The sequence below is a fragment of the Arthrobacter sp. SlRoot2-15 genome (assembly GCF_059739345.1).
In genome coordinates, this window is record NZ_AP046058.1 from 2827536 (window position 1) to 2883289 (window position 55754).

The 55754-nt window shown below is 69.9% G+C and carries 57 protein-coding genes and 1 riboswitch (2 of these 58 cut by a window edge); of the genes, 33 read left to right on the forward strand and 24 right to left on the reverse strand.

Going from position 1 to position 55754, the window contains the following annotated elements; genetic code table 11:
• Together AC6I9V_RS13070 and dapD are read right to left on the reverse strand one after the other, a co-directional pair.
• Positions 1-521, reverse strand: the 5' portion of a protein-coding gene (locus tag AC6I9V_RS13070; protein ID WP_497899735.1) for a hypothetical protein. It extends 331 nt beyond the left edge of the window; the window shows 521 of its 852 coding nt (coding positions 1-521); its start codon is at positions 519-521; its stop codon lies off the left edge, out of view.
• Between the two features lie 65 nt (positions 522-586).
• Positions 587-1597, reverse strand: coding sequence for a 2,3,4,5-tetrahydropyridine-2,6-dicarboxylate N-succinyltransferase (gene dapD / locus AC6I9V_RS13075; protein ID WP_497899736.1), 1011 nt, complete (start codon positions 1595-1597; stop codon positions 587-589).
• A gap of 85 nt (positions 1598-1682) precedes the next feature.
• Here dapD and dapE point away from each other — a divergent pair, with 85 nt between their 5' ends.
• Positions 1683-2807, forward strand: coding sequence for a succinyl-diaminopimelate desuccinylase (gene dapE, locus AC6I9V_RS13080; protein ID WP_497899737.1), 1125 nt, complete (start codon positions 1683-1685; stop codon positions 2805-2807).
• Positions 2808-2910: 103 nt separating this feature from the next.
• Here the strand turns inward: dapE and AC6I9V_RS13085 are convergent, their stop codons facing one another.
• From AC6I9V_RS13085 to AC6I9V_RS13100, 4 genes are all read right to left on the reverse strand, one after another.
• Positions 2911-3747, reverse strand: a complete 837-nt coding sequence (locus tag AC6I9V_RS13085) for an amino acid ABC transporter permease (RefSeq protein WP_349411940.1) — start codon at positions 3745-3747, stop codon at positions 2911-2913.
• Entirely contained in the window at positions 3744-4394 is a 651-nt protein-coding gene (locus AC6I9V_RS13090; RefSeq protein ID WP_349411942.1) for an amino acid ABC transporter permease, read from the reverse strand. Before AC6I9V_RS13090 ends, AC6I9V_RS13085 begins: the two co-directional genes overlap by 4 nt.
• A gap of 100 nt (positions 4395-4494) precedes the next feature.
• Complete coding sequence (locus AC6I9V_RS13095; protein ID WP_497899738.1) at positions 4495-5376, reverse strand: glutamate ABC transporter substrate-binding protein; 882 nt, start codon at positions 5374-5376, stop codon at positions 4495-4497.
• Positions 5377-5463: 87 nt separating this feature from the next.
• On the reverse strand, positions 5464-6219 hold the full coding sequence (locus AC6I9V_RS13100; RefSeq protein WP_146337010.1) for an amino acid ABC transporter ATP-binding protein: 756 nt from the start codon (positions 6217-6219) through the stop codon (positions 5464-5466).
• Positions 6220-6374: 155 nt separating this feature from the next.
• On the opposite strand from AC6I9V_RS13100, the gene AC6I9V_RS13105 reads away from it, so the two are divergent.
• From AC6I9V_RS13105 to AC6I9V_RS13120, 4 genes are all read left to right on the forward strand, one after another.
• Positions 6375-7268: an LOG family protein gene (locus tag AC6I9V_RS13105; protein ID WP_497899739.1), complete on the forward strand. Its 894-nt coding sequence runs from the start codon at positions 6375-6377 to the stop codon at positions 7266-7268.
• 35 nt (positions 7269-7303) lie between these two features.
• Positions 7304-7702: a DivIVA domain-containing protein gene (locus AC6I9V_RS13110; protein WP_497899740.1), complete on the forward strand. Its 399-nt coding sequence runs from the start codon at positions 7304-7306 to the stop codon at positions 7700-7702.
• Positions 7703-7722: 20 nt separating this feature from the next.
• Positions 7723-9003, forward strand: coding sequence for a putative hexosyltransferase (locus AC6I9V_RS13115; protein ID WP_497900313.1), 1281 nt, complete (start codon positions 7723-7725; stop codon positions 9001-9003).
• Positions 9004-9226: 223 nt separating this feature from the next.
• Entirely contained in the window at positions 9227-9394 is a 168-nt protein-coding gene (locus AC6I9V_RS13120) for a DUF3117 domain-containing protein (RefSeq protein ID WP_079550332.1), read from the forward strand.
• Positions 9395-9473: 79 nt separating this feature from the next.
• Here the strand turns inward: AC6I9V_RS13120 and AC6I9V_RS13125 are convergent, their stop codons facing one another.
• Positions 9474-10106 (reverse strand): O-methyltransferase, encoded by a 633-nt coding sequence (locus AC6I9V_RS13125; RefSeq protein ID WP_138768734.1) that lies wholly within the window; start codon positions 10104-10106, stop codon positions 9474-9476.
• A 241-nt stretch (positions 10107-10347) separates the two neighbouring features.
• Here AC6I9V_RS13125 and sigE point away from each other — a divergent pair, with 241 nt between their 5' ends.
• The 3 genes from sigE (at position 10348) to AC6I9V_RS13140 (ending at position 12610) form a co-directional block, all read left to right on the forward strand.
• Positions 10348-10983, forward strand: a complete 636-nt coding sequence (gene sigE, locus AC6I9V_RS13130) for an RNA polymerase sigma factor SigE (protein WP_349411951.1) — start codon at positions 10348-10350, stop codon at positions 10981-10983.
• Between the two features lie 8 nt (positions 10984-10991).
• The gene (locus AC6I9V_RS13135) at positions 10992-12155 is read left to right on the forward strand and encodes a hypothetical protein (protein WP_497899741.1); all 1164 of its coding nucleotides are present in this window, start codon (positions 10992-10994) and stop codon (positions 12153-12155) included.
• A gap of 77 nt (positions 12156-12232) precedes the next feature.
• On the forward strand, positions 12233-12610 hold the full coding sequence (locus AC6I9V_RS13140; protein ID WP_497899742.1) for a twin-arginine translocase TatA/TatE family subunit: 378 nt from the start codon (positions 12233-12235) through the stop codon (positions 12608-12610).
• A 48-nt stretch (positions 12611-12658) separates the two neighbouring features.
• Here AC6I9V_RS13140 and AC6I9V_RS13145 read toward each other — a convergent pair whose 3' ends face one another.
• The 3 genes from AC6I9V_RS13145 to AC6I9V_RS13155 are packed head-to-tail and all read right to left on the reverse strand — an operon-like array spanning position 12659 to position 15811.
• A complete protein-coding gene (locus tag AC6I9V_RS13145) occupies positions 12659-13810 on the reverse strand; it encodes an Mrp/NBP35 family ATP-binding protein (protein ID WP_497899743.1) in 1152 nt (383 codons plus the stop codon).
• Between the two features lie 11 nt (positions 13811-13821).
• Positions 13822-14547, reverse strand: coding sequence for a DUF1003 domain-containing protein (locus tag AC6I9V_RS13150; RefSeq protein ID WP_349411958.1), 726 nt, complete (start codon positions 14545-14547; stop codon positions 13822-13824).
• The gene (locus tag AC6I9V_RS13155) at positions 14528-15811 is read right to left on the reverse strand and encodes a magnesium transporter MgtE N-terminal domain-containing protein (protein ID WP_497899744.1); all 1284 of its coding nucleotides are present in this window, start codon (positions 15809-15811) and stop codon (positions 14528-14530) included. The genes AC6I9V_RS13150 and AC6I9V_RS13155 overlap by 20 nt, the downstream gene beginning before the upstream one ends.
• 77 nt (positions 15812-15888) lie before the next feature.
• On the opposite strand from AC6I9V_RS13155, the gene AC6I9V_RS13160 reads away from it, so the two are divergent.
• Entirely contained in the window at positions 15889-16755 is an 867-nt protein-coding gene (locus AC6I9V_RS13160) for a YflT domain-containing protein (protein WP_497899745.1), read from the forward strand.
• An 80-nt stretch (positions 16756-16835) separates the two neighbouring features.
• Here AC6I9V_RS13160 and AC6I9V_RS13165 read toward each other — a convergent pair whose 3' ends face one another.
• Positions 16836-18419, reverse strand: coding sequence for an aminopeptidase P family protein (locus tag AC6I9V_RS13165; protein ID WP_497899746.1), 1584 nt, complete (start codon positions 18417-18419; stop codon positions 16836-16838).
• Between the two features lie 71 nt (positions 18420-18490).
• Here AC6I9V_RS13165 and AC6I9V_RS13170 point away from each other — a divergent pair, with 71 nt between their 5' ends.
• Both AC6I9V_RS13170 and AC6I9V_RS13175 read left to right on the forward strand, forming a co-directional pair.
• Positions 18491-19336 (forward strand): PHP domain-containing protein, encoded by an 846-nt coding sequence (locus AC6I9V_RS13170; RefSeq protein ID WP_497899747.1) that lies wholly within the window; start codon positions 18491-18493, stop codon positions 19334-19336.
• An 8-nt stretch (positions 19337-19344) separates the two neighbouring features.
• The gene (locus tag AC6I9V_RS13175; RefSeq protein WP_349412200.1) at positions 19345-19953 is read left to right on the forward strand and encodes a MarC family protein; all 609 of its coding nucleotides are present in this window, start codon (positions 19345-19347) and stop codon (positions 19951-19953) included.
• 22 nt (positions 19954-19975) lie between these two features.
• On the opposite strand, the gene AC6I9V_RS13180 is transcribed toward AC6I9V_RS13175, so the two are convergent.
• From AC6I9V_RS13180 to AC6I9V_RS13190, 3 genes are all read right to left on the reverse strand, one after another.
• Positions 19976-20845: a DNA-methyltransferase gene (locus AC6I9V_RS13180; protein WP_349411966.1), complete on the reverse strand. Its 870-nt coding sequence runs from the start codon at positions 20843-20845 to the stop codon at positions 19976-19978.
• Positions 20846-20853: 8 nt separating this feature from the next.
• Positions 20854-22587 (reverse strand): DEAD/DEAH box helicase, encoded by a 1734-nt coding sequence (locus AC6I9V_RS13185; RefSeq protein WP_497899748.1) that lies wholly within the window; start codon positions 22585-22587, stop codon positions 20854-20856.
• Positions 22588-22906: 319 nt separating this feature from the next.
• Complete coding sequence (locus tag AC6I9V_RS13190; protein WP_497899749.1) at positions 22907-24421, reverse strand: RNB domain-containing ribonuclease; 1515 nt, start codon at positions 24419-24421, stop codon at positions 22907-22909.
• 41 nt (positions 24422-24462) lie between these two features.
• On the opposite strand from AC6I9V_RS13190, the gene AC6I9V_RS13195 reads away from it, so the two are divergent.
• Positions 24463-25134 (forward strand): ferritin-like fold-containing protein, encoded by a 672-nt coding sequence (locus AC6I9V_RS13195; protein WP_497899750.1) that lies wholly within the window; start codon positions 24463-24465, stop codon positions 25132-25134.
• Here the strand turns inward: AC6I9V_RS13195 and thiE are convergent.
• Complete coding sequence (gene thiE, locus AC6I9V_RS13200; RefSeq protein WP_497899751.1) at positions 25131-25841, reverse strand: thiamine phosphate synthase; 711 nt, start codon at positions 25839-25841, stop codon at positions 25131-25133. The genes AC6I9V_RS13195 and thiE overlap by 4 nt on opposite strands.
• A gap of 26 nt (positions 25842-25867) precedes the next feature.
• Positions 25868-25988, forward strand: a riboswitch (TPP riboswitch).
• On the opposite strand from thiE, the gene thiO reads away from it, so the two are divergent.
• From thiO to AC6I9V_RS13230, 6 genes are all read left to right on the forward strand, one after another.
• The gene (gene thiO / locus AC6I9V_RS13205; protein ID WP_497899752.1) at positions 25980-27263 is read left to right on the forward strand and encodes a glycine oxidase ThiO; all 1284 of its coding nucleotides are present in this window, start codon (positions 25980-25982) and stop codon (positions 27261-27263) included. Its footprint overlaps the riboswitch before it by 9 nt.
• Positions 27260-27496 carry a sulfur carrier protein ThiS gene (gene thiS / locus AC6I9V_RS13210; protein WP_349411977.1) on the forward strand — a complete coding sequence of 79 codons (237 nt, stop codon included), beginning with the start codon at positions 27260-27262 and terminating at the stop codon, positions 27494-27496. Before thiO ends, thiS begins: the two co-directional genes overlap by 4 nt.
• Positions 27497-27501: 5 nt before the next feature.
• Positions 27502-28311 carry a thiazole synthase gene (locus tag AC6I9V_RS13215; RefSeq protein ID WP_349411979.1) on the forward strand — a complete coding sequence of 270 codons (810 nt, stop codon included), beginning with the start codon at positions 27502-27504 and terminating at the stop codon, positions 28309-28311.
• 130 nt (positions 28312-28441) lie between these two features.
• Positions 28442-28768, forward strand: coding sequence for a YciI family protein (locus tag AC6I9V_RS13220; RefSeq protein WP_349412201.1), 327 nt, complete (start codon positions 28442-28444; stop codon positions 28766-28768).
• 52 nt (positions 28769-28820) lie between these two features.
• Positions 28821-30104 carry an RNA polymerase sigma factor gene (locus tag AC6I9V_RS13225; protein WP_497899753.1) on the forward strand — a complete coding sequence of 428 codons (1284 nt, stop codon included), beginning with the start codon at positions 28821-28823 and terminating at the stop codon, positions 30102-30104.
• Positions 30105-30109: 5 nt separating this feature from the next.
• Complete coding sequence (locus AC6I9V_RS13230; RefSeq protein ID WP_497899754.1) at positions 30110-30502, forward strand: VOC family protein; 393 nt, start codon at positions 30110-30112, stop codon at positions 30500-30502.
• Positions 30503-30520: 18 nt separating this feature from the next.
• Here AC6I9V_RS13230 and AC6I9V_RS13235 read toward each other — a convergent pair whose 3' ends face one another.
• The 4 genes from AC6I9V_RS13235 to AC6I9V_RS13250 form a co-directional block, all read right to left on the reverse strand.
• The gene (locus AC6I9V_RS13235; protein WP_349411984.1) at positions 30521-30910 is read right to left on the reverse strand and encodes a VOC family protein; all 390 of its coding nucleotides are present in this window, start codon (positions 30908-30910) and stop codon (positions 30521-30523) included.
• Between the two features lie 166 nt (positions 30911-31076).
• Positions 31077-31379 (reverse strand): hypothetical protein, encoded by a 303-nt coding sequence (locus AC6I9V_RS13240; protein ID WP_497899755.1) that lies wholly within the window; start codon positions 31377-31379, stop codon positions 31077-31079.
• 64 nt (positions 31380-31443) lie between these two features.
• A complete protein-coding gene (locus AC6I9V_RS13245; protein ID WP_349411987.1) occupies positions 31444-31668 on the reverse strand; it encodes a DUF3107 domain-containing protein in 225 nt (74 codons plus the stop codon).
• A gap of 78 nt (positions 31669-31746) precedes the next feature.
• Positions 31747-32415 carry a TetR/AcrR family transcriptional regulator gene (locus AC6I9V_RS13250; RefSeq protein WP_497899756.1) on the reverse strand — a complete coding sequence of 223 codons (669 nt, stop codon included), beginning with the start codon at positions 32413-32415 and terminating at the stop codon, positions 31747-31749.
• An 84-nt stretch (positions 32416-32499) separates the two neighbouring features.
• Here AC6I9V_RS13250 and moeB point away from each other — a divergent pair, with 84 nt between their 5' ends.
• Both moeB and AC6I9V_RS13260 read left to right on the forward strand, forming a co-directional pair.
• Positions 32500-33711: a molybdopterin-synthase adenylyltransferase MoeB gene (gene moeB, locus AC6I9V_RS13255; RefSeq protein WP_497899757.1), complete on the forward strand. Its 1212-nt coding sequence runs from the start codon at positions 32500-32502 to the stop codon at positions 33709-33711.
• An 11-nt stretch (positions 33712-33722) separates the two neighbouring features.
• The gene (locus tag AC6I9V_RS13260; protein WP_497899758.1) at positions 33723-34730 is read left to right on the forward strand and encodes an SDR family NAD(P)-dependent oxidoreductase; all 1008 of its coding nucleotides are present in this window, start codon (positions 33723-33725) and stop codon (positions 34728-34730) included.
• Positions 34731-34769: 39 nt separating this feature from the next.
• On the opposite strand, the gene AC6I9V_RS13265 is transcribed toward AC6I9V_RS13260, so the two are convergent.
• Complete coding sequence (locus AC6I9V_RS13265) at positions 34770-36116, reverse strand: glutamyl-tRNA reductase (RefSeq protein WP_349411992.1); 1347 nt, start codon at positions 36114-36116, stop codon at positions 34770-34772.
• A 158-nt stretch (positions 36117-36274) separates the two neighbouring features.
• On the opposite strand from AC6I9V_RS13265, the gene hemE reads away from it, so the two are divergent.
• From hemE to hemL, 10 genes are all read left to right on the forward strand, one after another.
• The gene (hemE, locus tag AC6I9V_RS13270) at positions 36275-37408 is read left to right on the forward strand and encodes a uroporphyrinogen decarboxylase (protein WP_497899759.1); all 1134 of its coding nucleotides are present in this window, start codon (positions 36275-36277) and stop codon (positions 37406-37408) included.
• A gap of 5 nt (positions 37409-37413) precedes the next feature.
• Positions 37414-38919: a protoporphyrinogen oxidase gene (gene hemG, locus AC6I9V_RS13275; protein WP_497899760.1), complete on the forward strand. Its 1506-nt coding sequence runs from the start codon at positions 37414-37416 to the stop codon at positions 38917-38919.
• 181 nt (positions 38920-39100) lie between these two features.
• Positions 39101-39727, forward strand: coding sequence for a hypothetical protein (locus AC6I9V_RS13280; protein ID WP_497899761.1), 627 nt, complete (start codon positions 39101-39103; stop codon positions 39725-39727).
• A gap of 133 nt (positions 39728-39860) precedes the next feature.
• A complete protein-coding gene (hemQ, locus tag AC6I9V_RS13285) occupies positions 39861-40574 on the forward strand; it encodes a hydrogen peroxide-dependent heme synthase (protein WP_349411997.1) in 714 nt (237 codons plus the stop codon).
• Positions 40571-41836 (forward strand): ferrochelatase, encoded by a 1266-nt coding sequence (locus AC6I9V_RS13290; protein ID WP_497899762.1) that lies wholly within the window; start codon positions 40571-40573, stop codon positions 41834-41836. Before hemQ ends, AC6I9V_RS13290 begins: the two co-directional genes overlap by 4 nt.
• Positions 41833-42831 (forward strand): hydroxymethylbilane synthase, encoded by a 999-nt coding sequence (gene hemC, locus AC6I9V_RS13295; protein ID WP_497899763.1) that lies wholly within the window; start codon positions 41833-41835, stop codon positions 42829-42831. The genes AC6I9V_RS13290 and hemC overlap by 4 nt, the downstream gene beginning before the upstream one ends.
• A 20-nt stretch (positions 42832-42851) precedes the next feature.
• Positions 42852-43793, forward strand: a complete 942-nt coding sequence (locus AC6I9V_RS13300) for a uroporphyrinogen-III synthase (protein ID WP_349412002.1) — start codon at positions 42852-42854, stop codon at positions 43791-43793.
• Positions 43790-44773 carry a porphobilinogen synthase gene (hemB, locus tag AC6I9V_RS13305; RefSeq protein ID WP_497899764.1) on the forward strand — a complete coding sequence of 328 codons (984 nt, stop codon included), beginning with the start codon at positions 43790-43792 and terminating at the stop codon, positions 44771-44773. Before AC6I9V_RS13300 ends, hemB begins: the two co-directional genes overlap by 4 nt.
• Positions 44770-45888, forward strand: a complete 1119-nt coding sequence (locus tag AC6I9V_RS13310; RefSeq protein WP_497899765.1) for an LLM class flavin-dependent oxidoreductase — start codon at positions 44770-44772, stop codon at positions 45886-45888. The genes hemB and AC6I9V_RS13310 overlap by 4 nt, the downstream gene beginning before the upstream one ends.
• Before the next feature lie 13 nt (positions 45889-45901).
• Positions 45902-47233, forward strand: coding sequence for a glutamate-1-semialdehyde 2,1-aminomutase (gene hemL, locus AC6I9V_RS13315; RefSeq protein ID WP_497899766.1), 1332 nt, complete (start codon positions 45902-45904; stop codon positions 47231-47233).
• Positions 47234-47347: 114 nt separating this feature from the next.
• Here hemL and AC6I9V_RS13320 read toward each other — a convergent pair whose 3' ends face one another.
• The 4 genes from AC6I9V_RS13320 to AC6I9V_RS13335 all read right to left on the reverse strand — a co-directional run bounded on the left by AC6I9V_RS13320 (position 47348) and on the right by AC6I9V_RS13335 (position 50978).
• Positions 47348-48190 carry a MetQ/NlpA family ABC transporter substrate-binding protein gene (locus AC6I9V_RS13320; protein ID WP_349412008.1) on the reverse strand — a complete coding sequence of 281 codons (843 nt, stop codon included), beginning with the start codon at positions 48188-48190 and terminating at the stop codon, positions 47348-47350.
• Positions 48191-48297: 107 nt separating this feature from the next.
• A complete protein-coding gene (locus AC6I9V_RS13325) occupies positions 48298-48969 on the reverse strand; it encodes a methionine ABC transporter permease (RefSeq protein WP_349412010.1) in 672 nt (223 codons plus the stop codon).
• Positions 48969-49994, reverse strand: a complete 1026-nt coding sequence (locus AC6I9V_RS13330) for a methionine ABC transporter ATP-binding protein (RefSeq protein ID WP_497899767.1) — start codon at positions 49992-49994, stop codon at positions 48969-48971. The genes AC6I9V_RS13325 and AC6I9V_RS13330 overlap by 1 nt, the downstream gene beginning before the upstream one ends.
• 273 nt (positions 49995-50267) lie before the next feature.
• On the reverse strand, positions 50268-50978 hold the full coding sequence (locus tag AC6I9V_RS13335) for a 3'-5' exonuclease (RefSeq protein WP_497899768.1): 711 nt from the start codon (positions 50976-50978) through the stop codon (positions 50268-50270).
• A gap of 142 nt (positions 50979-51120) precedes the next feature.
• Here AC6I9V_RS13335 and AC6I9V_RS13340 point away from each other — a divergent pair, with 142 nt between their 5' ends.
• From AC6I9V_RS13340 to AC6I9V_RS13350, 3 genes are all read left to right on the forward strand, one after another.
• Positions 51121-51537: an MGMT family protein gene (locus AC6I9V_RS13340; RefSeq protein WP_497899769.1), complete on the forward strand. Its 417-nt coding sequence runs from the start codon at positions 51121-51123 to the stop codon at positions 51535-51537.
• A 65-nt stretch (positions 51538-51602) separates the two neighbouring features.
• Complete coding sequence (locus AC6I9V_RS13345; protein ID WP_497900314.1) at positions 51603-54839, forward strand: ATP-dependent helicase; 3237 nt, start codon at positions 51603-51605, stop codon at positions 54837-54839.
• Positions 54836-55754, forward strand: the beginning of a protein-coding gene (locus AC6I9V_RS13350; protein ID WP_497899770.1) for an ATP-dependent helicase. Its footprint extends 2621 nt past the window's final position; the window shows 919 of its 3540 coding nt (coding positions 1-919); the start codon lies at positions 54836-54838; its stop codon lies beyond the right edge, outside the window. The genes AC6I9V_RS13345 and AC6I9V_RS13350 overlap by 4 nt, the downstream gene beginning before the upstream one ends.

Below are 55754 nucleotides of genomic sequence, written 5' to 3' on the forward strand. Positions count from 1 at the left end.
GAGGCGAACGCCCGGGCCATTCCCTCGTGCTGGGCGTAAGCGCCCGGGTACGCCGAGCGCTGGACTTTCTGGGCCGCGTCGGTGATGGGGATGACCTCGTACCCCGGGACCTTCACCAGCGCATCGTAGAAGGCGTTCGTGGCGTGGTTTGGATCCATCACCTCCTCCTCGGTGCCCCAGCCCTGGGAGGGGCGCTGCTGGAACAGCCCCCGCGAGTCAGGGCCCGCCTGGTCGCCATGGCCGATGTTGCGCAGCTTCGACTCCTGCATGGCCGTTGCCAGGGCGATGCTGGCGGCGCGGGCGGGCAGCCCGCGCCGGACCGCGATGGCACTGATGAGGGCGGCGTTGGCGGCCTGGTCGGTGGCGAGATCGTCGCCGCCGGAGCCCGCGGCGGTGCAGCGCTCGGTGATCAGGGTCTCGGAGCGCTGCAGGAATTCCACTGCCGTATAGACGGCGCCAGCCACCATGGCCAGGGCCAGCAACAGCACGATCCGACGGCGCCAGCCACCTCTGCGTGCCACGTAACAACTCCCTCGGGCCCTTCCGGGCCGGTCCAGTCTTCAGCCGGTCTCTGCCCGGCCGGTGCCTAGTTGGCGTGCAGAGCCTCGTTGAGCTCGACAGTCTGCCCCTTGCGGGCCAGGACCTCCACCTCGCCGCTGGAGGAGTTGCGGCGGAAGAGCAGGTTCGGGACACCGGAGAGCTCCACGGCCTTGACGATCCGGCTGGTGTCCTCGCCGTCGGCGTCCTTCTGACCCACCACACGCACCCGGGTGCCGGCCGTGACGTACAGCCCGGCCTCAACGACGCAGTCGTCGCCGATGCTGATGCCCACCCCGGAGTTGGCGCCGAGCAGCACACGTTCGCCCAGGGAGATCTTTTCCTTGCCGCCGCCGGAGAGGGTCCCCATGATGGAGGCGCCGCCGCCGACGTCGGAGCCGTCACCGGCCACCACGCCGGCGGAGATCCGGCCCTCGACCATGGAGGTGCCCAGGGTGCCGGCATTGAAGTTCACAAAGCCCTCGTGCATGACGGTGGTGCCTTCGGCGAGGTGTGCGCCGAGGCGGACCCGGTCGGCGTCGGCGATCCGGACGCCGGAGGGGATGACGTAGTCGACCATCCGCGGGAACTTGTCCACGCCGTAGACGGTCACGGCGCCGCGCCGGCGCAGCCGTGCGCGGGTCAGTTCGAAGTCCTCGACGGCGGCCGGGCCGAAGTTGGTCCACACGACGTTGGGCAGCTTGCCGAAGATGCCGTCCAGGTTGATGCTGTTGGGGCGCACGAGGCGGTGCGAGAGCAGGTGCAGGCGCAGGTAGGCGTCCGCGGTGTCGGCCGGGGCCTCGTCGAGGTGGGCCTGGACAAACACGACCTTCTGCTCGGTGCCGCGGTCCGCGTCGTCGCCGGCCGCGGCGATCTCGAGCAGAGACTCGTCTGCGTTCGCCACATCGCGCAGGCTCTCCGCCGCGGTCCCGAGCGCCGGCGCCGGGAACCAGACGTCCAGCACGGTGGCCTCACCGTTGCGGGTGGCGATGGTCGCGACGCCGTAGCCGTAGGCGGAGCGGGAGTCGTCGGGCACGGCAGCAGAAACGGTTTCAGTCATGACCCCAAGTCTATAGACGGCCCCCGCGCTCCCCGAAACCGGTGACGGCCCCGGGCGGGGGCAGGAGGGCATATACAGTGGAACGGTGACTGAGCATACTGCCCCGGCCCGCCTGGACCTGCACCAGGACGTTGCCCTGCTGACCGCGGACATCATCGACATCTTCAGTGTCTCCGGGGCGGAGGGCAGGCTCGCCGACGCCGTCGAGCACGCCCTCCGCGCCATCCCGCAGCTGGAGCTGGTCCGCGACGGCGACGCGATGATCGCGCGCACCAGCCTGGGCCGCGCCGAGCGGGTCATCCTCGCCGGGCACCTGGACACCGTCCCGCTGCCGACCACCGAAGGCGCGCTGGGCACCGTCCCGTCCTACTGGCCCTCCGGGGCTCCGGGCGAGGGCATCCTGTACGGGCGCGGGGCCACCGACATGAAGAGCGGCGTCGCGGTGCAGCTCGCCCTCGCTGCCGGCCTGTTCGACGGCGGCGCGGAGCCGGACAAGGACGTCACGTTCGTCTTCTACGACCACGAGGAAGTCGAGGGCGTCAAGAGCGGCCTTGGCCGGCTGGTCCGCAACCACGGGGCCCTGCTGGAGGGCGACTTCGCGATCCTGCTCGAACCCACGGACGGCACCGTGGAGGGCGGCTGCAACGGCACCATCCGGTTCGAGGCGACCACCCTCGGCGAGGCCGCCCACTCGGCGCGGGCCTGGATGGGCAGCAACGCCATCCACGCCGCGGCCCCGATCCTGGACCGGCTGGCCGCCTACGAGCCGCGGACCGTCAACGTCGACGGCCTCGACTACCGCGAGAGCCTCAACGCCGTAAAGATCCACGGCGGCACGGCCGGGAACGTCATCCCGGACCGCTGCGTGGTGGAGATCAACTACCGCTTCGCCCCGGACAAGTCCATGGCGCAGGCGGAGGAACACGTCCGTGAACTGCTGGCCGGCTTCGACCTGGTCCGCACCGACGGCGCCGCGGGAGCCCGGCCGGGCCTGAACCACCCCGCCGCCGCGTCCTTCGTGGCCGCCGTCGGGGCCGAGCCGAAGCCCAAGTACGGCTGGACCGACGTCGCCCGCTTCAGCGAACTCGGCGTCCCCGCCGTGAACTTCGGCCCGGGCGATGCGCTGCTGGCCCACAAGGACGATGAACACGTCGACGCCGAGGCGATCCGCGTGTGCCTGCGGGCCCTGCGGAGCTGGCTGGGCGTGTAGCCCGGTCCCGGGCCGCCCGGGGGACGCATTAAAAAAACAGTGAAGGTCCGGAACCCGACGGGGTTCCGGACCTTCCTCCGTTGGGGCGTTTTGCCCGTGCGGCCTACTTGGCCGGGGCGGTGCCCGCGACCGGGGCGTGCGCCATGCCGCCGGCGGCCTTCTTGGAGCCGCGCTTCTCGATCCAGATCGCGAGGCGTGAGACCGCGAGGTTGATCGCGATGTAGATGGCCGCGGCCACGAAGAACACCGGGAAGAGGAACTGCGGACCCAGGAAGTCGGCCATCACCTGGACGGCCCGGAGCAGCTCGCCGTAGGCCACGATGTACCCGAGCGAGGTGTCCTTGAGGAGCACCACGAGCTGCGCCACGAGCGAGGGCAGCATCCGGCGGATGGCCTGCGGCAGCTCGATGGTCAGCCGCGACTGGAAGCTCGTCAGGCCGATCGCAAGGCCGGCCTCACGCTGTCCCTTGGGCAGCGACTGGATGCCGGCGCGGATGATCTCGGCGAAGATGGCCGAGTTGTACAGGACCAGGCCTGCCACCACGGCGATGAAGGAGCTGGTGGCGAAGACGAGCAGCACGAACAGCATCATCAAAACCACCGGCATGCCGCGCAGGAACTCCAGCACAATCCGGGTGGGAATGCGGATCCACGCGAGGTCGGAGATCCGCATCAGGCACAGCAGCAGGCCCAGCGGGAAGGCGATGACGGCGGAGACGGCGGCGGCGCTGAGGGTGGCCCCGATGCCGTCGGCGATCAGCTTCCAGACATCCGCCTGGCTAAAAATGGCCCACCGCCGGCCCTCGAAGATTCCCTGCTGGGCGAGAGTCATCACGGCCAGCGCCACGAGGGCGCCGATTGCGATCACGCCGATGACGGAACCGATCAGGGAAATGCGACGGGCCTTGGGTCCCGGGACGTCGTAGAGAACGGAGCTCATCGTGCGATCGCCACCTTTCGTTCAACCACGTTGGCGAGGTAGCCAAGCGGGACGGTAATCAGCAGGTAGAAGAAGGCGACGCCGACCAGGACCCACATGACGGCGTCGCCGTGGGAGTTGGCCAGCTGCTTGCCGTAGCCGAAGAGCTCCAGGACGTAGAACGCGCCGGCGACGGAGGAGTTCTTCACCAGGGCGATCAGGATGTTGATCAACGGCGGGATCACCGTGCGCAGGGCCTGCGGCAGGATGATCAGGGAGAGCACCTGGCTGAACTTCATGCCGATGCTCCGGGCGGCCTCGGCCTGGCCGACCGGGACGCTGTTGACGCCGGAGCGCACGGCCTCGGCGATGAAAGCCGAGGTGTAGGCGCTCAGGGCGATGATGGCGGCGACTTCGAACTGCTGGAACGTAACGCCCAGGCGGGGCAGCACCACGGCGGCGAAGAAGAACGCGATGGTCAACGGGGTGTTCCGGACCACCTCCACGTAGGCCATGCTGAAGCCGCGCAGCGCTGCGATGGGGGAGACCCGGGCTGCCGCGAGCAGGGTGCCGAAAATGAGGGCGAAGATTCCCGAGACCACTGCCAGGAAGAGGGTTCTGAGAAAGCCGTCCCAGTACTGGGGCAGGCTTTCAATGATGACGTCCATAAGTTCCTTCAGCTGCGTTGAGGGGATTCAAGCGTTAGCAGGGGTGTGGCGGCCGCCGGAGCGCGCAAGGCGCCTCGCTCCGGCGACCGCCACGGCCTGCTTAGTAGCGGTTGATGGCGGGGAGCTTCGGGGCCGTCTTGATGACGGCGCCGGCGGTTGCTTCCCAGGCCTTCTTGTACGAGCCGTCCTTGTCGAAGGCTTCGAGCTGATCGTTGATCCAGCCGCGGAAGGCCTTGTCGTCCTTCTTCAGGCCGATGCCGTAAGGCTCCTTGGTGAAGGTCTCGTCGGAGGCGAGCTTGAAGGCTTCCGGCTCCTTGTTGACGAACCCGGCGAGGATGACGTTGTCGGTGGTGATCGCTTCGACCTGCTTGTTGCGCAGCGGCTCAAGGCAGGCGGAGTAGGTCGCGGCCGGGACCAGGACTGCTCCGTACTTCTCCACGATGGTGGAGGCGGGGGTGGAACCGGTCACGGAGCAGACGTTCTTGCCCTTGACGTCTTCGGGCTTCTTGATGGAGTTGTTGTCCTTGTTCACCATCAGGGCCTGGCCTGCCTCGTAGTACGGGCCGGCGAAGTCGACTTCGGTCTTGCGCTTGTCGTTGATCGTGTAGGTGGCGACGATGATGTCAACCTTGCCCTGCTTGATGAACTGCTCGCGGTTGGCGGAAACCGTCTCGACCCACTCGATCTTGTCGGCGGAGATGCCGAGCTTGGCGGCGATCAGCTTGCCGATCTCGACGTCGAAGCCGACCGGCTTTCCGTCCAGGCCCTTCTGGCCGAACAGCGGCTGGTCGAACTTGGTGCCGATGGTGATCTTGCCTGCGGACGAAAGCTTTGCCATGGTGCTGTCGGCGGCGAAGCTCGGCTTCTCGGCTACGGGCGGATTGGTAGTGGAGGAGCTGCCGCCGCAGGCGCTCAGGCTCAGGGCCAGAGCTGCGGATGCGGCAACCAGAAGGGATTTCCTTCGGGTCAAAAATGCCATCATGACATTCCTTTCATTGGACGGCCGCCTCACGGCGGCCCGGGTGCGAACTCTGCGGATGTTCGGTGGTGGTCTGGCGAAGCGGAAGGGTCAGTGCGTCAGCAGCTTGGACAGGAAGTCCTTGGCGCGGCTGCTCTTCGGGTTGGTGAAGAACTCTTCGGGCGTCGCGTCCTCGACGATCTGGCCGTCGGCCATAAAGACCACGCGGTCCGCGGCCTTGCGGGCGAAGCCCATCTCGTGGGTCACCACGATCATGGTCATGCCCTCCTTGGCCAGCTGGATCATGACGTCGAGGACCTCATTGATCATTTCCGGGTCCAGCGCGGAGGTGGGCTCGTCGAAGAGCATCACCTTCGGCTTCATGGCCAGGGCGCGGGCGATCGCCACGCGCTGCTGCTGGCCGCCGGAGAGCTGGGCCGGCAGCTTCGGCGCCTGGTGCCCGACGCCGACGCGCTCCAGCAGGGCCATGGCGTCCTTGTCAGCCTCGGCCTTGGGCACACCCTTGACCTTGATCGGTCCAAGGGTGACGTTTTCCAGGATCGTCTTGTGCGCGAACAGGTTGAAGGACTGGAAGACCATCCCGACGTCGGCGCGCAGCTTGGCCAGTTCCTTGCCCTCGGCGGGCAGTTCGTTGCCGTCGATGGTGATGACGCCGTCGTCGATGGTTTCCAGACGGTTGATGGCGCGGCAGAGCGTTGACTTGCCGGAGCCCGAGGGCCCGATGACAACAACAACCTCGCCCTTGCGGACGTTCAGGTTGATGTCCTTGAGGACGTGCAACTGGCCGTAATGCTTGTTGACGGCATTCAGGGAGACGAGGGCATCGCCGGGCACTTGAGTAGTCATAAGAAGAATCTAGCGAACATTAGCCGGATATGACGGCAATCACTCCCAGTTGGTCCACATCGTGACCCAAGAGATACCCGCAGGTCAGGGTCATACCATACGCTCCGCCGGGCACGACGCGCCGGACCGCCAGGCCCGGCGATCCGCGCTAGCCTATGGGCATGAGTACCGAGCCGCAGCCCACCCCAGACCAGACCGCAGGGAACGCAGGCTCCGGCCGCCGCGAGGTCCCGCCGGCCAACGGCATCCGGCATAAGGGGCCCCTGGAGCTGCGCCGCAAGGCGGCGAAGGTCACAATGTCGGACCAGACGCTGCTGGACACCAAGGGACCCGGCCAGTTCGTCCACACCGACCCGTGGCGGGTGCTGAGGATCCAGAGCGAATTCGTGGAAGGCTTCGGCGCCCTCGCCGACCTGGGACCGGCGGTCAGCGTGTTCGGTTCCGCGCGGACCGTGCCGGGCAGCCTCAACTACGAACTGGCCGTCGACGTCGGCCGGAAGCTGGCCGACGCCGGGCTGGCCGTCATCACCGGCGGCGGTCCCGGGTCCATGGAAGCGGCCAACAAGGGCGCCGTCCAGGGCAACGGGGTCTCCGTGGGGCTCGGGATCGAACTGCCGTTCGAGCAGGGCATGAACCAGTGGGTGGATCTGGGCATCAACTTCCGCTACTTCTTCGCCCGCAAGACCATGTTCGTGAAGTACGCCCAGGGATTCATCGTGCTGCCCGGCGGCCTTGGCACCCTGGACGAGCTCTTCGAAGCCATGGTCCTGGTGCAGACCCGGAAGGTGACGTCCTTCCCGATCGTGCTGATCGGCACCGCGTTCTGGAGCCCGATGCTGGAGTGGTTGCAGACCACCCTGGTGGCCGAGGGCATGATGGCGGAGGAGGACCTCGACCTCGTGCAGGTGGTCGATGACCCCGCGCTCGCGGTCGAACTCATCGTCGAGGGCGCCGCCAGGCACCGCAACCCCACCGGCAACAACCCCGGCACGGGGAGCAACGGAACGGGGAACGGCGGCGCGGTGAACGGCAACGGCCCGCGGGCCTGAACAGTCCGCCCGGCCGCGTCTGGCACGATGGAGCTGTGAGTTTCTTCCTGGTCTTCGTGGCGATCGTGCTGGCCGCCGTCGCCATCCTCGTCGGCACCGACCTGGCGCCGCGGGTCTTCCGGCGCCGAACCGGCGAGCAGCCCTTCGATGACGGCTTCGACGAGCCCGTGGCCTCACTGCCGGCCGTGCTGCTGCCCGCCGACGCGGAACCCGCCGACGTCGACCGGATCCGCTTCGCCGTCGGCGTGCGCGGCTACCGGATGGACCAGGTGGATCAGGTCCTCGACGAGCTGCGGGACCAGATTGCCCGGAAGGACCGCGAAATCGCCGGCCTCCGCAGGGAGCTGGAACGCAGGGAGCTGGAACGCGGGGAACCGGAACGCGCCGGGCATGAACGGCGGCCGGACCGTCCCCGGCCGGATCAGGCCCCGTGAACGAAACCGCACCGGCCGGGCTGAACGCCGCCGTGTGGAGCCGGATCGCGGCCGCCGGCGCGCGCACCGCCGGCTGGCCCTGGTGGCTGCAGACCGGCGCTATCTACCTCGCCGCCCGCCTGGTCAGCGCCTGCATCTTTATGGCGGCCGCCCTTCAGCAGGGCGTGAACCCGTGGTTTCCGCCGAAGCCGGACTACTGGAACTTCATCAACATCTGGGACGCGCGCTGGTACGGGGAAGCGCTGCGCAACGGCTATCCGGCCGTGCTGCCCACCGACGCGGCCGGCAATGTGCAGGAGAACGCCTGGGCGTTCTACCCGCTGTTCCCGCTGCTGGGCAGGACGCTCGCCGGGCTGACCGGGATGGCCCCGGCGGCCGCGCTGGGCCTGATTGCCATGCTCTGCGGGCTGGCGGCGGCCCTGGTCATCTACCGGCTGTTCCGGCTCAGGGCCACCCACCGCACGGCGCTGTGGGGCTCGGTGTTCGTGGACACCTTCCCCGTGGCGCCGGTTCTGCAGGTGCCGTACGCCGAGTCGCTGAACCTCCTGCTGCTGGCCGCGGCGCTGCTGCTGGTGGTGCGCCGGCGCTACCTGTGGGCCATGCCGGTGGCGCTGCTGATGTGCCTCTCGCGTCCCACGGGTGTGCCCTTCGCCGCCATGGCCGGCCTGCTGTTCCTGTACCGGGTGTACCCGCACCTTGAGGCACGCTTGCCCCGCCTGCCGCGGACCGCCGGGGAAGACGGCAGCGGCCTTGGCGCCGGAGCGGTCGCCGGCACCCGCGGACACAGCGCCGGCGAGCTGTGGTCGCTGGCCGGGCTCACCGCGGTGAGCGGCCTGGGCGCGCTGCTGTGGCCCGCCATCGCCTGGGCTGTCACCGGGGACCTGCAGGCCTACACCAAAACCGAGACCGTATGGCGGGGGCACGACCTGGTGCCGTTCAAGCCCTGGTTCGACACCGGCGTCCAGCTCTTCGGCCCCGCCTTGGGGCTGCTGGCACCCTTCGTTTTTGTGGCCGCCTTCGCGCTGCTGATGATGTCCCGTCCCGTGGCGGCGCTGGGAGCGGAGCTGCGGCTGTGGTGCGTTTGTTATATGGGTTATCTGCTGGTCTTCCTGCACCCGCAGACCAGCACCTTCCGGATGCTGCTCCCGCTGTTCCCCCTGGCGCTGGCCGCGGCCCTGGTGTCCCGCTCCCGCGCCTACCGCGGGACTGTGGTCATCATGTTCCTGCTGCTGCAAATGGTGTGGATCGTATGGCTGTGGGCGTGGGCCCAGCTGCCGGGCGGCGGCGACTATCCGCCGTGACGCCGGACACCTTTACGGGCCGGAGCGGCGGCTTTGCCCGGCGGCCCGGAATGTCCATCGATTAGCTACAAGCGCGTAATTACGGGATAATGGCCCTAAGCAAGGAAAACTGAGTGTTGAGCTACGGCGGCTGCCACCACGGCCGCCAGGCGGCTTGTTTGACCAAGCGGACGCAGCCCGGCCGGGCTGGCAAGTCACGGGACTACTAAGGGGGATATTCCTCATGGCGGCTATGAAACCACGCACCGGCGACGGCCCTATGGAAGTGACCAAAGAGGGCCGCAGCCTGATCATGCGTGTTCCGCTCGAAGGCGGGGGGCGGCTTGTGGTCGAACTCAACGCTGCCGAAGCGACCAACCTCAAGGAATGCCTGGTCGGCGTTACCGAATAACTTCGACGTCGCAGGACGAAGGGGCCCGCTGCCTGTTGGCAGCGGGCCCTTACTGCTTTTGCACCACAGGGGTGGAGGGCTATTTCTTGACCGCGACCAGCAGGCCGTCGCCGGTGGGCAGCATCGCGGAGGCGAGCCGGTCGTCGTCGCGGATGGACTTGCCAATCTGGCGCAGCACCACCGTGGTCGCCTCCCGGGCGGCGGGGTTGGAGACCCGGTCCTTGTCGAGGGCGTCGTTGACAATCAGCAGGCCGCCGGACTTGAGCAGCCGGATGGCCTGTTCCACATAGCCGGGGTAGTTGGGTTTGTCCGCGTCAATGAACACCAGGTCGTAGGCCCCGTCGGTCAGGCGCGGCAGCACGTCCCCGGCCCGGCCGGAGATGGTGCGGGTCCGGTTCGCCGGACTGCCGGCCTCCTGGAAGGACTCGCGCGCGGCACGAAGGTGTTCGACGTCGACGTCGATGGTGGTCAGGACGGCCTGCGGGCCAAGCCCCCGCAGGATGCACACGCCGGAAACACCCGCGCCTGTGCCGATCTCCACCGCGGTCTGCGCCTTGGAAGCGGCCGCGAGCACGGTCAGGACGGCTCCGACGCCGGGACCGATCGGCGTGACGCCGAGTTCGAAAGACCGTTCGCGCGCGTGCAACAAAACCTCATCCTCGGCAGGCAGATCTTCTGCGTAGGACCAGCTCGTGGACTTATCGGCGCTCATGGGTATCGCTTTCCGGGCAGGAGGGGAGTGTTTTATACAGCGTACTGTGTCCGTCCCTGCGTCCTCGTCACGGCGTTCCGCCGTCGGCGGAAGAAGCCTGCGGGTCAGGAAATTCCCAGCTTATTTTGAAATGATGGGTATCCGCTCATCCGCGTGGTGACCGGCGCCGAATCAACGATGTAGGACCTTGCAACCGCAAGTACCATCGAGGCGTAAGCACCATCCGCGAGGGGAGTGGACAATGTCGGTTCTGGCAGGTGTCCCTGTAACTGAGGAGTCCCAGCCCACGGCCGAGGCCGAATGGGTCAGGCCGACGTGGGAAGAGGTGGTGACCAACCACTCCGCAAAGGTCTACCGGCTGGCATACCGGCTCACCGGCAACAAGTACGACGCCGAGGACCTCACCCAGGAGGTGTTCGTCCGCGTCTTCCGATCGCTGGAGAACTTCAAGCCGGGCACCCTCGACGGCTGGCTGCACCGGATCACCACCAACCTCTTCCTGGACCAGGCGCGCCGCAAGAGCCGGATCCGGTTCGACGCCTTGGCCGAGGACGCCGAGTCGCGCATCCCCGGCCGCGAGCCCGGCCCGGAACAGAGCTTTGAGTTCAACAACCTCGACCTGGACGTGCAGGCCGCGCTCGAGGAACTGCCGCCGGACTTCCGCGCCGCCGTGGTGCTCTGCGACCTCGAAGGTCTCTCCTATGACGAGGTCGCAGTGGCGCTGGACGTCAAACTCGGCACCGTCCGGTCCCGGATCCACCGCGGACGCACCATGCTCCGCGAGAAGCTGGCCCACCGCGACCCGAGGCCGAAGCCGGCCGCCAAGCAGGCCCTGAAGCCGCGGCTCAAGATGCCGCGCATCGCCGGCCTCCTCTGAACCGGGCAATGGGTCAGCTGAAACATTTCCTCAGTGGCCTTGCGTGCAGATACTTTGGCCGCACGCCCCGACGTCCCCGCCTCGGCGCGACGCCGCTCACCGGCGCCGCCCAGGAGCGGCGCCAGCGGCACCTTGCGCGCTGCGCCATGTGCCGGGTCCGGCAGCAACGCGAACGCCAGTACCTCGAACGGCTGCGCGGTGCCGCCGTGCCCGCCGCCAGTGAGGACCTCACCGCCAGGCTGCTCGCACGCACCGGGGAGCTTGCCGCCGGCCACCCGGACCATGGGCCCGCCGCATCAGTGCCTGCGGAATCCGCACCCGGGGACCCCGCCCCGGCGGCCGGGCCAGGGGTGACCCCGCAGGGACGGAGGGCTCCGCAGGCGCCGCCCTGGCGGCTCGCGGTGCAGATCGCCGGCGGAGTGGCTGCCACCACGGCCCTGATGGGCGGGGCCGCCTACGTCATGGGCAGCGACACCCCGCCCGCCCCTGAGGGCGCCTTCGCCGCGGAGCTCCCCGCCCGGCTGAACGGCCAGGCCCTGTCCTCCGAGACCGTCTCCGGCGCCGCCTGGAAGCTCAGCGGGGGCCCCGACGTCGCGCCGGCCGGTTCGCTGAGCTCCGAACAGCTTTCCGCGCTGCGCGCCCGCGGCTGGGCCTGCCCCGAGCTGCGGGAGCTGGGGTACCACCTGCTCTGGGCCCGCGGCGGCGTCGCCGCCGGCTCGGAGGTGCTGGAACTGCGCCTCACCGACGGCCGGCACTTCGCCACCGTCCTGGAACAACACAGCAGCCAGCCGGGCACAAAGCAGCCGGCCGCAGAGGAGCCGGGCAAAGAGCCGCCGCCCACTGCGGTGCCGGTCAACGTGCTCACCGGCCATCCGGCAACCGAGGACGGTTTCGTGCCGGCCGGGACGGACGGGGCGGTCGCTCCCCAAAGCCCCGCAGCGGCCTCCGGCACGCTGTGGGTCAACCGCCAGGCACCGTTCCGGGCCATCTACCGGGCGCCAGCGGCGACCTTCACCTACATCTCCGAACTGCCCGAGGAACAGGCCAACGACGGCGTGGGCGCCCTCGTGCAGTCCCGCCCGGGCCATGCCGAGCCGGCGCACGGCGGCGACGGGATCGCGGCCCGGCTGCAGCGGGGCCTGGAACGGATTGTGGAGCTGCTCGCGCGCTGAGTTCCCGCTGCCCGCCCGGGTGCAGCGCGGACCTGCGGAATCGTCGAGCGCACGGGTGAGAGGGTAATCTTCCTAGAGTGTTTGGAATCAACGGACCGGAATTCATAATTCTGCTGATCGTGGGCCTTTTGGTGATCGGTCCCAGCAGGTTGCCCGAATACACCCAGAAGCTCGCCAACATCGTCAAGGAAGTCCGCCGGATGGCCTCCGGTGCCCGCGAGCAGATCAAGGAAGAAGTCGGCATCGACATCGACGATGTGGACTGGAAGAAGTACGATCCCCGGCAGTATGACCCGCGGCGGATCATCAAGGAAGCCCTCCTCGAGGACGACACCAAGCCGGTCAGCGCCGGCGCGCCGGCCGCCGTCGCCACCGCCGAGGAGCGGCCCCCGGCCCGCGTCATCGAGCGGCTGCCCGAGGGCGAAGCCGCTCCGTACGACTCCGAGGCCACCTAGGCGGACGCCCTGGACGGGCCGGCTTAGCGGACGCCCGGCGGGTGTTTCTCAGCGGGGCTGCAGGCCCAGGGACAGGCCGTTCAGGCCGCGCGGGCTGGACGCCAGCCGTCCGGCGATGCCCGTCAAAGCCGCCGCCGCCGGAGTCTCCGGCCGGCCCAGCACCATTGGGACGCCGGAGTCCCCGCCCTCGCGCAACAGGATGTCGAGCGGGATCTGGCCCAGCAGCGGCACTTCGGTTCCCACCGTGGCGGAGAGCCGCTCGGCGAGCACGGCGCCGCCGCCGCTGCCGAAGAGTTCCATCCGGGCGCCGTCGGGCATTTCCAGGTAGGACATGTTCTCCACCACGCCGGCCACGGACTGGCCGGTCTGCACCGCGATCGCCCCGGCCCGCTCGGCGACGTCGGCGGCCGCGGCCTGCGGGGTGGTGACCACCAGGATCTGGGCCCCCGGCAGCAGCTGGGCCACCGAAATGGCGATGTCCCCGGTGCCCGGCGGCAGGTCCAGGAACAGCGCATCGAGGTCGCCGAAGTAGACGTCCGTGAGGAACTGCTCGAGCGCACGGTGCAGCATCGGCCCGCGCCACGCCACAGGCTGGTTGCCCGTGACAAACATGCCGATCGAGATGACTTTAACCCCGTAGGCCACCGGTGGCAGGATCATGTCGTCCACCCGGGTGGGTGCCTGGCTGATGCCCATCAGCGCGGGGACGGAGAAGCCGTAGACGTCCGCGTCGATGATGCCCACCCGCAGCCCCTGCGCGGCCAACGCGCAGGCCAGGTTCACGGTGACGGAGGATTTACCCACGCCGCCCTTGCCGCTCGCGACGGCGTACACCTTGGTCAGCGAGCCCGGAGCGTTGAACGGGATGCCGCGCTTGCCGCCCGGGCCGCGCAGCTGCTCCTTGAGGGCATCGCGCTGGTCCTGGTTCATGACCTTTAGTTCGACCTCGACGGCGCTAACCCCCGGCACGGCGGAGAGCGCCGCTTCGCAGTCGGCGGTAATGGTGCCGCGCAGCGGGCAACCGGCGATGGTCAGCAGCACGGTGATCCGCACCCGTCCGGCGTCGGACACCTGCACCGAATCCACCATGCCAAGCTCGGTGATGGGCCGGCGCAATTCGGGGTCGATCACGGTGGCCAGCGCTGTGTGCACGGCCTGCTCCAGGACGGAGGTGCCGGCGGGTCCCTGCGGGGTGGTCATGCGGGCGTGGCTCAGCTTTCGGGGGAGGTGCGGGGGGCGGAGGAGTGCGGGCTGTCCGGCTTGCCCTCGCTCCGGACGCGCGGGATCTGCTGGGTGCGCGGGCTCCGCTGCTTGTCCCGGCGTTCCTTGAGCTTTTCCTTGACCTTGTCGCGCGGGGTTTCATGCGCGCCGGCGGAGGGGTCGTGGGTCCGCAGTTCCTCCTGCGCTTCGAGCATGTCCTCCAGCAGACTGCGCAGCTCGGCCCGGACATAGTCGCGGGTGGCGACCTCGCGCAGGGCGATGCGCAGGGAGGCGAGTTCCCGGGTCAGGTACTCGGTGTCCGAGAGGTTCCGCTCGGCCCGCTGGCGGTCCTGTTCCAGCGAGACCCGGTCCCGGTCGTCCTGGCGGTTCTGGGCCAGCAGCAGCAGCGGTGCGGCGTAGGAGGCCTGCAGGGAGAGCATCAGGGTCAGCAGCGTGTAGCCGAGCGCCTGGGAGTCGAACTGCCACTGTTCCGGCGCGAAGGTGTTCCAGACAATCCAGAAGACGCAGAACACCGTCATGTAGACGAGGAACGTCGGGGTGCCCATGAACCGGGCGAAGCCCTCCGTGGCGTGGCCGAAGGCGTCCGGGTTGGGGGAGAACTTGGGCAGGATCCGCGCCCGGCCGCTCAGGGGCGTGTCGAGGCTGCCGGTGGTCCTGGCTCCCGGGCGGACAGTGGAGTTCCGTGGTGTGCTGCTATCAGCCAATGCGGCCTCCAAGCTTCCTTATCGGGGCGTCGTCCTCGTGGGCGCGCCAGTCATCGGGCAACAGATGATCAAGCACGTCATCAACAGTCACCGCCCCGACGAGCCGGCCGTCTTCGTTGACCACGGGGAGCGAATTGAGGTTGTAGGTGGCCAGGGTGCGGGCCACCTCGCTGATGTGGGCCTGGTCCGAGACCGGTTCGAGGTTCTTGTCCACCAGGTTGCCCAGCGGTTCCGGCGGCGGGTAGCGCAGCAGCTGCTGGATGTGCACGACGCCGAGGAACCGCCCGGTGGGCGTCTCCAGCGGCGGGCGCGCGATGAAGATCGAGGAGGCCAATGCGGGGGAGAGTTCCTCGCGGCGGACGTGGGCGAGGGCCTCGGCGACGGTCGCTTCCGGGGGCAGGATGACCGGAACGGGGGTCATCAGGCCGCCGGCGGTGTCCTCGTCGTATTCGAGCAGGCGGCGCACGTCCTCGGCGCCTTCGGGTTCCATCAGCTGCAGCAGTTCCTCAGCCTGGGCGCTGGGGAGCTCGGCGAGGAGGTCGGCGGCGTCGTCGGGGTCCATTTCCTCCAGCACGTCGGCCGCGCGCTCGACGTCGAGGGCGGAGAGGATTTCCACCTGGTCGCCCTCGGGCATTTCCTGGAGCACGTCGGCGAGGCGTTCGTCCTGGAGTTCGCTGGCGACCTCGAAGCGGCGCTTGTCGCTCATCTCCTGCAGGGCCTCGGCGAAGTCGGCGGGCTTGAGGTCCTCGTGCGTGGCGACGAACTGGGTGGCGGCCTGCGGCTCGGTGCGGGCACCCTGCTGGGCATCGGCCCAGTCGATGATCATGGTTTCGTTCCGGCGCAGCCGGCTCAGCGGAGAGAGGGAGTGGCCGCGGCGGACGAAGAGTTTGCTGACGAACCAGTCGCCGGAGCGGTGCCGGTCCATCGCGATGTCCTCGATGGTGGCGTCCCCGCTGCCGTCCGCCAGGGTCACCCGGCGGTCGAACATTTCGGCGACCACCAGGGTTTCCGCGCCGCGCTGTTCGAAGCGGCGCAGGTTCACGAGCCCGGTGCAGATGATCTGGGTCTGGTCGATCGAGGTGATGCGGGTCATCGGCACGAAGACGCGCTTCTTGCCGGGCACCTCGACGACGATGCCCACCACGTGGGGGGCGCCCCGGTTGCCGCGGGCGAGCACCACGACGTCGCGCAAGCGGCCCAGACGGTCGCCCAGGGGGTCGAAGACGTCCAGTCCGAGGAGGCGCGCGACAAATACGCGCGAAAGAGTTGTGCTCACACCTACAGGCTACCGAGTCCGCTCTCTTTTAGCTGAATTTGCAGGCGCCGCCCAGCCGGATGGGTGAGAATGGGCGTATGTCAAACATTTTTGGTGGTCCAAAGGCCGGCGCTCCCGGCGGGGCGGACGAGTCACGCGCGGTTCCCAAGGGAGACACCGTCGGTTCCTACAACTCCTACCTGGACGCCCAGAAGGCGGTGGACTACCTCGCGGACCAGCAGTTTCCGGTGCAGCTCGTCTCGATCGTCGGCAACGACCTGAAGATGGTGGAGCGCGTCACCGGCCGGCTCACCTACCCCCGCGTGGCGCTTTCCGGTGCGCTGAGCGGCATGTGGTTCGGCCTCTTCGTCGGGGTCATGCTGTCCTTTTTCTCGGAGACCGGCGGGTACTTCTCGATCGTCACCTCGGTGCTGATGGGTGCGGCGTTCTTTATGCTCTTCGGCATCGTCACGTACGCCATGCAGCGCGGGAAGCGTGACTTCACGTCCACCAGCCAGGTGGTGGCGACCAACTACGACGTCGTGGTGGCCTTCGAGGCCGCCCATGAGGCCCGCCGGCTGCTGCACCAGCTGCCGATGACCCAGCACGACGCCGCCGCGCCCGGCTACCAGCAGTTCGACCACCAGCACCAGCCCTACCAGCAGGGCCCGCAGCAGCCCGGTACCCAGCAGCCCGGCCAGCCGGGGCAGGGTCCGGCGCCGCAGCGGCCGGCGGGCTGGAGCGACCCCTACGGCCAGCGGGCATCCGACGCCGCCCCGCAGCAGAGGGCCGCCGGTGAGCCGGCGGCGCAGGAGCCGGAACCGGCCCGCCCCTCCGGAGTCACCTACCCGGACCTGCCGGACGGCCGGCCGCAGTACGGGGTCCGTGTGACGGACCAACCCCGCCAGGGAGAGCACACCCCCGACGAACCCCGCAGGGAGGGCGAGCAGCCCCCGGAGCGCTAGAACAACAAGGGCGCTAGAACAACAGACAGGGTGGCCGCCGGATCACCGGTGGCCTCCCTTTTGCGTTCCCGCCCTGGCTGCTACGGCTGCTGGGCGTCGATTTCCTGGTAGATCCCGGCCATCCAGGACTCGACGTCGTCGGCCTTGCGCGGCAGCGCGGCGCTGAGGTTGACCGGGCCGTCGGTCGTCATCAGGATGTCGTCCTCGATCCGGACGCCGATGCCCCGGTATTCCGCCGGAATGCCAAGGTCCTCCTCCTTGAAGTAGAGGCCGGGTTCGATCGTGAAGACCATGCCCGGGGTCAGGACGCCGTCCAGGTACAGCTCGCGCTTGGCCTGGGCGCAGTCGTGCACGTCCAGGCCCAGGTGGTGGCTGGTGCCGTGCGGCATCCAACGGCGGTGCTGCTGGCCTTCGGGGCTGATGGCTTCCTCCACGGACACCGGCAGCAGCCCCCAGTCGGCGAGGCGCTCGGCCAGCACGGTAGTGGCGGCGGTGTGGATGTCGCGGAACTTGGTCCCGGGCTGCGCGGCGGCAAAGCCGGCATCGGCGGCGTCGAGCACTGCCTCGTAGACCTTGCGCTGGATCTCGGAGAAGGTGCCGTTGGCCGGGAGCGTGCGGGTGATGTCCGCGGTGTAGAGGGAGTCCGCCTCGACGCCGGCGTCCAGCAGCAGCAGCTCGCCGGCGTTGACCTTGCCGGTGTTCCGGGTCCAGTGCAGCACGGTGGCGTTGTTGCCGGCGGCGGCAATGGTGTCGTAGCCGAGCTCGTTGCCTTCTTCCCGGGCCCGGGCGAAGAACGCGCCTTCGACCACACGTTCGCCGCGGCGGTGGGTGAGGGCCCGCGGCAGCGCCTTGACCACCTCGGTAAAGCCCTGGACCGTGGCGGCCACGGCGATCTTCATCTGCTCGACTTCCCAGTCGTCCTTGATCAGGCGCAGCTCGGAGAGCGCCTCGCTGAGCTTCTCGTCGAGCGCGTCCAGGACGCCCAGGTCCAGGTTTTCCGGGTCCTTGGCGGTGTTGTAGCGCGCGGTGTCCACGAGCGCGTCGATGTTCTCGTCCACCTTGCGCACCAGCCGGATGGAGATGCCGCCGATTTCCGGGGCGCCGACGTTCTTGGTGATGGCGAGTTCGAGTTCGGCCAGGTCGGCGGTTTCCAGGCCCAGCCGGGCCTTGAACTCGGCGAGGGTGGGCCGGGCGCCGATCCAGAACTCGCCCGAGCGGGAGTCGGCGTAGAACTGCTCGGTGTCGCGGCCGGCCAGCGGGCGGAAGTACAGCGTCGCGCGGTGGTGGCCGCCGTCGTCGCCCGTGCCTTCGTCCACGGGCTCCAGGACGAGCACGGCGTCGGGCTCGTGGTCCAGGCCCAGGCCGGTCAGGTGCGCGAAGCCCGAGTGCGGGCGGAAGCGGTAGTCGCAGTCGTTGGAGCGGACCTTCAGCGGGCCGGCGGGAATGACCAGGCGTTCACCTTTGAACAGCTCGGAAATGGCCCGGCGGCGGGCGGCGGCGTGGCCCGCGACGGCGTCCAGTTCGGGCAGATCCGCCCGGGACGGGGCCCAGTTGCTGGCCATAAACGCCTTGAAAGCGTCGGAGCTGGGCCGCTGCGAGCGGTTGTTGACGCGCTCGTCGAGGGGCTGGGAAACGGAGACTTGGGTGTTATCGGCATCGTTCACCGTCCCATAGTCTCACCAGCGGCGCGGCTTAGGCCAACAAGCCGCCCCGGTGAATCTACTAGGCTGGGGAGGTGAGGATTGACCTGCATGCCCACTCGAATGTTTCCGACGGCACCCAAGCACCCGCGGAGGTGATCGCGTCGGCTGCGGCGGCCGGTCTCGACGTTGTCGCCCTGACCGACCACGACTCCACCGACGGCTGGGCCGAGGCCTCCGCAGCCGCCCGGGAGCTCGCCGTGGCGCTGGTTCCCGGCATGGAGATCTCCTGCCGGACCCGCGAAGGCATCAGCGTCCACCTGCTCAGCTACCTGCACGACCCCACGCACCCCGGCCTGGTCGAGGAAATCACCAAATCCAAGGACGCCCGCTTCACCCGGGCCGAACGGATGGTCAGCCTGCTCGCCGAGGACTACCCGCTGAGCTGGGACGACGTCATCCACCACGTCGCCCCCGGCGCCACCTTGGGCCGGCCGCACATCGCCGACGCCCTGGTGGCCGCGGGCGTGGTCGAGGACCGCAGCGAAGCCTTCGAATCGATCCTGACCTCGCACTCCCGCTACTGGGTGCAGCACTACGCGCCGGACCCGGCCTACGCCGTCGAACTGGTCCGGGACGCCGGCGGCGTGCCGGTCTTCGCGCACCCCGTTGCGTCCTCCCGCGGACGGATCGTGGGGGACCGCACCTACCGGGAAATGATCGACGCCGGCCTGGCCGGGCTGGAGGTCGACCACCGGGACAACCCGGAGGAGGGCCGGGTCTTCCTGCGCCGCCTCGCCGAACGGCACGGGCTGCTGGTGACCGGGTCCTCCGACTACCACGGGACCGGGAAGCCGAACCTGCTGGGCGAGAACCTGACCGCGCCGGAGGTGTTGGCCCGGATCGAGGAGCTGGGCACCGGAACGTCCGTGGTGCGTTGATGGAGTGGATTGACCTTCAGCTCCTGGCCTCCGTGATCGTCACGCTGTTCGTGATCATGGACCCGCCCGGAACGGTGCCGATCTTTATGTCCCTGACGGCGCAGATGGACGCCCGCGACCGGAACATGTCGGCGCTGCAGGCGCTGCTTGTGGCCACCGGCGTGATCGTGACCTTCGCGATTTTCGGGCAATCCATCCTGAACTACATGCACATTTCGCTCGCCGCGCTCCAGGGTGCCGGCGGCCTGCTCCTGGTGCTGATCGCGCTGCAGTTGCTGACCGGCTCCACCGGCGGCGAGGAGAACGCGGCGAAGTACAAGAACGTGGCGTTTGTGCCGCTGGGGACGCCGCTGATGGCCGGTCCCGGCGCGATCGTGGCGGTGATGGTCTTCGTCCAGCGCTCCAACAGCATGGCGCAGTACCTTGCCGTCGGGCTCGGGATCGCCGTGACGCTCGCGTCGCTCTACCTGGCGATGCGCTTCGCCGGCGTCGTGCAGCGCGCCTTGGGGGAGAACGGCGTCGAACTGGTCACCCGGATCGCCGGCCTGCTGCTCTCCGCGATCGCGGTGCAGATGATCGCCGACGCCGTGCACGCCTTCGTCAAAAGCTGGACCTAAGCGCGCCGCCTGCTGACCCGGACTAGTCGGGCAGGGCAGTGAACGTGGCGTGCGGGCCGAGCCTGGTCGCCATCACGTCGACGGCGGCCTGGTTCTGGTCCACGCACACAAACTTCCGCTCAAGCTTCGCCGCGACGGCGCCGAGCGTGCCGGAACCGGCGAAGAAGTCCAGGCACCAGTCCCCGGGCCGGCTGGACGCGGCGACCACCCGCCGGATCAGGCCCTCGGGCTTCTGCGTCGGATAGCCGGTCTTCTCCTTGCCCGTGGGCGAGACGATGGTGTGCCACCAGACGTCGGTGGGCAGTTTGCCGAGCTCGCGCTTGGCGGGGGTGACCAGCCCGGGCGCCATGTAGGGCTCGCGGTCCACCTCGGCGCTGTCGAAGTGGTACTTCGACGGGTTCTTCACATACACGAGGATGTTGTCGTGTTTGGTGGGCCAGCGGAACTTGGCGCGGGCGCCGTAGTCGTAGGCCCAGATGATTTCGTTGAGGAAACACTCGCGGCCGAAGATCGCATCCAGCATGACCTTGGCGTAGTGCACCTCGCGGTAGTCCAGGTGCAGGTACAGGGTGCCGTCGTCCGCGAGCAGCCGCCAGGCCTCCACGAGCCGGGGCTCCAAAAAGGACCAGTAGTCGCTGAACGCGTCGTCGTACTTGTGCAGCGCTCCCTTGATCGTGTCGTAGGAGCGGCCCTTGAAACCGACGCGGTCGCCCTCGCCCCCGGCGTTGAGCACCATTTTCGTTTCCTGGCGCTTCTGGACCCGGCCGGTGTTGAAGGGCGGATCCACGTAAATGAGTGTGAAGGCGCCGTCCGGCAGCGTCGGGAGGTATTCCGCGTTGTCCGCGTGTACCACCAGGTTGCTGCCGTCCGGCGCCCAGACGGTATCAGCCATAAAGGGGATTAGGCCTCGGCGCTGCGTGCCGGGGCGCCGCCCTGGGCCTCGCCGCTGACCACTTCACCGTTGCGGCGGCGGGTGCGGGTCCGCCGGCGCGCCCGGGTGGCCCGGTCGACCTCGGTCGGGGCGCTGGCCGTTGCGGCCGGAGCCGATGCCTCGGCGGGGCCGGTGGAGGTTTCTGCCTCGGGGGAACGACGACGGCGTCCGCCGTCGCGTCCGCCCTCGCGGGAGCCGGAGCGTCCGCCGTCGCGTCCGCCCTCGCGGGAGCCGGAGCGTCCGCCGTCGCGCCCGCCTTCGCGGGAGCCGGAGCGTCCGCCGTCGCGCCCGCTGTTTGACGCGCTGCCGCGCGAGTTTTTCTTGCCGGTCTCGCCGAGGTCCTCGAGGACTTCGGCGTCGACGCCGGCGAGCACCCGCTTGTCGCGGGGGAGACGGCCCTTGGTGCCCTCGGGGATATCCAGTTCCTCGTACAGGTGCGGCGAGGAGGAATAGGTTTCCACCGGTTCGGGCACGCTCAGGCCGAGGGCCTTGTTGATCAGGCCCCAGCGGGGCATGTCGTCCCAGTCGACGAAGGTCACGGCGGTGCCCTTGTTGCCGGCGCGGCCGGTGCGGCCCACGCGGTGCAGGTAGATCTTCTCGTCTTCGACGCACTGGTAGTTGATCACGTGCGTGACGTCGTCGACGTCGATGCCGCGGGCGGCGACGTCGGTGGCGACGAGGACATCGACCTTGTTGTTGCGGAAGGCGCGCAGCGCCTGCTCGCGGGCACCCTGGCCGAGGTCGCCGTGGATGGCGGCGGCGGCGAAGCCGCGGTCCACCAGTTCCTCGGCGACCTTGGCAGCGGTGCGCTTGGTCTTGGTGAAGATGATGGTGCGGCCGCGGCCGCGGGCCTGCAGGATGCGCGAGACGACCTCGATCTTGTCCATGCTGTGGGCACGGTAGATGAGCTGGCGGATGTCGCGCTTGGTCAGGCCCTCGTCGTCGGGGTCAGCGGCCCGGATGTGGGTGGGCTGGCTCATGTAGCGGCGCGCCATCGCGATGACCGGGCCGGGCATGGTCGCGGAGAACAGCAGCGTCTGCCGGACCGCGGGGGTGCCGGCGATCAGGGTCTCGACGTCGGGCAGGAAGCCGAGGTCCAGCATCTCGTCGGCCTCGTCCAGGATGACCATCTTGACGTTCTTCAGCACCAGGTGCTTCTGCTTGTACAGGTCGATCAGGCGCCCGGGGGTGCCGACGACGACCTCGACGCCCTGCTGCAGCGCCTCGACCTGCGGTTCGTAGGCGCGGCCGCCGTAGATGGTGGTGATCCGGGCGTTGCGCTTGCGGGCTGCCGTCTGCAAGTCGCTTGCGACCTGCACGGCCAGCTCGCGGGTCGGCACAATGACGAGGGCCTGCGGCGCGCCGGGGGCGGGCAGCAAGGCGTAGCCGGCGTCGTCGCGGCCGATGACCCGCTGCAGGGCCGGGATGCCGAAGCCAAGAGTCTTGCCGGTGCCGGTCTTGGCCTGGCCGATGATGTCATGGCCGGACAGCGCGACGGGCAGGGTCATGGCCTGGATCGGGAACGGGTGGGTGATGCCGGCGTCGGCGAGGGATTCCACGATGTCGGCGCGGACGTTGTAGTCGGCGAACGACTTTTCCGCGATTTCGTGCGGTTTTTCGTCCGAGATGATGGTCTCTTCCGGCTCGATCGATTCCGTGCCGGATTCGTCGGTCAGAAGCTGGTGCGTGTGCAATTCACTCACAGGGGAGTTTCCTTATTCATTTGGGCTGCGCTGCTTGCTCAACGGGGCCGGCGCGGGGCCGTTCCGGAGCACGCTCAGACGCGCAAGCAAGTCCAGTGGAAGCCGATCGCGGGCTATCTGATGCTGGCACTGGGACCAGCGGGTGTGTCTCAAGATCGCGTAGGGGCGGGCTTGTTGAATTCGAAAAACTTGGAAATCAACGACCGGGCATCCATTACTACCTTTCCAGTCTAGCCGTTCGCCGTTGCGAACCTCGACCGGGGGCCGCGGTGCGGCGCGCCCATGTGCCCCGCAACGGCGCGGAGCCGGGACCGGCGAATCAGCCGACGAGCTCGAGCCGGACTTCCCGGGTGGCGATGTCCGAGGACACCACGCGCACCCGGACCTGGGTGCCGGACTCGAGGTCGCCGGGGCACCGGGCGGTCACCGCGGGCTCGGCGATCTGCACGATCCCGGACGGGCCGTTCCCGTTTCCGTTTCCCTTGCCGGTGCCGGTGCCGGTCCCGTTTCCGTTGCCGCCGGGCCCGCCGGCGCCGTTCTTGGCCGGTTTCGAGCCGGAGATGACGACGGCGTCGAACTCCTGCCCGATGTGGTTGATCAGCAGGGCGGCCTCCACGGTGTCCAGCGAGAGCCGCTCCAGCTTGGCGGCCAGCTGGTCCGAGGCCGCCATGATGGCCGGCAGCGAGGGGAGCGCCGCGCGGGCCCAGCCGGGGACCTCGGCGCCGTTGGACAGGGCCTCGCAGATGACCAGGACGAAGCGGTCGATCAAGCGGCGCAGCGGGGCGGTGGAGTGGGCGTACGCCGCGCCGATGGCGGACTGGATCGCGTCCCCGGGGACTTCGCCGTCGAACGGGGTGTAGCCGGCGCCGCGGAAAAGCATGCCGGCCGAGTGGACGATCGCCAGCTGCCGGGGGTCCGTGGGGTCCAGGGTGCGCAGGTATTCCCCGTAGCTGATCTCCCCGTCCCACGGCTTGCCGAGCGCGCCGGTCTGGCGCCGGAAATGCCGCAGCGAACGCTCGTCCGGCGCGGGCATGGTGCGCAGGATGCCGACCTTGCCCCGGAGCATCAGCTCGGCCGCGGCCATGCCGGTCATCAGCGAGATCTGGGCGTTCCAGTCCTCCACCGGCAGCGGCGGGGCCGCGACAATCCGGTAGCCGCCGTCGGGCAGCTGCTCGATTTCCTGCTCCGGCATGTTCAGGCTGGCGCCGCCGCGCAAACGTTCCAGTTCCACCCGCTTGCTGCCGACTTCCTTCAGCAGCTGCAAGAGGGGGTCGGCGGTGCCGCCGTCGAGCTCGGCCTGCACCCCGTGGTAGCTGAGCTTGGCCCGGCTGCGGACCTGCGCCCGGCGCACCAGGACGGAGGACACCTCGGCGGCGGCATCGAGCTCGAACTCCCAGACGAAGGCCGCGCAGAGCTGGCCGGCCAGCAGGCTGCCGGCCGCCTCGCTGATGACTTCCGGATGCAGCGGGATCCGGCCCTCCGGCGTGTAGAACGTCTGGCCGCGGCGGCGGGTTTCGGCGTCGAGCGCGCTGCCTGGGGCGACGAAGGAGGGGACGTCCGCGATCGCGTAGAAGACTTTGTACCCGTCGCCGGCGCGGTCAATGAAGAGCGCCTGGTCCAGGTCCGTTGAGGAGGCCGGATCAATGGTCACAAACTCCACGTGGGTCAGGTCCAGGGCCGGCAGCTCGTGGCCTGCCACCGCTGCCTCGGCCTCGCGGAGCACCTCGTCCGGGAACGGGCCCGGCAGCTCCAGCGTGGTGCGCAGTGCGTTGAGCGACTGGGCCAGTTGGTTCTGCTGCTGGCGCACGCTTGGGGTCAGGCGATGATGAGACACGAAAATCAGGTTAGCCCGATTTTCGCCATTAGTCTTGGAGCATGAGCACTTCCCCGGCCAGCCCCGTCCGCGACCAGCATTTTCTCCGGGAGCTGCTGGGTGTGATGGCCTACGGGGAGCTCTCGGCCTTCGAACGGCTGTCTTCCGACGCCCGGTATTCGCCCACGCTGCATGACCGCGCCGTGCTGGGGAGCCTTGCCGTCACCGAGTTCCAGCACTACGAACTGGTCTGCGCGAAACTGGCGGAGCTCGGCGTCGACGCGGAGGAGGCCATGCTGCCGTTCCAGCCGTCCGTGGACCACTTCCATGAGCGCACCCGCCCCTCCGACTGGTACGAGTCGCTGATGAAGGCCTACGTGATCGACACGGTGTCCGCGGACTTCTACCGCCTGATTTCCGGCTACGTCGACGCCGGCACGGCCGCCCTGATCGAGCAGGTCCAGTCAGCCGAGGGCGCGACGGCAGTGCTGGGCGAACGGCTCAAGGCGGCGCTCGCGGATGATCCCCGGCTGGCTTCCCGGCTGGCCCTGTGGGCGCGGCGCCTGCTGGGCGAGGCGCTCACCCAGGCCCAGCGCGTCAGTGTGGACCGCGCCCTCCTGGGCGGTCTGGCCGGCGTGGACGAGGCCGGGGCAGGGGAACTGGTCCGCTCCCTGACTGCCGAGCTCGCCGCCGCCCACTCCCGCCGGATGTCCCAGCTGGGGCTCGCGGGTTAGCTGGACGCGGCGTCGGCATCCGCCCCCGCGTCGAGCGAGGCAAGCAGCGCGCGTGCCGCCCCGGCGGGATCGTCGGCCTCGGTGATCGCCCGGACCACCACGACCCGGCGGGCGCCCGCCTCCACCACCTGCTCCACGTTGCCCAGATCGATGCCTCCGATCGCAAACCACGGCACCACCCCGGCGACCCGGCCGCTGTCGCCGGCCTCGGCCCGTTCAATCGCCGCCGCGGCGTAGCGCACCAGGTCCAGCCCGACGGCGGCGCGGCCCGGCTTGGTGGGGGTCGCCCAGACCGGACCCACGCAGAAGTAGTCCAGCCCGCTCCGGCCCGGGGCCGCGGCGATGGCCGCGTCGACCTGTTCCGGGGTGTGCGTGGACATGCCGATCACGGTGCCCTTGCCCAGGAAATCCCGGGCCGCGGCGAAGGGAATGTCCTTCTGGCCGATATGGAAGACCGGCGCCCCGGCGAGCGAGGCGAGGTCGGCGCGGTCGTTCACGGCCCAGAGCCGGCCGTGCCGCTGCGCTACGGAGTGCAGGACCTCCAGGAGCTCGAGCTCCTCGGCCGCCTCCAGTGACTTGTCCCGCAACTGGATGATGTCCACCCCGCCGGCGAAGGCGGCGTCGACGAAGTACTCGAAGTCGCCGCGGCCCTTCCGGGCATCGGTGCACAGGTACAGGCGGGCGGTGGTGTGGACATCCTGGCTCATGCCCCAAGCCTAGTTCCTCTAAACTGGGCGCATACCGCGGGAGCCCGCGCGGGCCGTCACACGGCCGCCGGGCTGAGAGGGCGTCAGAGCCGACCGCTTGACCTGATCCGGCTAGTACCGGCGTAGGGAAGGAAACCTATGGACGCACCAGTCCCGCCATCGGCCGCCCCGGCGGACCCCTCAGCACACCGGTACGACGTCGCCGTGATCGGCGGCGGGGTGGTCGGCCACGGGATCGCCTGGGAGGCGCGGCGCTCGGGCCGTTCCGTGGCCCTGATCGATGACGCCCCCGGCAGCGGGGCCAGCTGGGCTGCCGCCGGCATGCTGGCCCCCGTCAGCGAACTCCACTACCAGGAGGAAGCGCTCCTGGCGCTCATGCTGGAGGCCGCCCGGCTGTGGCCGGGCTTCGCCGCCGGCCTGGACGGTGCCCTGGACGGCGGTACCGGGTCCGGCCCGGAAGGGGCGGGCGGCACGGGGTATCTCACGACGCCGACCCTCGCCGTCGGCGCGGATGCGGCGGACCGCCGGGCACTCGCGGACCTGCGGGCCGTGCAGCAGGCCTGCGGCCTCGCCGTGGAGCCGCTGACCGTGCGTGAGGCACGGGCCCGCGAGCCGCTGCTCAGCCCCGGCATCTCCTGCGCCCTCGACATACCCGCCGACCACCAGGTGGACCCGCGCCGGCTGCTGGGCAGGATCGGAGCGCTGCTGCGCGCGGACGCCCGGTTCGCGGCCGTGCCCCGCCGCGCCGACGGGCTGCTCTGGGACGGAGGCCGCGTCTCCGGCGCCAGCCTCGAAGGCGGCGGCGAGATCCGCGCAGACGAGACCGTCGTGGCCAACGGCCTCGGGGCGGCGGACCTGCAGGGCCTGCCCGGGGGACTCGCCCTGCCGCTGCGCCCGGTCTACGGGGACATCCTCCGGCTCCGTGTGCCGCCACGGCTCCGGCCGCTGCTGCGCTCCACCGTGCGGGGACTGGTCCGGGGGGTGCCGGTGTACATCGTCCCGCGGGAGGACGGCACGGTCGTGATCGGAGCGACCCAGCGGGAGGATGCGCCCACGGAGTCCGAGGCGGTGTCCGCCGGCGGCGTCTACCAGCTGCTCCGCGACGCCCAGCAACTGCTCCCCGCCGTCGCCGAACTCGAACTGCTTGAGGCCACGGCACGGGCCCGGCCGGGAACGCCGGACAATGCCCCGCTCCTGGGGCGCGTTCGCCGCCCCGGCTCCGGCGGCGACGTCGAGGGGCTGATCATCGCCACCGGCTTCTTCCGGCACGGCGTCCTGCTGACCCCGGTGGCCGCCGCGGTCTGCCGGGAGCTGCTGGACGGCCCGCCGGACCCGCGCTGGGCCGGGTTCCGCCCGGACCGCTTCTCCGCCCGCCGGGAATCAGCACAGGACTTTTCACCGAACGACAGGACAACAGCATGAATATCAGGCTCAACGGGGCACAGCACACCCTCGCCGACGGCGCCACGGTCAGCGCCCTGGTCAGCGTCGTCACCGGCCGGCCGCTGGCCGCCGACGGCCAGGCCACGGACGGCCGGAAGCTCGGCGTCGCCGTCGCCCGCAACGCCGAGGTGGTACCGCGCAGCCGCTGGCACGCGACGGCGCTCGCCGAGGGCGACGACGTCGAGCTCGTCACGGCAGTCCAGGGAGGATGAACACCATGGGAGAAACAGCACCGACCGCAACGCGGCAGACACGCCGGGATCCGCTGACGATCGACGGGGTGGAACTGGGCTCGCGGCTGATCATGGGGACCGGCGGCGCGCCGAGCCTGGACGGCCTCGGCACCGCCCTGGTGGCCTCCGGAACCGAACTCACCACGGTGGCAATGCGCCGCTACTGGCCGGCCGAAACCGGTTCGCTGTTCCAGTTGCTGGCGGAGCGGAACATCCGGGTGCTGCCCAACACCGCCGGCTGCTTCACCGCCCGGGACGCCGTCCTCACGGCCGAGCTGGCCCGGGAAGCACTCGAGACGGACTGGGTGAAACTCGAGGTGATCGCCGACGAGCACACGCTGCTGCCAGACGCCGTGGAACTCGTGGAGGCCACCGAACAGCTGGTGGCCCGCGGGTTTAAGGTCTTCGCCTACACGAACGATGACCCGGTGCTCGCCCTCCGGCTCGAACACCTCGGCGCGACCGCCGTGATGCCCCTCGGCGCCCCGATCGGCACCGGCCTGGGCATCCTGAACCCGCACAACATCGAACTGATCGTCTCCCGGGCGTCGGTGCCGGTGGTGCTCGACGCCGGCATCGGCACCGCCTCCGACGCGGCGCTCGCGATGGAACTGGGCTGCGACGCCGTGCTCCTCGCCACCGCCGTGACCCGCGCCCAGGACCCGGCGATGATGGGGGAAGCCTTCAAACACGCCGTCATCGCCGGCAGGCTTGCCCGGAACGCCGGCCGGATCCCGCGCCGCGAGCATGCCCTCGCCTCGTCCGCCATGGAGGGCCGCGCCGAGTTCCTTTAGCGGTTCCGGTGCCGGAACACCGGCCGGAGTACCATTCCTGAAAAGAAATGTGGCGGCAGGTGTCCTCTTGGCGGCATCGTCCTCGTCGTACTGATGTATCGACCGACTAGAAGGAGCACTTGTGGACTACATGCTTTTTATCTGTACCGATCCCACCGCGCCGGAATATGTGGCCGCCGAGGACAACATCGAGGAATGGGCGGCCGAGGTGGAGGCCCGGGGCATCGCCCGGCACGGGGACCGCCTGCGTCCTGTCGAGGACGCCACCACGGTCAAGGTGCGCGCCGGCGAGCTGGTTGTCAGTGACGGTCCCTTTGCCGAGACCAAGGAATGGGTGGCGGGCTACGACATCATCGCCTGCGCCGATCTTGATGAGGCGATCGAGGTCGCATCCAAGCACCCGATGGCCCGATTCGGCAAGATCGAGATTCGGCCCGTGTGGCCGTTCGGATCCTAGCGGCCGGCCCGGAGCCGGCGATGACGGACGTCGGGGTCCCGTGAAGGCTGACGTGTTGGACGTGCGGACCGCGATCGAAGAGGCCTCCGCCGCGGAGACCGCGCGGATCAACGCCACCCTCATCCGCGTCACGGGCGACTGGAGCCTGGCGGAGGACTGCGTCCAGGACGCCTTCGCGCGCGCCCTGGTCGACTGGCCGGAGCGTGGAATCCCGGACAACACCGGGGCGTGGCTGACAACCGTCGCCAGGAACAGGGCGATCGACCGGATGCGGAGCGCAGCCAGCGAAAAGAGGGCGGTGCGGGAACTCGGGATCCTGGCTGAGCTCGAAGCTCTGGCCGACCCCGCCCCCGGCGATCCGGGGGACGGCGACGACCGGCTGCGCCTGATCCACACCTGCTGTCATCCGGCCCTCGCGCTGGAGGCGCGGGTGGCCCTGACCCTGCGCACCGTGGCCGGCCTGACCACGGGCGAGATCGCCCGCGGGTTCCTGGTCTCGGAGGCCACCATGGCAAAACGGCTGGTCCGTGCCCGCGCCAAAATCCGCGACGCCGGGATCCCCTACCGGGTGCCCCCGCCGGAGCTGATCGCCGAACGCACCGCAGGGATCCTGGCCGTCCTCTACCTCATGTTCAACGAAGGATATGCGGCCACCGGCGCCGAGACGCTGATCCGCGAACCCCTGGCCCGGGAAGCGATCCGGCTCAACCGGCTGCTGGTCGCGCTGCTGGCCGGATCCCCGCAGCAGCCCGAAGCCATGGGCCTGCTGGCGCTGATGTTGTTCCAGCATGGCCGCCGGCACGCACGCACGGACGCCGGCGGGGACCTGGTGACGCTGGAGGACCAGGACCGCGGACGGTGGGACCGGGCCGCAACGGCGGAGGCGGTGGACCTGCTGGACGCCGCCGACCGGATCGGCATTCAACGCGGCGCCCGGCCCGGCAGTTACCGGATCCAGGCCGCCATCGCCGCGTGCCACATGACCGCCAGCGACTTCGGCAGCACCGACTTCGCCCGCCTGGCGCAGCTGTACGACCGGCTCGCGCAGCTGGCGCCGTCACCGGTCGTGGAACTCAACCGCGCCGTCGCCGTCGCCATGTCCCAGGGGCCGGATGCGGGGCTGGAACTCATCGCCCGGCTGGAACGGACCCGGTCGCTGGAGGGGTACTACCTCCTGCCGGCCGCGAAGGCGGACCTCCTTCGCCGCCTCGGACGAATGCGGGAGGCCGGCCACGAATACCGGCGGGCCCGGGAACTGGCGCCGTCCGAGGCCGAGCGGCGCTACCTCAACAAACGCCTGGCGGAAACTCGCCCGGAAGAATCGGGAGTACTGTGATGCGCATGGAGATGCGTCTGGAAGTCGTTCAAGTGCCTGTTGCCGACGTCGATGCGGCCAAATCGTTCTACACCGAGAAGCTGGGTTTCGCGCTGGACCACGACGTGGAATACATTCCCGGCATGCGGGTGGTGCAGCTGACGCCGCCCGGGTCCGCCACCTCGATAGTCGTCGGCACGGGCATGACCAGCATGGCCCCCGGGAGTCTCGAGGGGCTGCAGTTGGTCGTCCCGGACATGGCGGCCACCCGTACCGAACTGCTGCGGCGCGGAGCCGAGATCAGTGAGGTCCAGGACATGGGCGGCATCGCCTTCGCCTATTTCAGCGACCCGGACGGAAACCGCTGGGTCATTCAGGAATCCACGTCCCCTGGGGCGAAGGAAGCCTTTCAGGGCTAGGGCAGAGGCAAGCTCTGCTCAAACATCCCTCGGGGCAGTAGGCGGGTGTTCGGCCACGCAGAAGAGGTTCCCCTCCAGATCAGCCAGGGTGGTCCACTGCACGTGCGGGAATTCGTCCAGGACGTCCCACCGGTAGGTGGCACCGAGGCCGAGGAGACGATCGACCTCCGACTGTCGTGACCCCCAAGGGACGGTCAGGTCCAGGTGGAACGTTTGGTGTTCGGGGCGGGGACCGGTCATCGGTTGGAAGAACATTGCGAACCCTCCGGGGCCGGCCGGTGGCAGGTAGACGCTGTCACCTCCGGGTGAAGGCGAGGCGCCGGTCACGGATGCCCAAAATTCGGCAAGCCCGGCTGGATCCTGGGCCTCCAGGTTTACCGCACCAAGGGTGATCTGAGGAGACGTCATGGCTGCCACGCTAGCAGGACGCAGGGGCGGGCATACTAGATCCCTGCATCCGGGCCGCAGGCCGAGCTTGGGTTCCACGTCTGTCACACCGCCCCCGCGGAAACCGCTTAATGCAGTGTGGCCACCCACCCGTGGGGGAGTGGCCACACTGCTGAGGGCTTTCGCGTTAGAGCCGCAGGATGGCGGACATCCGCGCCGTATCCTGCCGGGTGCGGGACCGGCCAAGATAGATCACGGCGCCGATGGCCGCGGCAGTGCCCAGTAGCAGGGGCAGAACCCACGGGATCCAGGTCAGGCCCGGCAGGTAGCCAAAGCCGGCCGCCATAAAGATGATCCAGCTCAGCATCCCCACACCGAGGGCAATCCCGGCGGGCACACTGATGCCGTACTTGGCGTGCCGCTTATCATTGGCCCAGACCACGAACCCCGCGGCCACGGCCACCATGGCGACCACAATCAGGGACAGCATTCAGGCTCCTTTGTGAAGTGCTTTGTGAACTGCGGGGCGGGGGTGCGGATCCGGTGAGCGGTGCCTAGAGGGCGCCGAAACCGACGCGGCGGACTTCCTCGGCGCCGATTTCGACGTAGCCCAGGACGTTCGCCGGGATGATGATCTGACGGCCCTTCTCATCGGTCAGCCGAAGTTCGGTGCCCTTGGAAATGGCCTCGCCCACAAGCTTCGCCACCGCGTCCGCGTCCTGGTTCGATTCCAGGGCAATTTCGCGGCCGATGTTCTGAATGCCGATCTTTACTTCCACAGCAAGGCCTCCCAGCCAATCAAAGTGTTCAGTGTCTTCTCTACAATTTTTCTCTACGAGGTGTTCTCTATTTGTACTCTAGGACTCTTTGGGGAAGCGGGAGATTCCGCGCCAAGCTAAACGGTAGATCAGGTCGCTGGCCACATCGAGGTCCAGGTTCCCGTCGGTTTCCAGCCAGTACCGGGCGCTGACCTGCGCCATTCCGGCCAGGCCGCGGCCCAGGAGTTGGGCTTCCAGGAGCGGCAGCTTGGTGTCCTCGGCGATGACCTTCGCGATGGCGTCGGCGAACGTCTTGTTGAACGTTTCCAGCCGCGCACTCACGTCGACGTCGTTGACCAGGTCCGATTCGAAGACCAGTCGGTGGGCCTGGTCGTCGTTCGCGATGAAGCGGTAGTAGGCGCGCATCACGGCCTGGACGCGTTCGTCGTTGTCCGTGGTGGAATTCAGGGCCCCCAGCATAAGCTCGGTGAGGGCGGACAGGTGCCTGTCCAGCAGCGCCAGGTAGAGGTCGCGCTTGGACGGAAAGTGCTGGTACAGCACCGGTTTGCTCACGTGCGCCGTTTCGGCGATCTCGTCCATGGCCGCGCCGTGGTAACCGTTGGCCACAAAGACCTCCTGCGCGGCGGCGAGCAGCTGGGCGCGCCGTTCATCGCGCGGGAGCCGCGCCGAACGCTGCGTCCCGCTGCGCGTCGGGCCGGCCGGCGACTTTCCGGTATGTCCCCGCTCAACCGGTGCCTGATGAACCACTGTCGGCCTACTTTCCCTCGCTGTTAGCTCCACTTTACGCGGGGGTAATATGACCTGGCGGCAACTTCGGGCATAGATTGAAGTATGGCTTCCAAGTTGACCGCAAACGGCACCCCCGCAACACCGGCACCGGCGCCCGGACCGCTGGTCGAACCGGCGGACGGCCTCACGGCCGAGGAGGTGGAGCGCTACTCCCGCCACCTGATCATTCCCGAGATCGGCTCCCTAGGGCAGCGCCGCCTGAAGAACGCCAAGGTCCTCGTGATCGGCGCCGGCGGCCTCGGCTCGCCCGCCCTGCTCTACCTGGCCGCCGCCGGGGTGGGAACCCTGGGCATCATCGACGACGACGACGTGGACCTGAGCAACCTCCAGCGCCAGGTAATCCACGGCGTGGCCGACGTCGGCCGGCCCAAGACCGAGTCCGCCCGCGACGCCATCGCCGCGCTGAACCCCCTGGTGGAGGTCCGGCTGCACCACGTCCGGCTCGACGCCGCCAACGCCCTGGAGCTCTTCGCCGGCTACGACCTGATCGTTGACGGGGCCGACAACTTCGCCACCCGCTACCTCGTCAACGACGCGGCCGCGATCCTCGGCAAGCCCTACGTGTGGGGTTCGATCTTCCGCTTCGACGGGCAGGTCAGTGTGTTTTGGGAGCAGCACGGCCCGACGTACCGGGACCTGTATCCGGAGGCGCCGCCCGCGGGGTCCGTCCCCTCATGCGGGGAAGGCGGGGTGTTCGGCATGCTGTGCGCCGCCGTCGGGTCCCTCATGGTGACCGAGGCGGTCAAGCTCATCACCGGCGTCGGGCGTTCCCTGCTGGGGCGGGTGGCGCTGTTCGACGCGCTCGGCGGCAGCTGGCGCGAGATCAAGGTCTCCCGGGACCCCGAGGCTCCGCGCGTCACCGAACTCACCGACTACGAGGCGTTCTGCGGGATCACGCCAACCGCCGACGCCGGGACCGAGCACACCGTCACCGCCACGCAGCTCGCCACCATGCTCGCCTCGCGCAAGGCCGGACTGAAGGACTTCCAGCTTGTGGACGTCCGCGAAAGCGGTGAATTCGAGATTGTCAGCATCGAAGGCGCCACGCTGATCCCGCAGGGGAGGATCCTGGCCGGCGACGCATGGGCCGAGCTTCCGCAGGACACCGACATTGTGTTCCACTGCAAGGGCGGCACCCGCTCCGCCGCCGTGCTGGCCGCTGCCCGTGCGGCCGGCTACGAACGGGTCAGCCACCTCGAGGGCGGCATCCTCGCCTGGGTGCGCGACGTCGAGCCAAGCAAACCGGTCTACTGAGAGGCACTGCGATGAGCGAGCATAACGGCCTGACCCCGCAGCACAAGATCGGCTCGGGTTTTGGCCCGCGGTCGACGGCGGCGGAGGTGGTCGCGAGGCTGGACCTGGCGGGGAAGACCGCCGTAGTCACGGGCGGCTACTCCGGGCTCGGCCTGGAGACCGTGCGGGCGCTGGCCTCTGCCGGGGCCCGCGTGATGGTGCCGGCACGGCGACCCGAGCACGCCCGGAGGGTCCTGGACGATGCCGGGCTGGACGGTGTCGGCGTCGCCGGGCTGGACCTCGCCGAGCTGTCCGGCGTGCGGGAGTTCGCGGAAGGCTTCCTCGCCTCCGGCTTCCTCGGCGAGGCCGGCAGCCTGGACATCCTGATCAACAATGCCGCCATCATGGCCAGCCCGGAGCGGCGCGTCGGCCCGGGCTGGGAATCCCAGTTCGCCACGAACCACTTGGGCCACTTCGCGCTCACCAACCTGCTGTGGCCTGCACTGGCCGCGGGGGAGGGAGCCCGTGTGGTGGCCCTGTCCTCCACCGGCCACAAGCTCTCGCCGATCCGCTTCGAGGACATCAATTTCGACTCCGGCTATGACAAATGGAAGGCGTACGGGCAGGCGAAGACGGCGAATGCGCTGTTCGCGGTGCAGTTGGACGCCCTCGGGAAGGGCTCGGGGGTCCGGGCCTTTGCCGTTCACCCGGGCGGCATCATGACCGAGCTGCAGCGCCACCTGCCCCGGGAGGAGATGATCGCCTCGGGCTGGATGGACGCGGACGGCAACCTCAACGAGCGGTTCAAGACACCGGCCCAGGGCGCCGCGACCTCCGTCTGGGCCGCCACCTCGCCGCGGCTGGCGGGCATGGGCGGGGTCTATTGCGAGGACTGCGACATTGCCGAACCGACGGAGCCGGGAACCCCGGAGGCGCGGATCAGGGGAGTGGACGCCCACGCCGTGGACCGCGCCGACGCCGAGCGCCTCTGGAGACTGTCCGCCGAACTGACGGGGATCAACGCCTTCGCCGGGCGGTAGGCCTGGTGCCGGACCGGGCCACGGCGTGGGCCCGGGGGCTTAGGCCGTTTCCCGGCCGCTCTCGACGGCGGGTAGCGCGCTGTGGTCGACCGGGCACTGCGCCTCGGATTCGGCCGCGCGGCGGGCCGCCGGCTGTTCGACCGTGATGCCGTAGACGGCCTCGAGGCCGGCCACGTAGTCGTCCTGCTGGCCATTCGCAGCGAGTTCTCGGGCGCGGACGGTGGGTACGTGCAGCAGCTGCTTGACCATCCGGCGCAGCGCGAACTCGACTTCCTCGGCCGCCGCCGTGCAGCCGTGGCGGGCGCGCACCTTTTCCATCTCAGCGTCGAGCACGTCCATGGTGTGACGGCGCAGGGCGACGATCGCAGAATCGACCGAGCGCGCCTCGCGTTCCTGCTCAAAAGCCGTCGCGGCGCCGTCGACGATGCCGCTGGCCTGGTTCAGGGACTCCGCCTGTTCCTGCGGGGCGGCCAGCCGGACGGATTCGAGCGTCAGCAGCTCGACGCCGTCGAGCTCGGCGACGGCCGGGTCGAAATCGTGGGTGAGGGCCAGGTCGATCGCGATCAGCGGCTGCGGCGACGCGGACCGGATCCGGGCCAGTTCGGCGGCTTCGACCCGGTTGTCGGAGCCGCTGCAGCCGATCATCACATCGGCGGCCGCGACGGCGTCCGGCAGGGAGTCGCTGTCCAGGGCGGTGCCGCCGCGGGTGGCGACGAAGCCGGCGGCGCGGCCGGAGGAGGAGAAGACGGAGATGTCGGTGCAGCCGCGTTCGCGCAGCAGCGACATGGTGGCGCCGGCGTAGGCGCCGGTGCCGAAGACGACGGCCTTCTTGCTGGACCAGTCGGGGTTTTCCGAGAGGTCGGTCGCGAGGTCCAGGGCGACGGAGACGATGGACAGCCCGCGCGAGCCGAGCGCGGTCTGCGCGCCGACGTCCTTGGCGGTTTTCGAGGCGGCCTGGAAGAGCCGCACCAGGCCGGAGCTGGCGGTGCCCTCGTGCTGTGCGGTGATCAGGGCGCGGCGGACCTGGCCGGCGATTTCGCGTTCGCCGACGACGGCGGAGTCCAGGCCGGAGCTGACCGCAAACAGGTGCCGGGTGACGTCCGGGCCGGTGCGCGTATTAAAGGAACGGGAGACGATCTGCTCGTTCAGCCCGCTGGCGCCGCTGATCTGGGACACCAGGGCGGCGCGGGCCGCCTCGACGTCGTCCGGGTGCGGGGCTTCGCCGTAGATCTCGAAGCGGTTGCAGGTGGCAAGGACAACGGCACCCGCCACGGCCGGCGATCCGGCGAGGGCGGATGTGGCCAGCCCCGAAGCGCCGGTGCTCAATTGAGCAACGGTCTCGAGGTCGATGTCGGCGTGTGTAGCCACCAATGAGAAAAGAACCACAGCAGGACAATCATAGCTTTTTCGCGTCCGTGTAGAACAACTACCGGGCGTGGGACTGCGCACCCCGGGCTGTGATTCCCGCCACGACGAGGCCGGCAGGGCCGCAGCTGACAGGTTGTCGTTATCTTTTGAGACTGATTTTCGGCACAATCAAAGGCATGACTCCTAGCGCGGCGGCAATGAACGGCACGGCAACCAACGGCACGGCAAACGACGGCACGGCACACAACAGTCTCGACGCCGGCCACCCCCTGATGGACGGCCGCACCGCCGACTCGCCGCTGATTACGGCCTACCGTGGCGGCAAGCCCTCCCGGCGCCCCGTCTGGTTCATGCGCCAGGCCGGCCGCTCGCTGCCGGAATACCTCAAGGTCCGTGAGGGCGTGGCCATGCTGGACTCCTGCCTGCGCCCCGAACTCGCCTCGGAGATCACCCTCCAGCCCGTGCGCCGGCACGACGTCGACGCCGCCATTTTCTTCTCCGACATCGTCATCCCGCTCAAGCTGGCCGGCGTCGGCGTGGACATCGTCCCCGGCGTCGGTCCGGTGCTGGAGAAGCCGGTGCGCACCGCCGCGGACGTCGCCGCCCTGCCGCAGCTGACCTGGGAGGCCCTGGAGCCGATCCGCGAAGCCGTGCGGCTGACCGTGGCCGAACTCGGAAGCACCCCGCTGATCGGGTTCGCCGGCGCGCCGTTTACCCTGGCCGCGTACATGGTCGAGGGCAAGCCCTCCCGCGACCACCTCGGCCCGCGCACCATGATGCACGCCGATCCCGAGACCTGGACCGCGCTGGCCAACTGGGCCGCTGACGCCTCCGGCCTGTTCCTGCGCGCGCAGCTCGAGGCCGGTGCCTCCGCGGGGCAACTCTTTGACTCCTGGGCCGGCTCCCTCGGGCTCGCCGACTACAAGCGCTTCGTGGCACCGGCATCTGCCCGCGCCCTGGACCACGTCCGGCACCTCGGTGCCCCGCTGATCCACTTCGGCACCGGCACCTCCGAACTGCTCGTCGCCATGCGCGACGTCGGCGTCGACGTCGTCGGCGTGGACTACCGGCTGCCGCTGGACGAGGCCAACCGCCGGCTCGGCGGCACCGTGCCGCTGCAGGGCAACATCGACCCGGCCCTGCTCTCCGCGCCGTGGGAGATCCTCGAAGCCCACGTCCGTGAGGTCATTGCCGCCGGCGCCTCGGCCCCGGGCCATGTCCTGAACCTCGGCCACGGTGTGCCCCCGGAAACTGACGCGGCGGTCCTGACCCGCGTGGTGGAACTGATCCACTCCATCTCCCCGGAGTAAACCCCATGGACACCGACCCTGACGCCGCCACTGGACGGTCCGCCGCCGCTGGCCTAGCCGCTTCCGCGCCCACGGCCGTGGTCGTGGGCGGCGGCATCTCCGGTCTGCTCGCCGCGAGGGAGCTGGCCCGTGCGGGCGTCCGGACCACGGTGCTTGAAGCCTCCGGAGAGTGGGGCGGCTGCGTCGGCAGCCACGTCGTGGCCGGCCTGACCCTGGACAGCGGCGCGGAATCCTTCGCCACCCGCTCGGCGGCGGTGGCCACCCTGGCCGGGGAACTCGGCCTCGGCGCGCAGATCGTCCAGCCGAACCCCGGCGGCGCCTGGGTCCAGCTGCCCGAAGGCCCCCGGGAACTGCCGAAGACCGGGGTCCTTGGCATCCCGGCCAACCCCTGGGACCCCGAGGTCCGGCGCTCCCTCGGCCTGATCGGCTCGCTCCGCGCCTCGTTCGACGCCCTGCTGCCGGCATCCGTGGGGACGGCCGCAGCCGCCACCAGCGTCGCCGACCTGGTCCGGGCCCGGATGGGCAGGCGGGTGCTGGAGCGGCTCGTCGCGCCGGTGGTCGGCGGCGTGCACTCGGCCGACCCGGCCCTGCTGGATGTGGACATGGTGGCGCCCGGCCTGCGCGCCGGCCTCCGCACCCACGGCTCCCTCGCCGCCGCCGTGGCCGCACAACGGCGTGGCCCCGCCGGCCCGGCTGCCCAACAGGGCGCCGGTCAGCCTGGCCCACAGAAAGCGGGCTCCGCTGTCGCCGGCCTCCGCGGCGGCATGCACACCCTTATTACCGCCCTCCTCGCCGAACTGCGCGGCCTCGGCGCCACCCTGCTCAGCGGGACCCGCGCCGACGCGGTGGAGCGCATCCCGGGCGGCTGGCGCGTCACCGCCGGAGGAGACCGGTTCGACGCCGGGCGGCTGGTGGTCGCGGTGGAAGGCCCGGCCGCCGTCGGGCTGCTCGCCGGCACCATCCCCGCCCTGGCCGGCCTCCGCCCCGACGCCGGTCCCGACGTGCGGCTGGTGACCCTGGTCCTGGACCGTCCCGCCCTCGACGCCGCGCCCCGCGGCACCGGCGTGCTCGTGGCCCCGCAGAGCCCCGGCGTCCGCGCCAAGGCACTCACCCACGCGACCGCGAAATGGGCCTGGCTGTCCGAGCGCACGCAGCCCGGCAGGCACGTGCTCCGCCTGTCCTACGGCCGCGGCGAACACCTCCCGGAAAACGGCGCCGTTACCGCGACCGGGCCCGGGCGCGACGAGGACTTGTTCGAGGCAGCCCTGGAGGACGCCTCCGCGCTGCTGGGCGTCCCGCTGTCGCAGACCGACGTCGTCGGCTGGGACGTGGTGCGGTGGTCCGGCGCCCTGCCGTTTGCCGCGCTGGGCCACAAGGGGCGCGTCGACGAGGTCCGGAAGCTCTGCGCGGCGGAGGGAAACCTCGCCGTCGTCGGCGGCTGGCTGTCCGGAAACGGGCTCGCCGCGATCGTCGCCGACACGCCCAAGCAAGTGGAGTCCCTGCTTCCCTAGAGCGTGTGCCTGGGCCCGGGCTGCGGGTCCCTTTCGGTGCCTGCTAGCCGGAGAGGGGCCGTTTCGGCAAATTTTCCCCCCAGGCGTTCAGCGGCTAGGCTCGATGACCATGGTTATGCACAGGTCCGAAGTTCCAGAAACGCCGGCCGGTCACCATGGGGGACTTCGACGCGGCACAGCGGTGGCGGCGCTCGGAGCGGTACTGGCTCTCACTGCAGGGGTTCCTGCCACCCAGGCGGCCTCGCCGACGCCCAGCCCGAACGCGCCGACGGCCTCGATTTCCGTCGGCATCGACGACGTGATCGGCGGCCTGCTGGGATCCCCGTCCCCGTCTCCCACGCCGTCGCCGTCCTCCGGCAGCACCGCCCCGACCCGCAGCACACCTCCGTCGACGACCACCGCGCCTGCTCCGTCGCAGACGCCGGAGCAGCGGGCTTCAGCCGCGCCCGCCGGGCCCGGGACGCTCGCCCCGCAGCCGGTCCCGGCAGCGCCGCAGCCGGCAGGCCAGGCGCCCGCCCCGGCGGCCCCTGCCGCGGAGGCCCCTGCCGCGGAGGCCCCCGCCGCGGACGCCCCGGACACGGCGGCCGGCACACCGTCGGCCACCCCCAGCGGCACCCCCCAGTCCGCCACCACGGTCTCCGCCGCCAAGGCAGCCGCGCCGGCGGCGACCGCATCCTCCGGTGACAAGATGCAGGCCGCCTCCGCCGTCGAACCGTCCGGGCCCTCCGCCCTGGTGGGATGGGGCATCTGCCTGGTGGCCGTCTCCCTGGGCGCCGGCGCCGTGGCCCTGCGGATGCGCCGGATCTAGGCCGGCCGCCGCCGGGCCTTCGCGCTGCCGTCTAGGCCCGCCGGACGACGCGCGTTGTGAAATTGAGCACTTCTACGCCCTGTAGAAGTGCTCTATTTCGACTTAGCTCGGGGGAGGGGGCAGACTGGTATCCATGAGCCACACTTCTGCCGAATCTGTCACTAAAACCGGAACAGCAGCCGAGGACTCCACCGAGCAGTTCTTCACGCTCTGGACAGTCTTCAAGCGCTCCGCCGACGTCCTGCGCAGCGGCGACGCCGCCGAGGACTTCGAAGCCCTCCTGGGGCGGCTGGCCGGGGACGGCGTCGTCCACCGCGGCAGCTACGACGTCTCCGCGATGCGGGCGGACGCAGACATCATGATCTGGCTGCACGGGCCCAAGGCCGAGGCACTGCAGCGGGCGGTGCGCGACATCCGCCGCAGCAAGCTCTTCACCGGCACCGAGATCGCCTGGTCCGCCATGGGCGTGCACCGCGAGGCGGAATTCGCCAAGAACCACACCCCGGCCTTCTCTCGCGGCGTGGAACCGGCCGAGTGGCTCTGCGTCTACCCGTTTGTGCGCTCCTACGAGTGGTACCTGCTCCCGGACGCCGAGCGCGGCGCGATGCTCCGCGACCACGGCCTGCTCGGCCGCGACTTCCCGCAGGTCATCTCCAACACCGTTTCCTCCTTCGCGCTCGGCGACTGGGAATGGATCCTGGGCCTCGAAGCCCCGGAACTCGTGGACCTCGTGGACCTGATGCGCCACCTGCGCGCCACCGAGGCCCGCCACCACGTCCGGGAAGAAATCCCCTTCTACACCGGCCGCCGGGTCAGCGCCGTCGAAATCGCCGAGGTGCTCGCGTGAGCCCGCTCGATCCGCAGGAAGCAGCCCTCACCGCCGTGAATCCCGTCACCGAGGCCGGCCGGATGGCACCCAAGGACTACGACGCCGTACTGCTCGCCTCCTTCGGCGGCCCCGAGGGCCAGGAAGACGTCATCCCGTTCCTGCGCAACGTCACCCGCGGCCGCGGCATCCCGGACGAACGGCTCGAAGAGGTCTCGCACCACTACCGCGCCAACGGCGGCATCAGCCCCATCAACGCCCAGAACCGCCGGCTCAAGGCGGCCATGGAAGCCGAACTCGCCGCCCGCGGCATCGCCCTGCCGGTCTTCTGGGGCAACCGCAACTGGGACCCCTACATTCCGCAGACCCTTCAGGAGATCTACGACGCCGGGCACCGCAAGGTCTTGATGATCACCACCAGCGCCTACTCCTGCTACTCCAGCTGCCGGCAGTACCGCGAGGACATCGGCATGGCGCTGGCCGAAACCGGGCTGGACGGCAAACTCGAAGTGGACAAGGTCCGCCAGTACTTCGACCACCCGGGCTTCGTGGAGCCGTTCGTTGAGGGCACCGCCGCCGGCCTCGCCGACGTCCGCGCCCAGTTGGCCGCCGCCGGAATCCCGGACGCCCCGGTCCACATCCTGTTCGCCACCCACTCGATCCCCACCCGCGACGCCGAGGCGGCCGGCCGCTCCGAGGCCGAGCCGCGCCAGTTCGAGGAAGACTCCGCGTACGTGGCCCAGCACCTCGCGACCGGCACCGAGGTCATCCGCCGGGTCGAAGCCGAGTCCGGCGACACCGCCCCGTGGTCCCTCGTGTACCAGTCCCGCTCCGGCGCCCCGCACGTGCCGTGGCTGGAACCTGACATCAACGATGCCATCGAGGAACTCGCCGGCCAGGGCGTCAAGGGCGTCGTGATTGTGCCGCTGGGCTTCGTCAGCGACCACATGGAAGTGGTCTGGGACCTCGACACCGAGGCCCTCGAAACCTGCGGAAAGCTCGGTGTGGCGGCAACCCGCGTGCCCACGCCCGGGACGCACCGGAAGTTCGTCGCCGGCATCGTGGACCTGATCAGCGAACGGACCGCCGCCAATAACATCGCCGACCGGCCGCACCTGACCAAACTCGGACCCTGGTACGACGTCTGCCGGCCCGGCTGCTGCGCCAATTTCCGCGGCGAGAAGCCCACCATCGCCGGCGCGGACACCAGCGTCGGCACGGGCCACGACCCCTACCCGGCGCCCTCCGGCACCACCGCTCCGGCCGGCCAGGCCGCGCCGTGACCGTCCGGATCGGCACCCGGGCCAGCAAACTTGCCCTGACCCAGACCCAGCAGACCGCGGACCAGCTGGCCGCCGTCGGCGGGTTCCCCGTTGACCTCGTGCACATCCGCACCGACGGCGACGTCCTGACTGGCTCGCTGTCGCAGATGGGCGGCACCGGCGTGTTCGTGGCCGCGCTGCGTGATGCCCTGCTGCAGGACGCATGCGACGTCGCGGTCCACTCGCTCAAGGACCTGCCCACCGGTCCTGCCCTGGGCCTGACGCTCGCTGCGACGCCGAAGCGCGTCGACGTCCGCGACGTGCTCTGCGCCCGCGACGGGCTTACCCTCGCCGGACTGCCCGCCGGGGCCACCGTGGGAACGGGATCCCCGCGGCGTGCAGCGCAGCTGCGGGCCGCCCGGCCCGACCTTGACATCCGTGACATCCGCGGAAACGTGGACACCCGGCTGGGTCGGGTGCCCGGCCTGCCGGGCAACAGCACCGAAGCCGTGGTGGAGGGCAAGTCCTGTGACCTCGACGCCGTTGTCCTCGCCGCCGCCGGACTGCACCGGATCGGCCGCCTCGACGCCGTCAGCGAATACCTCGAGACGAACGTGATGCTCCCCGCCGCCGGGCAGGGGTCCCTCGCAATCGAATGCCGCACCGGCGACGCCCCCCGCAAGGCAGGGTCCACCGAGGGCTCGCAGGGCGTGCTCGCCCAGGCCCTGGCTGCCCTGGATGATCCGGACACCCGGCTGGCCGTCACAGCCGAACGGGCGCTCCTGGCCCGGCTGGAGGCTGGCTGCGCCGCCCCGGTGGGCGCCTTTGCCTTCCGCAAGGGCAGCATGCTGCACCTCGAGGCCGTGGTCTGCGCCGTGGACGGCACCGCAACGGTCCGCGACAAGAAGGCCACCGACGGGCTGTCGGAAGTCGGCGCCACCCTGCTGGGCATCGAGCTGGCCGAGGCGCTGCTGGCCGCCGGCGCCGCCGACATCGCCGACCTGGCCGCTTCCTGAGCCGAACGGATTCTTCTCTGATGGGACGCCGTAGCGCCAACGTCCGGCCGGACGGGAACGCCGGGCCCAGGGTGCTCGAAGGGGCCCGGGTCTTGGTCACCCGCAGCCCGGACCGGGCCGGCGCGCTGGTGTCCGCGCTGCGCGGCACCGGCGCCGAGCCGCTACTGCTGCCCCTCATCGACTTTGAAGCCGCGTCCGACCAGCATTCCCTGGACGTGGCCTTCGACGCGCTCGGCGCCGGCGCCTACTCCTGGCTCGTGGTCAGCAGCGTCACCACGGTCCAGGTCCTCGAGGCGAAGGCCGCCGAACGCGGCGCGGCGCTCAGCGCCTGGCTGCCGGGGAACCTGCAGGTGGCTGCCGTCGGACCGGCCACCCGCAGCATCCTCGAAGCCCTCGACATCGCCGTGGACCTCGCGCCCGCCGGGCAGCAGTCCGGAGCAGGGCTGCTCGCCATCTGGCCCCGGCACCAGGGCAGCGTGCTGCTGCCCCAGGCCGACATCGCCGACCCGCGGCTCCGCCGCGGATTGGAGGCACGCGGCGCCTCGGTCCAGATTGTCACCGCGTACCGCACCGTCGACTACCCGGCCGACCCGCGTCGCGGCCTGTCGGCGACCGGCGCGCCCGGGGAGCCGGAGCACACCGCCGAAGTCCTGACCCCGGCCGAGGCGAAAGCCGCCCTCGACGCCGGTACCCTGCACGCCGTCGTCGCCGCCTCACCGAGCGCCGCCCGCCGGGTCCATGCCGGGCTCGCGCCGCTGGGCGAGTGCCGCCTCGTCGCGATCGGGCGGTCAACCGCCGCCGAGGCCCGCACCCTGGGCCTGCCGGTTGCCACCGTCGCCGAACAACCCACCGTCTCCGGCCTCGTCGCCGCCGTCATCGCCGCCCTGGACCCGGGACACCCGGCCCCGGACCCCCAAGCCCACTCTCCCGTCCAACCGCCGACCGTGAAGGACCAGCCATGAGCTTCCCAACCCACCGCCCCCGCCGGCTCCGCACCACCCCCGCGATGCGCCGGCTGACGGCCGAACACCGCCTCTCCGCCGCCGAACTCATCCTCCCCGCCTTCATCCGCGAAGGACTCACCGAGCCGAACCCGATCGCCTCGATGCCGGGCGTGCAGCAACACACCACCGACTCGCTCAAACGCGCCGCCGCCGAGGCCGTGCAGCTGGGCGTCGGCGGCATTATGCTCTTCGGTGTCCCCGCCGAACGGGACGCCCGCGGCACCGCCTCCCTGGACCCCGACGGCGTACTGAACAAGGCCATCCGGGACGTCAGGGCCGAGGTCGGCGACGAGCTTGTCATCATGAGCGATGTCTGCCTCGACGAGTTCACCGACCACGGCCACTGCGGCGTCCTGGACGCGCACGGCTACGTGGACAACGATGCGACGCTCGAGATCTACGGGCAGATGGCCGTGGCCCAGGCCGAGGCCGGTGCGCATGTGCTCGGGCCCTCCGGCATGATGGACGGCCAGGTCGCCGTGATCCGGCAGGCGCTGGAGCAGGCAGGACACGCCAACACCGCCGTCGTGGCCTACGCCGCCAAGTACGCGTCCGCGTTCTACGGCCCGTTCCGGGAGGCCGTCGACTCGCAGCTCACCGGGGACCGGCGCACCTACCAGATGGACGCCGCCAACCGCCGCGAAGCGATCCTCGAGGTGGAACTGGACCTCGAGGAAGGCGCCGACATGGTGATGGTGAAACCCGCCATGAGCTACCTTGACATCCTCGCCGACGTCGCCGCGATGAGCACGGTGCCGGTGGCCGCCTACCAGATTTCCGGCGAGTACTCGATGATCGAGGCCGCCGCCGCGAACGGCTGGATCGACCGGAAGGCCGCCATCACCGAATCCGTGCTCGGCATCAAACGGGCCGGCGCCAACATGGTCCTGACCTACTGGGCAAGCGAACTCGCCGGCTGGCTGAAGGAGTCCCGGTGAGCGCCCCGGCACTGCCGGACCCGGCGTCCGGCGCCAACCCCACCGCCCCCGTCGGGCCGGAGACGATCCTGCTCGGACTGAACACCTTCGGCGACGTCGGCGTGTTCCCAGACGGGCACCCCGTCCCGCACGCGCAGGTGCTGCGGCAGCTCCTGGAGCAGGCCGAGCTCGCCGACCAGATAGGGCTCCACGCCTTCGGGGTGGGGGAGCACCACCGCCGCGACTTCGCGGTCTCCGCACCCGAGGTTTTCCTCGCCGCGGCGGCCGCCCGCACCAAGCACATCCGGCTCGGCTCCGCCGTGACCGTGCTCAGCTCCGATGACCCGATCCGGGTATTCCAGCGTTTCGCCACGGTCGACGCCATCTCCAACGGCCGGGCCGAGGTCATGCTGGGCCGCGGCTCGTTCGTCGAGTCCTTCCCGCTGTTCGGACTGGACCTGGCCGACTACGAGGTCCTGTTCGAGGAAAAGCTCGAGCTCTTCGACAAGGCCCGCGCGCAGAAACCGATCAAATGGGAGGGCCGCACGCGCCGCCCCATCAACGGGCTCAGCGTCTACCCGCCGCTGGAGCACCACCTGCTCCCGGCCTGGATCGGCGTCGGCGGCACCCCCGAGTCGGTGCTGCGCTGCGCCGAATACGGCTACCCCATCATCTTCGCCATCATCGGCGGTCAGCCCCGCTCCTTCGGCCCGCTGGCGGACCTCTACCGGGAGGCCATGGCCAAATACGGCCACCCGATGCAGCAGATCGCCACGCATTCGCCCGGGCACGTCGCCGCCACCGACGAGGAAGCCCGGGAGGAGTTCTTCCCGCACTGGCTGGCCCAGCGCAACCAGATCGGCGCCGAGCGCGGCTGGGGCCCGGGCAACCGCGCCGAATTCGACTACCTGTGCACCCCCGAGGGCGCGCTCTACGTCGGCTCGCCGGAGACGGTCGCCGCCAAGATCGCCCTGCTCAAGCAGAACCTTGGCGTGGACCGCTTTGACCTCAAGTACAGCAACGGCACGCTCCCGCACGCCGCCATGATGCGCTCCATCGAGCTGTTCGGCACCGAGGTGGCACCGCGGGTGGCCGCCCTGCTGGCCGGCGCGGAGCCGGCACCGGACAAGCCCTGAAAGAATAGGAACCATGACTTCCAGCCACCCTCGCAATGAGGAACTTTTCGACCGCGCCCGCCGGCTGATGCCCGGCGGCGTCAACTCGCCGGTCCGGGCCTTCGGCTCGGTGGGCGGCACCCCGCGCTTTATGGTCTCCGCCAAGGGCCCGTACCTGACCGACGCCGACGGCGCCGAGTACGTCGACCTGGTCTGCTCGTGGGGCCCGGCCCTGCTGGGGCACGCCCACCCGGCCGTCCTCGCGGCGGTCCACGCCGCCGTCGACCGCGGGCTCTCCTTCGGCGCCTCGACCCCGGATGAGGCCAACCTCGCCGCGATCGTCCAGGAACGCGTCCCGGCCGCCGAGCGCGTCCGGATGGTCTCCACCGGCACCGAGGCCACCATGACCGCCATCCGGCTGGCCCGCGGCTACACCGGGCGCAACCTGGTGATCAAGTTCGCCGGCTGCTACCACGGCCACCTCGACGGCCTCCTCGCCGCCGCCGGCTCCGGCCTCGCGACCCTCGCGCTGCCCGGCTCGGCCGGAGTCACCGCCGCCACGGCCGCCGAGACCCTCGTGCTGCCCTACAACGACCTGGCCGCCGTCGAAGCCGCCTTCGCCAAGCACGGCGAGAGCATCGCCGCAGTCATCACCGAGGCCGCACCCGCCAACATGGGCGTGGTCACCCCGGGCGAGGGCTTCAATGCGGGCCTGGCCCGGATCACCCGCGAGCACGGCGCCCTGCTGATCCTCGACGAGGTCCTCACCGGCTTCCGCACTGGCTACTCGGGCTACTGGGGTCTCACCGGCGGGGCGGCCGATGCCGCCGAGCCCTGGGCCCCGGACCTGTTGACCTTCGGCAAGGTGATCGGCGGAGGCATGCCGACGGCGGCCCTCGGCGGCCGCGCCGACGTGATGGACTACCTCGCCCCGGTTGGCCCGGTCTACCAGGCCGGCACCCTCTCCGGGAACCCGGTGGCGATGGCCGCCGGCGTCGCGACCCTGACCCACGCCACGCCCGAGGTCTACTCGTTCGTCGATGCCCGGTCGCTGGAACTCTCCGGTGCCCTGTCCTCGGCCCTGGACGCGGCCGGCGTGGACCACTCGATCCAGCGCGCCGGGAACCTGTTCTCCGTGGCCTTCGGCACCTCGGCCCGCGGCGTCCACAACTACGACGACGCCCAGGCCCAGGAAGTCTTCCGCTACGCCCCGTTCTTCCACTCGATGCTGGATTCCGGGGTTTACCTGCCGCCGTCGGTGTTCGAGGCCTGGTTCCTCTCCGCCGCCCACGACGACGCCGCGATGAACCGGATCTTCGACGCCCTGCCGGCCGCGGCAAAAGCCGCAGCGGCCGCGACGGCCTAGGCACACCGGCGGCCGCTGCTCCGTGGGCGCCGGCGTCGTCGTCGTTAAACACTTTCGGCACCCGCCGCAGCGGGTGCCGAAAGTTGTTTAAGGCGGGGCCTATTTAATCCAGGCCTAGAAGGCCGGGGTCACGTCGCCGTTGGGCCATTCCTTCGCGATGAAGGCCTTGACCTCGGGGGAGTGCAGCAGTTCGTCGAGCTTCTTGATCCGGACGTCGTCCTTGGAATCTTCACGCCAGGCCAGGAAGTTGGCGTAGGGGTTGTTGTCCACCGACTCGACGGCCAGGGCGTTCTTGGTGCTCAGCCCGGCCTTGAGGATGAAGTTGCCGTTGATCAGGGCCAGGTCCACGGAGGGGTCCTTGAGGTCGTTGATCAGCAGTTCCGGCTGGTTCTCGGAGAACTTCAGCTTCTTGGGGTTCTGTGCGTCGCTGAGCGTCAGCACCGAGGTGTCGTCCTTGATGTCCTTGACCAGGCCGGCGACCTGGAGGACCTTGAGGGCGCGGACCTGGTTGGACGGGTCGTTCGTGATGGCGACCTTGGCACCGTCCTTGATGTCCTTGATGTTCTTGACCTTCTCGGAGAACGCGGCGTAGGGCTCGATGTGCACGCCCGCGCCGTGGCCGAACTTGTAGCCCTTGGTCTTGACCTGGTCCTCGAACCACGGCAGGTGCTGGTAGAAGTTGGCGTCCAGGGAGCCGTCGCTCAGCGCGGTGTTCGGCGTCTGGTAATCCTCGATCTCCTTGATTTCCAGCTTGAGGCCGGCCTTGGGGGCGAGCTCCTGGTTGATGAATTCAAGGATCTTGGCATGCGGGACCGGGCTGGCGCCGACCTTGAGCGTCGCCGGCTTGGCCGGGTCCAGGGTCGTGACCTGGGCGCTGGGGGTGGACGAACCACCGCAAGCCGTCAGCGCCAGGGCAGTGACAATGCCTGTGGCCAGGAGGGTGAGTGACTTACGCATTCGATGCGTTCCTTTCGAAAAAGGCGGAGAGCACGACGGCGGGGCCGTGGTCCGCGCAGATGCAGAGGGCGGCTACCCGCTGCAAGACTGGGATGGTTGTTCCTGGGTCAGCGGTGGTCGAGGCTGCGGGAAATCCGCTCGCCCACGAGTTGGATGACCTGGACGAGGACGACGATCAGGACGATGGTGACGATCATGACCGTGACGTCGAAGCGCTGGAAGCCGTAGTTGTAGGCCAGCTTGCCGAGGCCGCCGCCGCCGACGAGGCCGGCCATCGCGGAGTAGCCGACGAGGGTCACCACCGTGGTGGTGGTGGCCGCAACGAGGGCTGGCAGGGATTCGCGCAGCATCACCTTGTTGATGACCTGCATGGTGGTCGACCCCATCACCTGGGCGGCGTCGATCTTGCCGTGGTGCACATCGCGCAGGCAGGATTCCACCAGCCGGGCGAAGAAGGGGATCGTGCCGATGGAGAGGGAAACCGAGGCCGCGATCGGACCGAGGCTCGTCCCGGTAAGGGCCCGGGCCAGCGGGATCAGGGCCACCATCAGGATGGCGAACGGGATGGAGCGGGTGATGTTGACGATCACGTCGCTGAGGATCCGGTTGGTAACGGGCATCGGACGCAGGCCGCCGGGGGCGGTGACGTGCAGGAACACGCCCAGCGGCAGGCCAATCAGGACGGTGAAGAACGCGGAGATGCCGACCATCTGGAGGGTCTCCACGATCGCGTCGGGCAGGGCCTTGGCCAGAACGGGGTTGCCGAAAATGTCGTTCATTAGTTGGCTCCTTCTTCCGCCGGAGCAGCATCGGCGGCCACGCGCTTGGCGCTGATGCCGCGCTCGTGCAGGTAGCGCAGGACGGCGTCGACGTCGGCGCCTTCGGCGAGCTGGACACGGAGGTGGCCGAACTGCTGGCCGCCGAGTGTCTCGACGCTGCCGGCGAGGACGTTGAAGTCCATGTTGAAGTGCCGTGCGACGCCGGTCAGCACGGGTTCCTTGGCGCTGTCGCCGGAGAAGAGGATTTCCAGCACCGGCCCGCGCTGCAGCGCCCCGTGCAGGGGTTCCGAGGGCGGCAGCGGCAGCAGGGCGCGGGCGAGCCTGCTGTCCAACTCACCGGCAACGTCCTGCAGCGCTCCGTGTTCGATAATGCGGCCGCGGGAGAGCAGCGAGACGGAGTCACAGACACGCTTCACGACGTTCATTTCGTGGGTGATGATCAGCACCGTGAGCTGCAGCCGCCGGGTGAGGTCACGGATCAGGTCCAGGATCTCTTCGGTGGTGGCGGGATCCAGGGCCGAGGTGGGCTCGTCGCAGAGCAGTACCTCGGGGTCCGAGGCGAGGGCGCGGGCAATGCCGACGCGCTGGCGCTGGCCGCCGGAGAGCTGGGACGGGTAGGCGTTCTCGAAGCCCTCGAGCCCCACCAGCCTGAGCAGCTCGGCCACCCGGGCCCGGATCTTGTCCTTCGGGGTCTTGACGAGTTCGAGCGGGTGCGCCACGTTGCCGGCCGCGGTCCGGGAGTCCATCAGGTTCGCATGCTGGAAGACCATCCCGATGCGCCGCCGCGCAGCACGGATCTCCGAGTCCCGCACGGAACTGAGTTCGGTGCCGTCGATGCTGACGGACCCGGAGGTGGGGCGGTCCAGCAGGGTCAGGCAGCGCACCAGCGTCGACTTGCCGGCGCCGGAGTGGCCGATGATCCCGTGGATCGAACCCTTCGGCACGGCCAGCGTGACGCCGTCGAGCGCCACCACTTCCTTCTTGCCCTGCCGGTAGACCTTGCGAAGGTCGGTAACTGTGATCATTTATCCCTTGGCGGTTGGTTCTGGGCGCGACATAACACACGCCCTCTTCTGAACTAAATTATGTCAGCGGCGCCAAAGGGCATCCACTTACGCATCACGTTCGTCACAAAGGGAAATGGGGTGAAGATAATTCTGTGTATGGGCCCGGCGGGCGGGATTGGGGCCGGGTGCGGTTCCGGCCGCGGAATCCCGCACGGCATGACCGGACGGCAGTCCCGGGCGAACACGCTGTGATCTCCGTCCCAGCGGGTTGCCGGGAAAGCGGGCGCTGAGCTAGAAGTCGCCCCGGCTGGCGTCCTCGGGCGGCAGGACCGGCCAGTCGCCCTCGATCACGGCGGCAGGCTTGGTCTTGCGCAGGTAGCTTTGGAAATCAGCGGCCTGCGCGGAGGCCCACTCGACCTGCAACTGGTGGAGATGGCTGGCCGGCATCCGCAGCTTGGGGAATTTTCCTGCCATCGCGTCGAGCACCCGCAGGGTCGCCAGCGCGTCCGCCGCGGACGTGTGGGCATTGTCGAGGCCGACGCCGTACTCCTCGCAGAGCGCGGTCAGCGTCCGCTTGCCCTTCCGGTACCGGTCCACCTGCTTGTTCATGATGTACGGGTCCAGGACCGGAAAGCGGCTCAGCTGGGGGACACCGTAGCGGGCCGACTCGGCGGCCAGCACAGTGAAGTCGTAGCTGGCGTTGAAGGCAATGACCGGCACCCCGGCGTCGAACAGCTCCTGCAGGACCGCCGCCAGCTCCCGGGTCACCTCTTCGGCAGGCCGGCCCTCGCGGCGGGCCTGCTCGGTGGTGACGCCGTGGATATCGCTGGCCTCGGCGGGGATCTCCACCCCGGGGTCGGCCAGCCACTCGTGTTCCTTGATGACCGAGCCGTCGGCGTCCACCACGGTCACCGAGGCGGTCACGATCCTCGCAGAGCGCGAGTTCCGGCCGGTTGTTTCGAGGTCGAATGCTGCGCGGGGAAGGGTGTGCCAGGTGCTCATGCTTCAACGCTACCTGCTGCCGCCGACAGTTTTGCGCTGCCCCGCAGAGCCCCGGGATAACCGGCAATACCCGGCAACATCGGGCAACGCCGGCGGCACCCGGCGGCGCCCGGACGCCCGCCGGCAACGGTAACCTTGGTCCATGCGGACGGAGTATGTGGAGGCGGTGCTGGAACTCGCGGCGATGGTGCCGGCGGGTACCGCCGTCGCCTACGGTGACGTGGCCGAACTCCTCGGCGCCGGCGGCCCCCGCCAGGTCGGCTCGGTGATGAGCCACCACGGCAGTGCCGTCCCCTGGTGGCGGATCCTCAAGGCCAACGGGGACGCGCCGCCCGGCCACGAACGAGAGGCCCTGGGCCTCTACCTGGCCGAGGGCACACCGCTGCACGGCAGCTATCTGGAGTACCAGCGCACCGGGGAGGGCCGCTGGCGGGTTGATCTGGCGGCGGCCCGCTGGGCGCCGACCGAGGCGGAGTTCGAGCAGATCGACGCCCTTGCCGAGCGCCTCGAGCGGGAGCTGCACACATTGTCTGTCCCCACTGATGAAATGTCCGTGTGAGTAGCCCCAGCCCAACCGTTCCCAGCCAGACCCGTCCCGGCAAGAGCGCACCGCACCGCGCCGGCCTGCGCCTGCTGCCGCCCCGGACGGAGCACAGCGCCGTCCCGGTCCTGTCCGCGGACCAGCGGGCCGCCGTCGACGTCGCGCACGGTTCCGGTCCGGTGCTGGTCCCGGGCGCGCCGGGCACCGGCAAGTCCACGGTCCTGGTCGAGGCCGCAGTCCGCCGCGCCCAGCGCGACGGGCTGGACCCGGAACGGATGCTGATCCTGGCCCCGGGCCGGCTAGCCGCCGACGCCCTCCGGGACCGCTTCACCGCGCGCCTGGACCGCAGCCTGAGCACGACGCCGGCGCGGACCTGGGCGTCGTATGCTTTCGATCTGATCCGGCGGGCCAAGGCCGAAGGGATCCAGCCGCTGCCGCGCGCGCCGAAGCTCCTCTCAGGGCCCGAACAGGACCTGATCATCAAGGAACTCCTCGAGGGCCACGCCCAGCCCGGACTTGAGCTGCCCTGGCCGGAGGACCTGGGCGCGGCGCTGCAGACCCGAGGCTTCCGGCAGGAGGTCCGCCAGCTCTTTGACCGGATCATCGAGTCCGGGCGGACCGCCGCGGACCTCGCGGACCTCGCCCGGCGCTGCGGCCGGCCCGACTGGACCGCCGCGGCGGCCCTCTACGCCGAGTACCGCGACGTCCTGGACCTGCGGATGCCCGAATCTTTCGACCCGGCCGGGATCATCACGGCCGCGCGCCAGATCTTCCAGGACGCCCCGGACTTCCTGGCCGCCGAACGGGACCGGCTCCAGCTGATCCTCGTGGACGACATCCAGGAGGCGAACCCCGCCGTGTTCGAACTGCTCGCGGACATCGCCGCCGGCAAGGACGCCATCGTCACCTCCTCGCCGGACACCGTCGTGCAGGGCTTCCGCGGCGCGCGGCCGGACCTGGTGGCCGAACTGCCCCGGCTGCTCGCCCCGGCCGGCGGCACCGTGCTGGAACGGCCGCTGTGGACCGCGCACCGCCACACCCCCGCCGTTGCGCAGGCCTGGCAGTCCGTCACGGAACGGATCTCGCTGCGCTCCGGCGGCACCTCGGCGCGCCGGCTCGAACAGCCGGCCCCCGGTCACGACGGCGCCCGCGACGGAGTTGTTGAGGCGCACCTGCTGCCGTCCCCGGTGCACGAACTGCGCTACGTGGCGCAGCGGATCCTCGAAGCCCAGCTCAACGACGGCCGGGACCTGGGCGAAATTGCCGTGATCGTGCGCAACGGCGGACAGCTCAGCCAACTGCAGCGCCACCTGGCCGGCCAGGGCATCCCGGTCCGGACCCCGGTCGCCGAGTCCGCGGTCCGGGACGAAGTGGCCGTTCGGCCGCTGCTGGACGCCTACGCCGTGGCCCTCGATCCGGCCGGACTCACCCCCGAAGCCGCCGTCTCGCTGCTGACCTCCCGGATCGGCGGCGCCACCTCGATCGAGCTGCGCCGGCTCCGCCAGTCCCTGCGGCGGGAAGAACTGCTGGGCGGCGGCGGCCGCACCAGCGACGCGCTGCTCGTGGAGGCCCTGCTGGAACCGGGCGCCCTGGCCACCCTCGGCATCGAGGGGCACTCGGCCCGCCGGGTCGCCAGGATGATCCAGGCCGGCCGGGAAGCCGCCGCGGCGCCCGGCGGCAACGCCGAAACCGTGCTCTGGGCGTTGTGGCACTCCACCGGACTCGCCGGACGCTGGACCGAGGCCGCCCTGTCCGGCGGTGCGGCCGGGGCGCGCGCGGACCGGGACCTCGATGCCATGATGGCGCTGTTCCACACGGCCGAACGGTACGTGGACCAGCTCCCCGGCTCGGGGCCGGAGCAGTTCCTCGAGTACCTGCTCAGCCAGGAACTGCCGATGGACACCCTGGCGGCGCGGGCGCAGCTCGAGGACGCGGTCGAACTCATGACGCCGGCCAGCGCCGCGGGACGCGAATGGCCCGTGGTGATTGTGCTCGGGCTCCAGGAGGGCGTGTGGCCCAATACCCGGCTCCGCGGCGAGCTGCTCGGCAGCACCCTCTTCGCCGACGCCGTCGAACACGGCGTCGAGTACGCCCTGCAACTCGATCCGCTGAGCCGGCTCCGCGAGATCCGCTACGACGAGCTGCGCAGCTTCTCCACCGCCGTCTCCCGCGCCCGGGAGGTGCTGATCTGCACCGCCGTCTCCTCGGAGGACGAGCAGCCCTCATCCTTCCTGGACTACGTCTCGCCCCTGCACCCGGACCAGGACCGGCGTGGCTTCACCCCGGTGGAGCGGCCGCTGACCCTGCGCGCGCTGGTCGCCGAACTGCGCCAGTACGCCCAGCTCGACGGCGGGTCTCCCGAGGCGGCCGAGGCCACCTCCGTCCTCGGGGCCCTGGCCGCCGCCGAACCCGCCGTGCCCGGCGCCCACCCCGAGAGCTGGTGGGGTCTCGCGCCGCTGTCCTCGACCGAGCCCGTGGTGCCGCCCGGCAGCACCGTCTTCGTCTCGCCCTCCAAGGTCGAAACTGTGCACAAGTCGCCGCTGGACTGGTTTGTCCAGGCCGCCGGCGGCGAGGCCGCGACGGATTTCGCCCGCAGCCTGGGCACCCTGGTCCACGCCATCGCGCAGGACCTCCCGGACGCCTCCGGCGGGGAATACGTGGCAGAACTGGTCAAACGCTGGCCCTCGCTCGGGATGAAGGACAACTGGGAGGGCAAACTGGACTTCCAGCGGGCCGAGACGATGGTCCGCAAGCTGGCCCAGTACGTGCTCGTGATGCGCAGTGAGGGGCGGAGCCTGGTCGGCGTCGAGCAGGACTTCGAGGTGAAGCTGCCCGATGTGGCCGCGCCGGATGCCCCCGCCGGGGACGAGGCCTGGCCGGCCCGTCCGGCCGTGCTCCGCGGCCAGGTTGACCGGCTGGAGATCGACGCCGACGGCCGCCTGGTGATCGTGGACCTCAAGACCGGCAAGCGCCAGCCCGGCAAGACCGAGCTGGAACGCCACCCGCAGCTCGGCGCCTACCAGGCCGCCGTCCTCGCCGGAGGGTTTACCGGGCCCGACGACGGCCCGCCGCCATTGCCCGGCGGTGCCGTTCTGGCCCAGCTCGGCACCAGTACCAAGAGCCCCGGCGTGCAGAGCCAGCCGCCGCTGGACCCGGACGCCAACTGGGCGCTGGACCTGGTGGGCGAGGCTGCGCGCGTTATGTCCGGCAGCACCTTCGAAGCCCGCCACGACCCCGCCAAGGGCGGTCACGGCGGCCACGGCTGCAGGCTTCCGGAAGTCTGCCCGCTGTGCGCACGCGGAAAGCAGGTCACCGAATGAGCCTTGAGTCCAGGACGCCGGCAGAGACACCGGACGCGCTGCCCGAGGCGGGGCCGGATGCGCTCCCCGAACCCCGGTTCAGCCCCGAGGAGCTTTCGGCGATGCTGGGGGAGAAGAACACCCCCACCGCCGAGCAATCGCTGATCATCTCCTCGCCGCTGGCGCCCCGGCTGGTCATCGCCGGTGCAGGGTCCGGCAAGACCGCCACCATGGCGGACCGGGTGGTGTGGCTGGTCGCGAACGGCTGGGTCCGGCCGGAGGAAGTGCTGGGCGTGACCTTCACCCGCAAGGCGGCCGGTGAACTCGCCACCCGGATCCGGGCCAAACTTGCCGCCCTGGCCCGGATTGCCGCGGCCGACCCGGAGCATAAGGTCTTCCCAGAAGGGCTGCTGAGCACCGACGCGCTGGAACCCAAGGTCTCCACCTACCACTCCTACGCCAGCGGCATCGTCTCCGACTACGGGCTGCGGCTCGGCGTGGAGCGCGATGTGGTGCTGCTCGGCGGAGCCCAGTCCTTCCAGCTCGCGAGCGAGGTGGTGGAGGCGTTCGACGGCGACTACGAGCATTTCCGCTCCGCGAAGTCCACCCTGGTCAAAGCCGTCATCCAGCTTGCGGGGGAGTGCGCGGAACACTTGCAGGACCCCGCCCAGGTCCGCGGCTGGCTGCTGGCGAGGGCCGCCGAGTTCGAGGCGCTCCCGTATGTTGCCACGGCCAAGAAGAACCCCAGCCAGGCCGCGGGGGAGCTCAGCGCGCTGCTGCGTACCCGCGCCAGCGTCGCGGACATGGTGGGCCGCTACGCTGAGGCCAAACGGGCCCGCGGCGCCCTGGACTTCGGCGATCTCGTGGCGCTCGCGGCCAGGGTGGCCAGCGAAATCCCCGTCGCCGCACAGACCGAACGCCAGCGCTACAAGGTGG

Excerpts from the sequence above, each read along its gene's own strand:
- dapD (WP_497899736.1), bottom strand. The coding sequence starts at position 1,597 with ATGACTGAAACCGTTTCTGCTGCCGTGCCCGACGACTCCCGCTCCGCC.
- AC6I9V_RS13085 (WP_349411940.1), bottom strand. The coding sequence starts at position 3,747 with ATGAGCTCCGTTCTCTACGACGTCCCGGGACCCAAGGCCCGTCGCATT.
- AC6I9V_RS13090 (WP_349411942.1), bottom strand. The coding sequence starts at position 4,394 with ATGGACGTCATCATTGAAAGCCTGCCCCAGTACTGGGACGGCTTTCTC.
- AC6I9V_RS13095 (WP_497899738.1), bottom strand. The coding sequence starts at position 5,376 with ATGATGGCATTTTTGACCCGAAGGAAATCCCTTCTGGTTGCCGCATCC.
- AC6I9V_RS13100 (WP_146337010.1), bottom strand. The coding sequence starts at position 6,219 with ATGACTACTCAAGTGCCCGGCGATGCCCTCGTCTCCCTGAATGCCGTC.
- AC6I9V_RS13105 (WP_497899739.1), top strand. The coding sequence starts at position 6,375 with ATGGGCATGAGTACCGAGCCGCAGCCCACCCCAGACCAGACCGCAGGG.
- AC6I9V_RS13120 (WP_079550332.1), top strand. The coding sequence starts at position 9,227 with ATGGCGGCTATGAAACCACGCACCGGCGACGGCCCTATGGAAGTGACC.
- AC6I9V_RS13125 (WP_138768734.1), bottom strand. The coding sequence starts at position 10,106 with ATGAGCGCCGATAAGTCCACGAGCTGGTCCTACGCAGAAGATCTGCCT.
- sigE (WP_349411951.1), top strand. The coding sequence starts at position 10,348 with ATGTCGGTTCTGGCAGGTGTCCCTGTAACTGAGGAGTCCCAGCCCACG.
- AC6I9V_RS13135 (WP_497899741.1), top strand. The coding sequence starts at position 10,992 with ATGGGTCAGCTGAAACATTTCCTCAGTGGCCTTGCGTGCAGATACTTT.
- AC6I9V_RS13145 (WP_497899743.1), bottom strand. The coding sequence starts at position 13,810 with ATGACCACCCCGCAGGGACCCGCCGGCACCTCCGTCCTGGAGCAGGCC.
- AC6I9V_RS13160 (WP_497899745.1), top strand. The coding sequence starts at position 15,889 with ATGTCAAACATTTTTGGTGGTCCAAAGGCCGGCGCTCCCGGCGGGGCG.
- AC6I9V_RS13180 (WP_349411966.1), bottom strand. The coding sequence starts at position 20,845 with ATGGCTGATACCGTCTGGGCGCCGGACGGCAGCAACCTGGTGGTACAC.
- AC6I9V_RS13195 (WP_497899750.1), top strand. The coding sequence starts at position 24,463 with ATGAGCACTTCCCCGGCCAGCCCCGTCCGCGACCAGCATTTTCTCCGG.
- thiE (WP_497899751.1), bottom strand. The coding sequence starts at position 25,841 with ATGAGCCAGGATGTCCACACCACCGCCCGCCTGTACCTGTGCACCGAT.
- thiO (WP_497899752.1), top strand. The coding sequence starts at position 25,980 with ATGGACGCACCAGTCCCGCCATCGGCCGCCCCGGCGGACCCCTCAGCA.
- thiS (WP_349411977.1), top strand. The coding sequence starts at position 27,260 with ATGAATATCAGGCTCAACGGGGCACAGCACACCCTCGCCGACGGCGCC.
- AC6I9V_RS13215 (WP_349411979.1), top strand. The coding sequence starts at position 27,502 with ATGGGAGAAACAGCACCGACCGCAACGCGGCAGACACGCCGGGATCCG.
- AC6I9V_RS13220 (WP_349412201.1), top strand. The coding sequence starts at position 28,442 with ATGCTTTTTATCTGTACCGATCCCACCGCGCCGGAATATGTGGCCGCC.
- AC6I9V_RS13230 (WP_497899754.1), top strand. The coding sequence starts at position 30,110 with ATGGAGATGCGTCTGGAAGTCGTTCAAGTGCCTGTTGCCGACGTCGAT.
- AC6I9V_RS13235 (WP_349411984.1), bottom strand. The coding sequence starts at position 30,910 with ATGACGTCTCCTCAGATCACCCTTGGTGCGGTAAACCTGGAGGCCCAG.
- AC6I9V_RS13240 (WP_497899755.1), bottom strand. The coding sequence starts at position 31,379 with ATGCTGTCCCTGATTGTGGTCGCCATGGTGGCCGTGGCCGCGGGGTTC.
- moeB (WP_497899757.1), top strand. The coding sequence starts at position 32,500 with ATGGCTTCCAAGTTGACCGCAAACGGCACCCCCGCAACACCGGCACCG.
- AC6I9V_RS13260 (WP_497899758.1), top strand. The coding sequence starts at position 33,723 with ATGAGCGAGCATAACGGCCTGACCCCGCAGCACAAGATCGGCTCGGGT.
- hemE (WP_497899759.1), top strand. The coding sequence starts at position 36,275 with ATGACTCCTAGCGCGGCGGCAATGAACGGCACGGCAACCAACGGCACG.
- hemG (WP_497899760.1), top strand. The coding sequence starts at position 37,414 with ATGGACACCGACCCTGACGCCGCCACTGGACGGTCCGCCGCCGCTGGC.
- hemQ (WP_349411997.1), top strand. The coding sequence starts at position 39,861 with ATGAGCCACACTTCTGCCGAATCTGTCACTAAAACCGGAACAGCAGCC.
- AC6I9V_RS13300 (WP_349412002.1), top strand. The coding sequence starts at position 42,852 with ATGGGACGCCGTAGCGCCAACGTCCGGCCGGACGGGAACGCCGGGCCC.
- hemB (WP_497899764.1), top strand. The coding sequence starts at position 43,790 with ATGAGCTTCCCAACCCACCGCCCCCGCCGGCTCCGCACCACCCCCGCG.
- hemL (WP_497899766.1), top strand. The coding sequence starts at position 45,902 with ATGACTTCCAGCCACCCTCGCAATGAGGAACTTTTCGACCGCGCCCGC.
- AC6I9V_RS13320 (WP_349412008.1), bottom strand. The coding sequence starts at position 48,190 with ATGCGTAAGTCACTCACCCTCCTGGCCACAGGCATTGTCACTGCCCTG.
- AC6I9V_RS13325 (WP_349412010.1), bottom strand. The coding sequence starts at position 48,969 with ATGAACGACATTTTCGGCAACCCCGTTCTGGCCAAGGCCCTGCCCGAC.
- AC6I9V_RS13330 (WP_497899767.1), bottom strand. The coding sequence starts at position 49,994 with ATGATCACAGTTACCGACCTTCGCAAGGTCTACCGGCAGGGCAAGAAG.
- AC6I9V_RS13335 (WP_497899768.1), bottom strand. The coding sequence starts at position 50,978 with ATGAGCACCTGGCACACCCTTCCCCGCGCAGCATTCGACCTCGAAACA.
- AC6I9V_RS13340 (WP_497899769.1), top strand. The coding sequence starts at position 51,121 with ATGCGGACGGAGTATGTGGAGGCGGTGCTGGAACTCGCGGCGATGGTG.